This is a genomic window from Kumtagia sp., assembly GCF_059502445.1.
This window is the reverse complement of record NZ_JCACER010000076.1, coordinates 171,288-226,702: the sequence shown is the minus strand read 5'-3', so window position 1 is coordinate 226,702 and position 55,415 is coordinate 171,288. Positions and strand designations below refer to the sequence as shown.

55 protein-coding genes (2 of these 55 cut by a window edge) are annotated in these 55,415 nt (G+C 66.6%); 28 read left to right on the top strand and 27 right to left on the bottom strand.

Features of this window, described 5'->3' with window-relative positions:
• The 4 genes from AC5JDC_RS20885 to AC5JDC_RS20870 form a co-directional block, all read right to left on the bottom strand.
• Window positions 1–2,347, bottom strand: partial view of a sarcosine oxidase subunit alpha family protein gene (locus tag AC5JDC_RS20885; RefSeq protein ID WP_495844242.1) — the 5' portion only. The gene continues 644 nt to the left of window position 1, outside the view; only the first 2,347 of its 2,991 coding nucleotides appear in the window; the start codon lies at window positions 2,345–2,347; its stop codon lies off the left edge, out of view.
• Window positions 2,344–2,640 (bottom strand): sarcosine oxidase subunit delta family protein, encoded by a 297-nt coding sequence (locus AC5JDC_RS20880; protein ID WP_495844240.1) that lies wholly within the window; start codon window positions 2,638–2,640, stop codon window positions 2,344–2,346. Before AC5JDC_RS20880 ends, AC5JDC_RS20885 begins: the two co-directional genes overlap by 4 nt.
• Before the next feature lie 240 nt (window positions 2,641–2,880).
• Window positions 2,881–4,140, bottom strand: a complete 1,260-nt coding sequence (locus AC5JDC_RS20875; RefSeq protein WP_495844237.1) for a sarcosine oxidase subunit beta family protein — start codon at window positions 4,138–4,140, stop codon at window positions 2,881–2,883.
• A gap of 166 nt (window positions 4,141–4,306) precedes the next feature.
• Complete coding sequence (locus AC5JDC_RS20870; protein WP_495844236.1) at window positions 4,307–4,933, bottom strand: TetR/AcrR family transcriptional regulator; 627 nt, start codon at window positions 4,931–4,933, stop codon at window positions 4,307–4,309.
• A 103-nt stretch (window positions 4,934–5,036) separates the two neighbouring features.
• On the opposite strand from AC5JDC_RS20870, the gene AC5JDC_RS20865 reads away from it, so the two are divergent.
• The gene (locus AC5JDC_RS20865; protein ID WP_106771890.1) at window positions 5,037–5,777 is read left to right on the top strand and encodes a 3-oxoacyl-ACP reductase family protein; all 741 of its coding nucleotides are present in this window, start codon (window positions 5,037–5,039) and stop codon (window positions 5,775–5,777) included.
• Between the two features lie 63 nt (window positions 5,778–5,840).
• On the opposite strand, the gene AC5JDC_RS20860 is transcribed toward AC5JDC_RS20865, so the two are convergent.
• From AC5JDC_RS20860 to AC5JDC_RS20845, 4 genes are all read right to left on the bottom strand, one after another.
• Window positions 5,841–6,587, bottom strand: coding sequence for a copper homeostasis protein CutC (locus tag AC5JDC_RS20860; protein WP_495844233.1), 747 nt, complete (start codon window positions 6,585–6,587; stop codon window positions 5,841–5,843).
• A gap of 181 nt (window positions 6,588–6,768) precedes the next feature.
• Entirely contained in the window at window positions 6,769–7,833 is a 1,065-nt protein-coding gene (gene fba / locus AC5JDC_RS20855) for a class II fructose-bisphosphate aldolase (RefSeq protein ID WP_106771888.1), read from the bottom strand.
• Window positions 7,834–8,063: 230 nt separating this feature from the next.
• Window positions 8,064–9,311, bottom strand: a complete 1,248-nt coding sequence (locus tag AC5JDC_RS20850) for an alpha/beta fold hydrolase (protein WP_495844231.1) — start codon at window positions 9,309–9,311, stop codon at window positions 8,064–8,066.
• Window positions 9,312–9,446: 135 nt separating this feature from the next.
• A complete protein-coding gene (locus tag AC5JDC_RS20845; RefSeq protein WP_106771886.1) occupies window positions 9,447–10,004 on the bottom strand; it encodes a histidine phosphatase family protein in 558 nt (185 codons plus the stop codon).
• Between the two features lie 194 nt (window positions 10,005–10,198).
• On the opposite strand from AC5JDC_RS20845, the gene AC5JDC_RS20840 reads away from it, so the two are divergent.
• The 3 genes from AC5JDC_RS20840 (at window position 10,199) to AC5JDC_RS20830 (ending at window position 13,826) form a co-directional block, all read left to right on the top strand.
• Window positions 10,199–11,149 carry an AEC family transporter gene (locus AC5JDC_RS20840; protein ID WP_495844394.1) on the top strand — a complete coding sequence of 317 codons (951 nt, stop codon included), beginning with the start codon at window positions 10,199–10,201 and terminating at the stop codon, window positions 11,147–11,149.
• Between the two features lie 183 nt (window positions 11,150–11,332).
• On the top strand, window positions 11,333–12,790 hold the full coding sequence (locus tag AC5JDC_RS20835; protein WP_495844228.1) for an NAD-dependent succinate-semialdehyde dehydrogenase: 1,458 nt from the start codon (window positions 11,333–11,335) through the stop codon (window positions 12,788–12,790).
• A complete protein-coding gene (locus AC5JDC_RS20830; protein WP_495844226.1) occupies window positions 12,762–13,826 on the top strand; it encodes an aldose epimerase family protein in 1,065 nt (354 codons plus the stop codon). The genes AC5JDC_RS20835 and AC5JDC_RS20830 overlap by 29 nt, the downstream gene beginning before the upstream one ends.
• Here the strand turns inward: AC5JDC_RS20830 and AC5JDC_RS20825 are convergent.
• Together AC5JDC_RS20825 and AC5JDC_RS20820 are read right to left on the bottom strand one after the other, a co-directional pair.
• On the bottom strand, window positions 13,798–14,259 hold the full coding sequence (locus AC5JDC_RS20825; protein ID WP_495844224.1) for a hypothetical protein: 462 nt from the start codon (window positions 14,257–14,259) through the stop codon (window positions 13,798–13,800). The genes AC5JDC_RS20830 and AC5JDC_RS20825 overlap by 29 nt on opposite strands.
• Before the next feature lie 82 nt (window positions 14,260–14,341).
• Window positions 14,342–15,262, bottom strand: coding sequence for a sugar kinase (locus AC5JDC_RS20820; RefSeq protein ID WP_495844222.1), 921 nt, complete (start codon window positions 15,260–15,262; stop codon window positions 14,342–14,344).
• A gap of 67 nt (window positions 15,263–15,329) precedes the next feature.
• On the opposite strand from AC5JDC_RS20820, the gene AC5JDC_RS20815 reads away from it, so the two are divergent.
• From AC5JDC_RS20815 to AC5JDC_RS20800, 4 genes are all read left to right on the top strand, one after another.
• Window positions 15,330–15,833 carry a FixH family protein gene (locus AC5JDC_RS20815; RefSeq protein WP_495844220.1) on the top strand — a complete coding sequence of 168 codons (504 nt, stop codon included), beginning with the start codon at window positions 15,330–15,332 and terminating at the stop codon, window positions 15,831–15,833.
• Between the two features lie 7 nt (window positions 15,834–15,840).
• Window positions 15,841–17,052 carry a cytochrome-c peroxidase gene (locus AC5JDC_RS20810; protein ID WP_495844218.1) on the top strand — a complete coding sequence of 404 codons (1,212 nt, stop codon included), beginning with the start codon at window positions 15,841–15,843 and terminating at the stop codon, window positions 17,050–17,052.
• 122 nt (window positions 17,053–17,174) lie between these two features.
• Window positions 17,175–17,477, top strand: a complete 303-nt coding sequence (locus AC5JDC_RS20805; RefSeq protein ID WP_106771881.1) for a type II toxin-antitoxin system TacA family antitoxin — start codon at window positions 17,175–17,177, stop codon at window positions 17,475–17,477.
• 3 nt (window positions 17,478–17,480) lie between these two features.
• A complete protein-coding gene (locus tag AC5JDC_RS20800) occupies window positions 17,481–17,987 on the top strand; it encodes a GNAT family N-acetyltransferase (RefSeq protein WP_495844216.1) in 507 nt (168 codons plus the stop codon).
• 85 nt (window positions 17,988–18,072) lie between these two features.
• Here AC5JDC_RS20800 and AC5JDC_RS20795 read toward each other — a convergent pair whose 3' ends face one another.
• Entirely contained in the window at window positions 18,073–18,525 is a 453-nt protein-coding gene (locus AC5JDC_RS20795; RefSeq protein WP_106771879.1) for an Lrp/AsnC family transcriptional regulator, read from the bottom strand.
• 146 nt (window positions 18,526–18,671) lie between these two features.
• Between AC5JDC_RS20795 and putA the strand changes: the two genes are divergently transcribed.
• Both putA and AC5JDC_RS20785 read left to right on the top strand, forming a co-directional pair.
• Complete coding sequence (putA, locus tag AC5JDC_RS20790; RefSeq protein WP_495844213.1) at window positions 18,672–22,283, top strand: bifunctional proline dehydrogenase/L-glutamate gamma-semialdehyde dehydrogenase PutA; 3,612 nt, start codon at window positions 18,672–18,674, stop codon at window positions 22,281–22,283.
• 85 nt (window positions 22,284–22,368) lie between these two features.
• Window positions 22,369–22,596: a DUF433 domain-containing protein gene (locus AC5JDC_RS20785; protein ID WP_495844211.1), complete on the top strand. Its 228-nt coding sequence runs from the start codon at window positions 22,369–22,371 to the stop codon at window positions 22,594–22,596.
• A gap of 39 nt (window positions 22,597–22,635) precedes the next feature.
• On the opposite strand, the gene AC5JDC_RS20780 is transcribed toward AC5JDC_RS20785, so the two are convergent.
• From AC5JDC_RS20780 to AC5JDC_RS20765, 4 genes are all read right to left on the bottom strand, one after another.
• Window positions 22,636–23,004 (bottom strand): bleomycin resistance protein, encoded by a 369-nt coding sequence (locus tag AC5JDC_RS20780; protein WP_495844210.1) that lies wholly within the window; start codon window positions 23,002–23,004, stop codon window positions 22,636–22,638.
• Between the two features lie 2 nt (window positions 23,005–23,006).
• Window positions 23,007–23,321 (bottom strand): heme-degrading protein HmuQ, encoded by a 315-nt coding sequence (hmuQ, locus tag AC5JDC_RS20775; RefSeq protein ID WP_495844208.1) that lies wholly within the window; start codon window positions 23,319–23,321, stop codon window positions 23,007–23,009.
• 399 nt (window positions 23,322–23,720) lie between these two features.
• On the bottom strand, window positions 23,721–24,179 hold the full coding sequence (locus AC5JDC_RS20770) for a hypothetical protein (RefSeq protein ID WP_495844206.1): 459 nt from the start codon (window positions 24,177–24,179) through the stop codon (window positions 23,721–23,723).
• Between the two features lies 1 nt (window position 24,180).
• Window positions 24,181–26,412, bottom strand: a complete 2,232-nt coding sequence (locus tag AC5JDC_RS20765; RefSeq protein ID WP_495844204.1) for a TonB-dependent hemoglobin/transferrin/lactoferrin family receptor — start codon at window positions 26,410–26,412, stop codon at window positions 24,181–24,183.
• A 200-nt stretch (window positions 26,413–26,612) separates the two neighbouring features.
• Here AC5JDC_RS20765 and hemP point away from each other — a divergent pair, with 200 nt between their 5' ends.
• From hemP to AC5JDC_RS20740, 5 genes are read left to right on the top strand one after another with little or no spacing between them, the layout of a single operon-like run.
• Window positions 26,613–26,825 (top strand): hemin uptake protein HemP, encoded by a 213-nt coding sequence (gene hemP / locus AC5JDC_RS20760; protein ID WP_495844202.1) that lies wholly within the window; start codon window positions 26,613–26,615, stop codon window positions 26,823–26,825.
• A gap of 8 nt (window positions 26,826–26,833) precedes the next feature.
• Window positions 26,834–27,892 carry a hemin-degrading factor gene (locus AC5JDC_RS20755; RefSeq protein WP_495844200.1) on the top strand — a complete coding sequence of 353 codons (1,059 nt, stop codon included), beginning with the start codon at window positions 26,834–26,836 and terminating at the stop codon, window positions 27,890–27,892.
• A 10-nt stretch (window positions 27,893–27,902) separates the two neighbouring features.
• Window positions 27,903–28,808 (top strand): heme/hemin ABC transporter substrate-binding protein, encoded by a 906-nt coding sequence (locus tag AC5JDC_RS20750; protein ID WP_495844199.1) that lies wholly within the window; start codon window positions 27,903–27,905, stop codon window positions 28,806–28,808.
• Window positions 28,809–28,816: 8 nt separating this feature from the next.
• Window positions 28,817–29,920 carry a FecCD family ABC transporter permease gene (locus AC5JDC_RS20745; protein ID WP_106771870.1) on the top strand — a complete coding sequence of 368 codons (1,104 nt, stop codon included), beginning with the start codon at window positions 28,817–28,819 and terminating at the stop codon, window positions 29,918–29,920.
• A gap of 10 nt (window positions 29,921–29,930) precedes the next feature.
• The gene (locus tag AC5JDC_RS20740; protein ID WP_495844197.1) at window positions 29,931–30,728 is read left to right on the top strand and encodes a heme ABC transporter ATP-binding protein; all 798 of its coding nucleotides are present in this window, start codon (window positions 29,931–29,933) and stop codon (window positions 30,726–30,728) included.
• Window positions 30,729–30,846: 118 nt separating this feature from the next.
• Here the strand turns inward: AC5JDC_RS20740 and rirA are convergent, their stop codons facing one another.
• Complete coding sequence (rirA, locus tag AC5JDC_RS20735; protein ID WP_495844195.1) at window positions 30,847–31,311, bottom strand: iron-responsive transcriptional regulator RirA; 465 nt, start codon at window positions 31,309–31,311, stop codon at window positions 30,847–30,849.
• A gap of 207 nt (window positions 31,312–31,518) precedes the next feature.
• Here rirA and AC5JDC_RS20730 point away from each other — a divergent pair, with 207 nt between their 5' ends.
• From AC5JDC_RS20730 to AC5JDC_RS20720, 3 genes are all read left to right on the top strand, one after another.
• Complete coding sequence (locus AC5JDC_RS20730; protein ID WP_495844193.1) at window positions 31,519–32,106, top strand: GNAT family N-acetyltransferase; 588 nt, start codon at window positions 31,519–31,521, stop codon at window positions 32,104–32,106.
• A gap of 86 nt (window positions 32,107–32,192) precedes the next feature.
• Window positions 32,193–32,624 (top strand): phasin family protein, encoded by a 432-nt coding sequence (locus tag AC5JDC_RS20725; protein WP_495844191.1) that lies wholly within the window; start codon window positions 32,193–32,195, stop codon window positions 32,622–32,624.
• A gap of 110 nt (window positions 32,625–32,734) precedes the next feature.
• Complete coding sequence (locus tag AC5JDC_RS20720) at window positions 32,735–33,220, top strand: MaoC family dehydratase (RefSeq protein WP_106771866.1); 486 nt, start codon at window positions 32,735–32,737, stop codon at window positions 33,218–33,220.
• Between the two features lie 13 nt (window positions 33,221–33,233).
• Here the strand turns inward: AC5JDC_RS20720 and AC5JDC_RS20715 are convergent, their stop codons facing one another.
• Entirely contained in the window at window positions 33,234–33,914 is a 681-nt protein-coding gene (locus AC5JDC_RS20715; RefSeq protein ID WP_495844189.1) for a DNA alkylation repair protein, read from the bottom strand.
• A 203-nt stretch (window positions 33,915–34,117) separates the two neighbouring features.
• On the opposite strand from AC5JDC_RS20715, the gene AC5JDC_RS20710 reads away from it, so the two are divergent.
• Window positions 34,118–34,798, top strand: a complete 681-nt coding sequence (locus AC5JDC_RS20710) for a response regulator (protein WP_106771865.1) — start codon at window positions 34,118–34,120, stop codon at window positions 34,796–34,798.
• A 125-nt stretch (window positions 34,799–34,923) separates the two neighbouring features.
• Here the strand turns inward: AC5JDC_RS20710 and AC5JDC_RS20705 are convergent, their stop codons facing one another.
• Entirely contained in the window at window positions 34,924–36,261 is a 1,338-nt protein-coding gene (locus AC5JDC_RS20705; RefSeq protein ID WP_495844187.1) for an ATP-binding response regulator, read from the bottom strand.
• Between the two features lie 2 nt (window positions 36,262–36,263).
• On the bottom strand, window positions 36,264–37,418 hold the full coding sequence (locus AC5JDC_RS20700) for an FIST N-terminal domain-containing protein (protein ID WP_106771863.1): 1,155 nt from the start codon (window positions 37,416–37,418) through the stop codon (window positions 36,264–36,266).
• A 274-nt stretch (window positions 37,419–37,692) separates the two neighbouring features.
• Here AC5JDC_RS20700 and AC5JDC_RS20695 point away from each other — a divergent pair, with 274 nt between their 5' ends.
• The 4 genes from AC5JDC_RS20695 to AC5JDC_RS20680 all read left to right on the top strand — a co-directional run bounded on the left by AC5JDC_RS20695 (window position 37,693) and on the right by AC5JDC_RS20680 (window position 42,208).
• Complete coding sequence (locus tag AC5JDC_RS20695) at window positions 37,693–38,187, top strand: (2Fe-2S)-binding protein (RefSeq protein WP_106771862.1); 495 nt, start codon at window positions 37,693–37,695, stop codon at window positions 38,185–38,187.
• Between the two features lie 130 nt (window positions 38,188–38,317).
• The gene (locus tag AC5JDC_RS20690; RefSeq protein ID WP_495844185.1) at window positions 38,318–40,669 is read left to right on the top strand and encodes a xanthine dehydrogenase family protein molybdopterin-binding subunit; all 2,352 of its coding nucleotides are present in this window, start codon (window positions 38,318–38,320) and stop codon (window positions 40,667–40,669) included.
• Between the two features lie 123 nt (window positions 40,670–40,792).
• The gene (locus AC5JDC_RS20685; protein ID WP_495844183.1) at window positions 40,793–41,590 is read left to right on the top strand and encodes an FAD binding domain-containing protein; all 798 of its coding nucleotides are present in this window, start codon (window positions 40,793–40,795) and stop codon (window positions 41,588–41,590) included.
• A gap of 180 nt (window positions 41,591–41,770) precedes the next feature.
• Entirely contained in the window at window positions 41,771–42,208 is a 438-nt protein-coding gene (locus tag AC5JDC_RS20680; RefSeq protein ID WP_495844181.1) for a DUF1489 family protein, read from the top strand.
• A gap of 33 nt (window positions 42,209–42,241) precedes the next feature.
• On the opposite strand, the gene AC5JDC_RS20675 is transcribed toward AC5JDC_RS20680, so the two are convergent.
• Window positions 42,242–43,411, bottom strand: a complete 1,170-nt coding sequence (locus AC5JDC_RS20675) for a cystathionine gamma-synthase (protein WP_495844179.1) — start codon at window positions 43,409–43,411, stop codon at window positions 42,242–42,244.
• Complete coding sequence (locus tag AC5JDC_RS20670) at window positions 43,408–44,832, bottom strand: pyridoxal-phosphate dependent enzyme (RefSeq protein WP_495844177.1); 1,425 nt, start codon at window positions 44,830–44,832, stop codon at window positions 43,408–43,410. The genes AC5JDC_RS20675 and AC5JDC_RS20670 overlap by 4 nt, the downstream gene beginning before the upstream one ends.
• A 431-nt stretch (window positions 44,833–45,263) precedes the next feature.
• Between AC5JDC_RS20670 and AC5JDC_RS20665 the strand changes: the two genes are divergently transcribed.
• From AC5JDC_RS20665 to AC5JDC_RS20650, 4 genes are all read left to right on the top strand, one after another.
• Window positions 45,264–45,422, top strand: a complete 159-nt coding sequence (locus tag AC5JDC_RS20665) for a hypothetical protein (RefSeq protein WP_495844175.1) — start codon at window positions 45,264–45,266, stop codon at window positions 45,420–45,422.
• A gap of 104 nt (window positions 45,423–45,526) precedes the next feature.
• Window positions 45,527–45,856: a BRA0787 family protein gene (locus tag AC5JDC_RS20660; protein ID WP_495844173.1), complete on the top strand. Its 330-nt coding sequence runs from the start codon at window positions 45,527–45,529 to the stop codon at window positions 45,854–45,856.
• Window positions 45,857–45,969: 113 nt separating this feature from the next.
• Window positions 45,970–46,122, top strand: a complete 153-nt coding sequence (locus tag AC5JDC_RS20655; RefSeq protein ID WP_165816035.1) for a hypothetical protein — start codon at window positions 45,970–45,972, stop codon at window positions 46,120–46,122.
• Between the two features lie 103 nt (window positions 46,123–46,225).
• On the top strand, window positions 46,226–47,194 hold the full coding sequence (locus AC5JDC_RS20650; RefSeq protein WP_495844171.1) for an LLM class flavin-dependent oxidoreductase: 969 nt from the start codon (window positions 46,226–46,228) through the stop codon (window positions 47,192–47,194).
• 81 nt (window positions 47,195–47,275) lie between these two features.
• Here the strand turns inward: AC5JDC_RS20650 and AC5JDC_RS20645 are convergent, their stop codons facing one another.
• The 6 genes from AC5JDC_RS20645 to AC5JDC_RS20620 form a co-directional block, all read right to left on the bottom strand.
• Window positions 47,276–48,628 carry an FAD/NAD(P)-binding protein gene (locus AC5JDC_RS20645; RefSeq protein ID WP_495844169.1) on the bottom strand — a complete coding sequence of 451 codons (1,353 nt, stop codon included), beginning with the start codon at window positions 48,626–48,628 and terminating at the stop codon, window positions 47,276–47,278.
• A 244-nt stretch (window positions 48,629–48,872) separates the two neighbouring features.
• A complete protein-coding gene (locus AC5JDC_RS20640) occupies window positions 48,873–49,322 on the bottom strand; it encodes an RrF2 family transcriptional regulator (protein WP_495844167.1) in 450 nt (149 codons plus the stop codon).
• Window positions 49,323–49,607: 285 nt separating this feature from the next.
• A complete protein-coding gene (locus AC5JDC_RS20635; RefSeq protein ID WP_495844165.1) occupies window positions 49,608–50,627 on the bottom strand; it encodes a sulfate/molybdate ABC transporter ATP-binding protein in 1,020 nt (339 codons plus the stop codon).
• Window positions 50,624–51,508, bottom strand: coding sequence for a sulfate ABC transporter permease subunit CysW (gene cysW / locus AC5JDC_RS20630; protein ID WP_495844163.1), 885 nt, complete (start codon window positions 51,506–51,508; stop codon window positions 50,624–50,626). Before cysW ends, AC5JDC_RS20635 begins: the two co-directional genes overlap by 4 nt.
• 1 nt (window position 51,509) lies before the next feature.
• On the bottom strand, window positions 51,510–52,334 hold the full coding sequence (gene cysT, locus AC5JDC_RS20625; RefSeq protein WP_495844161.1) for a sulfate ABC transporter permease subunit CysT: 825 nt from the start codon (window positions 52,332–52,334) through the stop codon (window positions 51,510–51,512).
• 329 nt (window positions 52,335–52,663) lie between these two features.
• The gene (locus AC5JDC_RS20620; protein WP_495844159.1) at window positions 52,664–53,662 is read right to left on the bottom strand and encodes a sulfate ABC transporter substrate-binding protein; all 999 of its coding nucleotides are present in this window, start codon (window positions 53,660–53,662) and stop codon (window positions 52,664–52,666) included.
• 330 nt (window positions 53,663–53,992) lie between these two features.
• On the opposite strand from AC5JDC_RS20620, the gene tkt reads away from it, so the two are divergent.
• On the top strand, window positions 53,993–55,415 hold the 5' portion of the coding sequence (gene tkt, locus AC5JDC_RS20615) for a transketolase (RefSeq protein ID WP_495844157.1). 587 nt of this gene lie beyond the right edge of the window; the window shows 1,423 of its 2,010 coding nt (coding positions 1–1,423); its start codon is at window positions 53,993–53,995; the stop codon falls past the right edge of the window.

Here is a 55,415-nt window from a genome sequence, read left to right as displayed (position 1 = left end):
CCGCCGTGCCGGTGACGCAGGCGGCGAGAATTTCCCGCGCCTTCGGCCCGCCGATCGCAGCACCCGCCCACTGGTCGGTGACGGAAGTGACGTGCACCCTGAGGTCCGGCCACACCACGTCGAGGAAATACTCGAGATGCTGCATGACCTTGCCGGCATTGGCCGTGGTCGTGGTCATCAGGAAGTCGTGCTCGCCGAGCCGCCAGGTCGTGCCGTCGTCCATGACGAAACCGTCCTCGCGCAGCATCAGGCCGTAGCGCGCCTTGTTCACCGGCAGGGTGGAGAACATGTTGGTATAGACCCGGTCGAGGAATTCGGCCGCGTCCGGCCCCTGCACGGCGATCTTGCCGAGCGTCGACACGTCGACGATGCCGGCGGCCTCGCGCACGATGCGCGCCTCGCGCACATAGGCCTGATCGACGGTCTCGCCCGACAGGCCGTAGATCTGCGGACGCAGCCACAGGCCGGCGGCATAGAGCGTGGCGCCGTTGTCGGCATGCCAGTCGTGCATCGGCGTCAGCCGCTCCGGTTTGATGTCGCCGAAACGCTCGGCCGCCAGCGCGCCGATCGACACGGGCGCGAAGGGCGGGCGGAAGCGCGTCGTGCCGACCTCGGGGATCGGCTTGCCCAGCGTGTCGGCCATGATGGCGAGGCCGGGCACGTTTGAGGTCTTGCCCTGGTCGGTCGCCATGCCGAGCGTGGTGTAGCGCTTCAGGTGCTCGACCGAGACGAAACCCTCGCGATGCGCCAGACGGACGTCCTCGGCCGTCACGTCATGCTGGAAATCGACGAAGGCTTTTCCCTTCGCCGGAATCTCGAACACAGGTGCCGGCTCGGAAAAGGGAGCGGCATTGCCGACCTCCGGTGCTGCGATCGGGCGGCCCCTGCCATTGGCCGCGCTTAGGCCGGCGGAAATGCCTTCCGCCAACGCCTGCGCGGTGGAGAAACGGCCGTTGAAGGCGCCGGCGCCGAGCCAGGCCTGTGTCGGCTCAGGCGGCAGGAAGGCCTGCAGGCCTTCGTCCCAGCGCGGCGTGGTGCCGGCCTGGCTGGCGAGGTGGATGGCCGGCGACCAGCCGCCGGAGACGAGCAGGCAGTCGGCATCGAGATGGCGCGGCTCACCGGAGAGCTGCCGCGTGGCAACATCGAAGCGCTGCACCTTCACGCCGGAAAGCGCCTTGCCGCCCTCGGTGCCGACGACGGCATGGCCGGTGAGATGCTCGCAGCCCGCCGCGGCGGCGATGGCTTGTGCCTCGGCGGAGATTTCCGCGCGCATGTCGACGATGGCGGCGATCGTGCCGCCTGCCTCGCGCAGTGCGGCGGCTGCAGCATAGGCGCCGTCGTTGTTGACGAACAGAACGGCCTTGTCGCCGGCAACGATGCCGAATTCCCGCGCATAGCGCTCGGCGGCGGAGGCGAGCATCACGCCCGGGCGGTCGTTGCCGGGGAACACCAGCGGCCGCTCCAAGGCTCCCGTGGCGAGCACGACCTTTCTGGCGCGAATGGTCCAGTGGCGATGGCGCGGCTCGCCCTTGGCCGGTGCCGGCTTGTGGTCTGCGACGCGCTCCAGCGCCGCGATGGTGTTGTCGTCGTAGTAACCCCAAACGGTAGTGCGCGGCAGCAGCCGGACATTGTCGCGCCCGGCAAGGTCGCGGACGGCTTCAGCAGCCCATTCGGAAGCCGGCGTGCCGTCGATGGTCTCGGCCGACCAGTTGGCCGAGCCGCCGAGGCGCGGCTCGAACTCGGCCAGGATGACGCGCGCACCGCTGTCGGCCGCGGTGCTGGCGGCCATCAGCCCGGCCGGACCCGAGCCGACGACCAGCACGTCGCAGAAGGCGTTCATGCGCTCATAACGCGCCGTATCAGGTGCCAGCCCGGCGCGGCCGAGGCCGGCGGCGCGGCGGATGAAGCGCTCGCATATCATCCAGAAGCGCGTGCCCTTCAGCGGGCCGAGCACCGGGCCCATGAAGGTCTTGTAGTAGAAGCCGGCCGAGATCAGCGGACCGGCGAGCCCGTTGACGGCACCGACGTCGAAATCCAGTGAGGGAAAGCGGTTCTGGCTGACGGCGGTAAAGCCGTCGTGGATTTCGATGGTGGTGGCCGGGATGTTGGGCTCGCGCACCTCGCCGCGCAGCACCGTGACCAGCGCGTTTGGCTCCTCGACGCCGGCCGACAGGAGGCCGCGCGGGCGGTGGTACTTGAAGGAGCGGCCGAAAAGCGACACGCCGCCGGCGAGCAGCGCCGAGGCGAGCGTGTCGCCGGCATGTCCGGTCATCGGCCTGCCGTCGAAGGTGAAGCGGATCGTGCGGGCGCGGTCGATGCGCCCGCCATTGCCGCGGCGCGGGCTCATGGGCGAGGCCCCTGTCTGCGGGACGAGGCATGCGCGGTCGACGGCCGGGCGAAGACGACGTCGAGGATGCGGTGGGTGAGCGTGTTGCGGGTCACCTTGAGGTGCGAGCGGCAGCCGCCGGAGTGCTGCCAATACTCATGATGGTCGCCGGCCGGGTTGGTCCGGTCATAGACATAGGCGTTCCATGCCGCCTGGTCGGTCGAGGCGGGATCCGGACGCACGCGGTTGGCGTCGCCTTGGTAGGTGAACTCGGACACGTCGCGCGCGCCGCAATAGGGGCAGGGGATCAGCATGGTTCGAAATGCCCCAGATTTGATTGTGGGGTCGGCGCTCCTTCGCACCCCCCTCTGTCCTGCCGGACATCTCCCACACAAGGGCGGAGATTGGCCGGCCGCTTCCTTGGCGCCCATTCTGCAACGCTGGTGATTGGCGAAAACCGGCGTGACAGCCAATCTCCCCCCTTGTGGGGGAGATGTCCGGCAGGACAGAGGGGGGCAACGTGGAGTGCCGACATGGTTTCCATCAACACAGCTTCAATGCAGCCTTGGCGTCGCGCCCTGGCCCTTGTCGTCGATGACGAGGCCGCGGTGGAACCGGTCGAGGGTGAAGGGGGCGTTGAGCTCGTGCGGGGCGTTCTTGGCGATGGTCCAGGCGAAACACCAGCCGGAGATCGGCGTCGCCTTGAAGCCGCCATAGCACCAGCCGCAATTGAGATACATGCCGGGCAGCGGGCCGGTGGTGATGATCGGCGAGCCGTCCATCGACATGTCGCACACGCCGCCCCAGGAGCGCAGCACGCGCACCGGCGCCAGCGACGGGAACAGCGCCAGCATCTCGCTCATCACCTCCTCGACGATCGGCAGACCGCCGCGCTGGGCGTAGGAGTTGTAGCCGTCGAGGTCGCCGCCATAGACGAGCCCGCCCTTGTCGGACTGGCCCATGTAGAAATGGCCCATGCCGAAGGTGACCACGGTATCGAGGAAGGGTTTCAGCGATTCCGAGACGAAGGCCTGCAGCACGTGGCTCTCGATCGGCAGGCGCTCGATGCCGGCCATGCGGAGCACGTGGCCGGTGGAGCCGGCGACCGCCACCGCCACCTTCTTCGCCCTGATCTCGCCGCGCGTCGTGGCGACGCCGACCACGCGATCGCCTTCCCTGAGGAAGCCGGTGACCGCGCAGTTCTCAAGAATGTCGACGCCGCGGCGGTCGGCGCCGCGCGCATAGCCCCAGGCGACGGCGTCGTGGCGGGCGGTGCCGGCGCGCCGCTGCATCAGCCCGCCGACGATCGGGAAGCGGGCGGAGCGCGACATGTCGATGCCGGGCACGAGGCGGGCGATCTGCTCCGGCGTCATGAGCTCTGCGTCGGCATCGAGATGGCGCATGGCGTTGCCGCGGCGGGCATAATCGTCGAGCTGTGCCGGCGTGTGGGCCAGGTTGAGCACGCCGCGCTGCGAGAACATGACGTTGTAGTTGAGGTCGTGGGAAAGATTCTCCCACAGCTTCATCGACTGCTCGTAGAAGCGGATGTTTTCCGGCAGCAGGTAGTTGGAGCGCACGGCCGTGGTGTTGCGTCCGACATTGCCGGAGCCGAGATAGCCCTTCTCCAGCACGGCGACGTTGGTGATGCCGTGCTCCTTGGCGAGATAGTAGGCGGTCGACAGCCCGTGGCCGCCACCACCGATGACGATGACGTCATAGGACGGCTTCGGGTCCGGCTTGCGCCAGGCCGGCTTCCAGTGGCGGTTGCCCGAAAGCGCGTTCTTCAGGATCGAGAGAGCAGAATATTCCGCCATCGCAGGGCATCGTCCAGGTCAGGGAGTCGCGGCAGACTATAGGCGCAGCCGGTGCGCCAAGGCCAGTTTTACGCCACCGCTTTTCACAAGTCCGACTTGGCGGGAGGATATCGACAACCTGCCGACCTTCGACGGCGCGGGAAACGGGGGCTGGCGCGGGCGGAAGTCAGGCCGGCGACGCTTCCCGCGGTACGGCGGTCAGCCTGTCCCAGGCGGCCATCGCGCCTTCGGCGACGGCGAGCAGCGTCCCGACGGCGGCGCCATCGCGGGCCTGGATCGACATGCCCTGCTGGACGGTGGCGTAGAAGCTGGCGACCGCCTGGCAGTCGAGGCCGGCTGGCAGCTCGCCCTCGGCGATGCCGCGCTCCAGCCTTTCGCGCAATCCCGCGAGATTTCCGGCGCGATGCCGGCGCAGCACGGCGCAGGCTTCGGGGCTGGCGTCGCTGCCGTTGAGCGCGCCCAGCACGATCAGGCAGCCGGCCGGCTTGTCCGAGCGGGTGAAGGAATGGGCCGTCCGCCTCAGATAGGCCCCGAAGGCGGCGCGCGCGGTCGGCTCGGTCGTCAGCGCTTCCCATATCTCCGGGCCTTCGCTGCGCTCGTAGAGCTCCACCGCCTCGCTGAACAGCTCTTCCTTGGAGCCGAAGGCGGCATAGAGGCTGGGCGGATTGATGCCCATCGCAGCCGTTAGGTCCGCCAGCGACGTGCCGCCATAACCCTTTGCCCAGAACAGCTCCATCGCGCACCGCAGCGCTTCCTGACGATTGAACTGCCGTGGCCTGCCGCGTCCGGACATGCCTTCATCCTTTTTGTATCAGTCGATAAATAAACCGCTTGACGTGTCTAGGCAAGCGGCGCATGAAATATGTAGTAATCACTAAATTAAAAGGAGTCGAGACATGAGCAAGCTGGTTGGCAAGGTTGCGCTGGTCACGGGAGGAAGTCGCGGAATTGGTGCCGCGATCGCCGGACGCCTGGCCTTGGAAGGCGCCGATGTCGCCTTCACCTACGCCCGCTCGGGCGACAGGGCAGAAGCGATGGTCCGGGCGGTCGAAGAGCGGGGGCGCCGCGCCCTGGCGATTCATGCCGACAGCGCCGATCCCGGCGCGGTCGAAACCGCCGTCAGTCTGACCGTCGAGCGGCTCGGCAGGCTCGACGTCCTGGTCAACAACGCCGGCGTCTACGAGGTCGGGGCGATCGACCGGCTCACCCGGGAGGATTTCGAGAAGACCGTCGCCATCAATCTTCGCGCCCCCTTCCTGGCCTCCAGCGCGGCGGCGCGTCACATGGGCGATGGCGCCAGGATCATCTCGATCGGCAGCACCTTCGCCACGCGCGCGCCGGAAGAAGGACTCAGCCTCTATTCGCTAAGCAAGGCCGCCCTCATCGGAATGACCAAGGGCATGGCGCGCGACCTGGGCGCGCGGGGCATCACCGTCAATGTCGTCCACCCCGGCCCGACCGACACGGACATGAACCCGGCTTCAGGCCCGGGGGCGGCGGCGCAACTGCGATCGATCCCGCTCCGGCGCTTCAGCGATCCGGACGACGTCGCAGGACTCGTCGCCTGGCTGGCCGGGCCGGAAGGACGCAACGTCACCGGCGCCGAATTCACGATCGACGGCGGGGCGAACGTCTGAACGATGCGGTCGGCCGGCGTCGTGGCGCAACCTTGCAGCGGCTCCCGAAAAGGCCGGTGCGGGCTAGGCAGTCGACTGCGCGGCCGCGATCGTTGCCGCCACCGCTTCGGCATCCGTCACCGTGTTGCGGTACTCGCGGTCGAGGTCGGTTCCGCCCATGCCGACATTCGGATTGCGGTAGGCCATGCCGCTCGGCACGTCCTTCAGCGCGGCGAAATGCATCTCTTCGACGCCGGTGGCAGCCAGAACACCGGCGATGTTGCCGGCGTCGAGCCCGCCGCAGGCCATGACGATGATGCGGCCGCCCGCCTGTCTCACCAGGCGGGCGAGCAGGTCGGCACCCTCGACCGCCGTGTCGCGCTGGCCGCTGGTGAGCACGCGGCCGACGCCGCAGCGCACCAGCGCCTCCAGCGCTTCCGCCGGATCGCGCGTCATGTCGAAGGCGCGGTGGCAGGTGACGGCGAGCGGCCCGGCCGCCTCGGCCAGCGCCGCCATCCGCGGCTCGTCGATCGTGCCGTCGGCCCTCAGGCAGCCGACGACGACGCCGGCGACCCCGAAATCACGCAGCGCCGCCACGTCATCGAGCATCGAGCCGAACTCGCGCTCGCTGTAGAGGAAATCGCCGCCGCGCGGCCGCACGATCACATGGAACGGGATTTTGGCGACGGCGAGCGCCTGCCGTACGGTACCGATGCTCGGCGTTATGCCGCCCTCGATCAGCGCCGCGCACAGCTCGACGCGGTCGGCGCCGCCTTCCTGGGCGGCCACCAGCCCGTCAATGCCTTCGACGCAGACTTCGATGAGGGGCATTGGCGTCTCCGTTTCCTCCCCTTCGAGGGGAGGGTGGCGGCGAAGCCGCCAGGTGGGGTACGTGCAGCAGTGCTCGGCGCCTCGTCTTACGCCGTCAGAATGGGCGCGGGCGCACGGCCGCTTGTACCCCTTCTGGCCGCTTCGCGGCCATCTCCTCCCTCAAAGGGGAGAAAGCTCGCGCTCAGCCGAACTTCGGGTCGAGGCTGCCGTTCTTGTAGCGCTTGGCCATTTCGGAAACCGGCAGTGGCTTGATCTTGTCGGCGTGACCGGCGGTGCCGAACTCCTCGAAGCGCTGCTTGCACAGTTTTGTCATCGCCGCCATTGCAGGCTTCAGATATTTGCGCGGGTCGAACTCGCTCGGGTCCTCGGAGAGAATCTTGCGGATCTGGCCGGTCAGCGCCATGCGGTTGTCGGTGTCGATGTTGATCTTGCGCACGCCGTTCTTGATGCCGCGCTGGATCTCCTCCACCGGCACGCCCCAGGTCGGCTTCATCTTGCCGCCGTATTTGTTGATGATCTCCTGCAGGTCCTCCGGCACGGAGGAGGAGCCGTGCATGACCAGATGCGTGTTCGGCAGCTTGCGGTGGATCTCCTCGATGACGTGCATGGCGAGAACCTTGCCGTCCGGCTTGCGCGAGAACTTGTAGGCGCCGTGGCTGGTGCCCATGGCGATGGCCAGCGCGTCGACCCTGGTCTCGGCGACGAATTTCACCGCCTCGTCGGGATCGGTGAGCAGCTGGTCGTGGGACAGCTTGCCCTCGGCGCCGTGGCCGTCCTCCTTGTCGCCCATGCCGGTCTCCAGCGAGCCGAGCACGCCCAGTTCGCCCTCGACCGAGATGCCGCCGAGATGCGCCATGTCGGTGACCGTCTTGGTCACACCGACATTGTAGTCCCAGTCGCCGGGCGTCTTGCCGTCGGCCTTGAGCGAGCCGTCCATCATCACAGAGGTGAAGCCCGACTGGATCGCCGTCATGCATGTGCCGGGCTCGTTGCCGTGGTCGAGATGCACGCACACCGGGATCTGCGGATAGATCTCGGTGACGGCGTCCATCATGTGGCGCAACATGATGTCGTTGGCGTAGGCGCGGGCGCCGCGCGAGGCCTGCAGGATCACCGGAGCGTTGGCGGCGTCCGCCGCTTCCATGATCGCCAGCGCCTGCTCCATATTGTTGATGTTGAAGGCGGGGACGCCGTAGCCATGCTCGGCGGCGTGATCAAGCAACTGCCGAAGGGTGATGCGGGCCATGCAAACTGTCTCCTCACGATCTGCAAAAAATAATCTGGATGCCGACCGAATAGTGGAAAAACGACCGGGAAAACAGCGAATTTCCAACTTTTCGCGACATTTGCAGCGCCGATTCGGAGCGCAACGCGGCATCCGGGCGGCTCAATCGATTAAAAGGATACTGTTACCTGCCTAGCAAGCCGGAGGCCCGGGCAGGACCATCCCGGCGGCGGCATTTCGAGCCCCGCCGTTCAGGCTCCGTAGACCGCGCGCATCCGCACCGCTTCTTCCGAGATGTCGCCCGGCTGCGCGCCCTTCTGTACCCTGGCCTTGATCTTCTTGACATGCGCGGCATAGCCCTTGTTGGCGGGCTCGATCTTCGCCGCCTTCGCCGCGAAGGTCTGCGCCTTCGCATAGAGCCCGAACTGCATGTAGATCAGGCTGAGGTCGTAGCTGGGCTTGGCGAAGCGCGGGAACGCCTGCATTGACTTGCGGTGAATGGCGATCGCCTGATCGTAGTCGCCGAGCTTCTTGAAACAGGTCGCCAGGTTGAAGCGGTAGTTGGGCTGGTCGGGCAGGATCGCGTCGGCGAGCGCGAAGGCGCGCAGCGCCTCCGCATGGTCCCCTTCCTGCATGAGCGCCAATCCCAGCAGATAGTGGGCATGGTCCGACCACAGGTTCTGCTTGGTGACTTCCCGGCCGATGCGGATAGCGGCGTTCCATTCCTTCCGGTCGTGGGCGACATGCAGCGCATAGAAGTAGGTGGCAAAACCCTCGTGCCGCAGTGCGTTGCCGTCCTGTTGCAGCGGCGGCAGCGGTTCACCGGCGAGAAAGGCCTGCAGCAGCGGCACCAGAAGGCGTCTGCCATGCAGATAGGCCGGAATGTCATGGCCGACCCGGCGGAGGGTTCGTCCCTGAAAATTCGGCAGCGCCGTCGCCAGGCTCATGCAGTAGAGCTCGACGGGATCGCGCTCCCCCGCAATCACCGTGACCGGCTGTTCGGCGGCGCGGACGAAGCCGTGCAGGTTCTGGTGCCGGATGGAGGCATCCGGCGCCATCAGCCTTTCGCTGCGGCTTGCCGGCAGCTTCAGCGTGGTTTCCGGAGAAAAGGCGAGGACGCGCGCGCCGAGTTGCGTTCCGTAGAGGATGGCGCCGTGTGCGCCCATGCCTTGCCCGACGACCACGATTTCCTCGGCCCCAAGATAGCGGGCCCAGAGCGAAAGCGTATGCAGCGTTTGATCGACATCGTCGCCCAGGCCCGGGACGCCGCCCTGGTACCATTCGTTGCGGCCGCCATTGTTCAGGAATAGCCGGTTGGCGGGGAGTTCGTCCGCGGCGTCGACGAAATTGAAGGAACCCGGCTTGGCGCCGGAAGCGCTCATGAAGATCGCGAGCTGCTTCGAGCCCGCATGCGGGACGACCTTGAAGGCATCTCCCTCGAAGGCGGAGGGGGGCGCCACGATGGCGGTTTTCAGGGCCAGCTCCGATTGACGACTCACGCGGGCACCTCCTTCAGCAGAAAAAACGGGCCACTCCTACAGGACTTCGCCCCGGCTGCAAACCGCAAGGCGGCGAAAGAGCGATTTCCCCGCTGCGGTGGAGGTCGGCGCCGACGGTCGGAAAACAACCACTGGTCAGTTGAACACGATGCGGCCGAGCACATGCAGACGCTCGCCCTCCGGCCGCACGATCACCGCCTCGCCCTCGCGCGCCGAAACACCGGTCAACTCGCGGATGTTCTCGGCATGGGTGATCATGAGAAAATTGTCCGAGCCGGAGAAATTCGTGATCTCGGTCAGGATCGCCTTGATCTGCTCGGCCTTGACCGCTTCGTCGGCAGCGAGCGGGTCGAGGGCTTCGAAAGGCTCCGGATCTTCGCGGAAGGCGACACGCGCCGTCTCGAGGCAGCGGCAGTAGCGGCTGGACAGCATCCGCTCGACCGGCGCGGCGCGGGCGGCGAACAGGGCCCCGATCTTGCGCGCCTGCTGCTTGCCGCGTTCGGAAAGATTGCGCTGCGTGCTGCATTTCTCGATGTCGAAATTGGCCGGCTCCGCGGCTCCGCCGCTCACCATGGCGTTGCGCAGCAGAACGACATGGCCGCCGTCGCGCAGCAGCGCCCAGCCGGCTTCCGTCGCCGGCGCGGCGACTGCCGTGGCGATGAGCGCGATCAATGCGAAAACGAAACGAAGCATCCGGCCTCCCTGTGCGGTCGCCCGGATATAGGGATGGTATCGACGGCGAAAAGACAAGCCGGCGCACGGGGCGAAAGCTCAACAGAAGGTGTTCGACGATTGACAGGCCGGTATCAGGCGGGTCCAGGGGCGGCATGCGCGTGTGGACACGCTCGGACGTTGCGCCGCCTCCGGCGCTCGCCTATCACGCGCTGATGTCTCCGCTTCTCGAAACCGTGCTGTTCATCTTCGGGCTGGTGGCGCTCGGCTATATCGCCGGCGCCACCGGCTATCTGAAGGTGCAGACGGGCGAGGCGCTTTCCGAATTCGCCGTCGGCGTGGCGCTGCCGCTGCTTTTGTTCCGCACCATGATCGGGGCCGATTTCCACGGTTCCGCGCCGTGGGGCCTGTGGGGCGTATATTTTGCCGCCGTCGTCGTCGCCTGGACCGCCGGCCACCTCGTCACGACCCGCGTGTTCGGCCGCGATTCCAGGGCCGGTGTGGTCGGCGGCGTGTCGTCGGCTTTCTCCAACCTGGTGCTGCTCGGCATCCCCTTCATGCTCGGCGTGTTCGGACAGCGCGGTTTCGAGGAGCTGTCGCTGCTGATCTCGATCCACCTGCCGACCATGCTGATGGCCTCCATCATCCTGTTCGAGCTGTTCTCGCGGGACGGCGTCGAGCCGATGCACCCGCTGCGCATCGTCCGGGATTTCCTGCGCAAGGTTTTCACCAACCCGCTGATCGTCGGCATCGTCTGCGGCCTGGCGTGGCGGTTCACCGGCCTGGAGCTGCCGGCGCTCGCCATGCGCTTCGTCGATGCGCTGGCCGAGATCGCCGCGCCGCTGGCGCTGTTCGCCATGGGGCTCGGGCTGAAGCGCTTCGGGGTGTCGGGCAATGTGCGCCCGGCGCTGGCGCTGTCGGCGCTGAAACTCGGGCTGATGCCGGCGGCGGCGCTGGCGCTGGCCTGGCTGTTCGACCTGCCGCCGCTCACCGCGAAAGTGGCGGTCGCGGCAGCGGCGCTGCCGTCTGGAGTGAATTCCTATCTCATCGCCACCCAGTTCGGCACCGGCCAGGCGCTCGCCTCCAACCAGATGACGATCGCTACGGCGCTTGCGGCGGTCACCACCGCGCTGTGGCTGACGGCGGCGCAGGCGGTGTTCGGTTAGGCCAGGTCGGCTGAACTGGACCAATCGCGATCTGCGCCTGCGGCGATTGATCCGGGCGTTGCCGATAGGGTAAGACCAGTGCCGGAGCGGCCGCCGCTCGGCGCGGCCGCATGCGCCCGATCGCGGCGCCCTCATCACGTCACGCAAAGGGTCCCGCCCGGACGGGACCGCAGGGAGACCATCATGCTCCAGAAGACCAGCCATTTCATGCGCCAGGCCAACTTCATCGGCGGCGAGTGGGTGCAGGCCGATTCCGGCAAGACGGTCGACGTCACCAATCCGGCGACCGGCCTGGTCATCGGCACCGTGCCGAACTCCGGCAAGGCCGAGACGCGCCGCGCCATCGAGGCGGCCGAGGCCGCGTTCCTGTCGTGGAAGAAGACGAGCGTGCTGGAGCGCCACAAGCTGCTGCGCAAGCTGCACGACGCCATCATGGACAACCAGCAGCCGCTGGCCGAGCTGCTGACCATGGAGCAGGGCAAGTCGCTGACCGAGGCCAAGGGCGAGATCGCCATCTCGGCCGCCTATGTGCTGTGGTTCGCGGAAGAAGGCCGCCGCGCCTATGGCGACGTCGTGCCGTCGCCCTGGGGCGACCGGCGCATCCTCGTCACCAAGGAGCCGACCGGGGTGATCGCCGCGATCACGCCGTGGAACTTCCCGTCCTCGATGCTGTCGCGCAAGCTGGCCCCGGCGCTCGCCGCGGGCTGCACCACCGTCGTGAAGCCCGCCTCGCAGACGCCCTATTCGGGCCTTGCCTGGGGCGCGCTGTGCGAGGAGGCCGGTTTCCCGAAGGGCACCGTCAACATCGTCACCGGCTCGGCCAGCGAGATCGGCGACGAGATCTGTGCCAACCCGCTGGTCAAGAAGATCACCTTCACCGGCTCGACCGGCGTCGGCAAGATGCTGATGGCCAAGGCCGCCGCGACCGTGAAGAAGGTGTCGATGGAACTCGGCGGCAATGCGCCGTTCCTGGTGTTCGACGACGCCGACATCGACCGCGCCGTGGAAGGCGCGATGCTGGCGAAGTACCGCAATTCCGGCCAGACCTGCGTATGCACCAACCGCTTCTTCGTGCAGGCGGGCGTCTACGACGCGTTCGTCGAGAAGTTTTCCGAGGCGAGCCGCAAGCTCAAGGTCGGCGCCGGCCTCGAGGATGGCACCCAGCAGGGTCCGCTGATCGACGAGAAGGCGGTCGAGAAGGTCGAGGAATTCGTCGCCGACGCGAAGGCCAAGGGCGGCAAGGTGGTGACCGGCGGCAAGCGCCACGCGCTCGGAGGCTCCTTCTTCGAGCCGACCGTGATCTCCGAGGCTACCCCCGACATGATGTTCATGAAGGAGGAGATCTTCGGCCCGCTGGCGCCCGTCTTCCGCTTCGAGACCGAGGAGGAGGCGGTAAAGCTCGCCAACGACACCGAGTTCGGCCTCGCCTGCTACTTCTATACCGGCGATCTCGGTCGCGCCTTCCGGGTTATGGAAGGGCTGAAATACGGCATGGTCGGCGTCAATGAAGGCCTGATCACCACGGTCGAGGCGCCGTTCGGCGGCATGAAGGAGTCGGGCATCGGCCGCGAGGGCGGCCACCAGGGCATCGAGGACTATCTCGACACAAAATATGTCTGCATCGGCGGCCTCGGCCTCTGAGCCGGCGGCGCTGGAGATGGGGGCGGACACGATCTTCGGTCACGCGCCGGCCGGCGAGCCGGTCCGGCGCCTGACGATCTCGGCCGGCGGCCTCACGGCAAACATCCTGTCGTGGGGCGCCGTGATCCAGGATCTCAGGCTGGAGGGCCACGAGGCCCCGCTGACGCTCGGCTTCGAGCGCCTCGACGACTATCTCGAACATCCCAATTATTTCGGCGCGGTGGTGGGCCGCCACGCCAACCGCATCCGCGACGGCCGCTTCACCGTTGCCGGCGACGAATACCGCATCGAGCCGGAGCGTCCGCAAGCGCACGGCCTGCACGGCGGCTCGGGCGGCTACGGCCGCCGCAACTGGGCCGTGGCCGGTTTCGGCGCCGATTTCGTCAGTCTTTCGCTCACCGATCCGGACGGCATAATGGGCTTTCCCGGTTCCCTCGACGTGCAGTGCGTCTACAGGCTGCGGGAACCCGGCATTTTCTCCGTCGAGCTGACGGCCACCACCGACCAGCCGACGCTCTGCAACCTCGCCCAGCATGCCTATTTCAATCTCGACGACGGCGGCGCGACCGACACGCTGTCGCACGAGCTGACGATCGCGGCGGATGCCTACCTGCCGGTCGATGCGGAGCTGATCCCGACCGGCGAGGTGCTGCCGGTGGCGGGCACCGTGTATGATTTCCGCCGGCCGCGTAAGATCAGGCCCGCCGAGGTGGAAGCATCCGTCCGCTACGACAATAATTTTTGCCTGGCCGCCGCCCGCGGCGCCCTGCGGCGCGCGGCCTGGGCGCGCGCCGCCCGGTCGGGAGTCGAGATGGAGGTCTGGACCACCGAGCCGGGCATCCAGTTCTATGGCGGCCAATATGTCGGCAATCAGCCGGCCGGGCTTGGCGGGCGGGAGTACGGGCCGTTCTCCGGCTTCTGCCTGGAGGCGCAGACCTGGCCCGATTCGCCCAACCGGCCGTATTTCCCGCAGGCGCTGCTGCGGCCCGACGAAATCTACCGGCAGATCACGGAGTTCCGGTTCCGACGGGGGTGAGCGGGTTGGCGTCCTGCGACGGACGATACTGGCGCAACTCTGCTGGCCTTTTGGTGCGTTCTGCATCGGCTGGGCGGAAACGATAGGCGACGATTCCGTTCTCCTGCTCGATCCGATCGAGAAGGATGATCGAGCCTATAAGATGCGGCGACCTTGTATCGTCCCAGACGTAGGCTTGCTGGAAAGTGCCATTCAACTGCACGATGTACAGGTAACCGAAACCGGCGCCACTGGCTGCCTTTGGATTGCTCGGTCCGGCGCGAACCCCGACAATCTTGCCTATGACCGTCGTTGTGCTGACGATCGGGCTATCGTTCCTTGCTGTCCGAAATACCGGCGCGACATAGGCAGAGACGGCGCCGGCAACGATCAAAAGACCCAGCCCGTTCCAGCGGAACCAAGTCCATACCCACCAGAAGCTAAGCTTGCTCACCCAGCCCTATAGCGGTCGCTACCGACCTGCAGCCCCTGCAAAAGCGCCAGAATGAAATGCCGGCGACGATAATGTAGGAAGCTTATCGGTCGAATGCCATCTTCAACACGTCGACCGGCGCCAGCGCGCCGCGCACCTGGATGACGGCGGCGGCGACCCGGTGGGCGCGGACGGCGGCCTCGGCAGGCGTATCGCCGGCAAGCCGTGCGGCAAGGTAGGCGCCATTAAAACTGTCGCCGGCGCCGGTAGTGTCGACCGGCGTCGCGACATTGACGGCAGGCGAGCCTTGGCGGCCGCCATAATGGGCGATCAGCGCCGTCTCCTCGCCGTTCTTCACCACGATTTCGCCGACGCCGGACCGCTCGATACGCAGGGCGGTGTCCTCGGGCGTCTGGTCGCCGTAAAGCGCCTGCTCGTCGGGGAAGGTGGGCAAGGCGATGTCGACGGTCGCCAGCGCCTGGTCGATGGCGGCCCGCGCGGCCGCCGCGTCCGGCGACAGGCGGGGTCGGTAATTGGGGTCGAAGGCGATGTGGGTGCCATGCCGGCGCGCCTCCGCCACGGCCTCCAGCAGAACTGCGCGGTCTGAGGGCTCCAGGATTGCCAGGGTAATTCCGGAAAAATACACAAGCTCCCGGTTTTCCAGGCTTTTTGCCAATGTCGCCGGATCGCGCGCCAGCTGCCGGGCGGCGGCGTCGGCGCGCCAGTAGGTGAAGGAGCGCTCCGCCCCGGTGAGCGTGATGGCATAGAGGCCGGGCCGCGCGCCGGCGATCACCGGGCTTTCGGCGATGCCGATGCCGTTTTCCCGGAAGAAGGCGATTTGCCGCTCGGAGAAGGGATCGTCGCCGTAGGCCGAGACATAGTCGGCGTCGCGCTCGGTGCCGGCCAGCGCCCGCAGCGTCCACAAGGTGTTGAAGGTGTCGCCGGCATAGCCGAGCCGCCACGTCTCGCCGCTCTGGCCGGACAGTTCCAGCATGCATTCGCCGATCGTCGCGATGCCGCGCATGTTTGCCTCCTCCGGTCGTCGAGCTTGGCCGCCTTTTGCCATTGCCGCCAGCCGTTCACAAGCGGCGATGGGCGGCTTTCCGATCGTCGGTCGCGAGCGTAGATTGCCGCGATTGGTGGTGGAGAAGATGGTGCGCAGGCCGATTGCAAAAATCCTTGCCGTTCTCGGCTTCGTGGCCTTGGCGGCCGCGGCGATGGGCATCGTCTATCTCACGGCGCCGACCGCGGCGACGCCGGACCTGGCGCGCTCCAAGGCGACGGAAAAACGCCTGTTCGTCGCCACGATCGCGCCGGAAGGCGGCGAGCCGACGGTCGGCCCGCTGGCGAGTTGGACGCTGGAACTCAGATATCCCGATGGCCGTCCGGTTGAAAATGCCCGGGTCGCTGTCGATGGCGGCATGCCCGAACACGATCACGGCCTGCCGACCCGGCCGACCGTATCGGCAGGAGAAGGGGACGGCCGCTATCGGATCGATGGCCTAAAATTCTCCATGCCGGGCCGGTGGGTGCTGCGGTTCGACATCGCGGCCGACGACGGCACCGACCGGGTGACCTTCAACATCCTGCTTTAGGTGCGCCATGCGCCGGGCACTGGCATTGCTGTTCGCGGTCGGGTTCTCCGCCTTAGCGGCCGGCTGCGGCGATGGCTTTTCCGATGCCGAGAAGGCGGCGATCGCCTCGTTGTCGCTGTCGGCGCAAAAACCGCTGCCGCCCGATCCGACCAACCGCTTCGCCGACCAGGCGGCGCCCGCTGCCTTCGGCGCGACGCTGTTCTTCGAGCAGAGGCTGTCGCGCGACGGCAGCGTCGCCTGCTCGACCTGCCACATGATCGACCGGCAGTTCCAGGACGACCGGCCGTTCGGGATCGCCGTCGGCGAGACCAAGCGGGGCACCATGCCGCTCGCCGGGGTCGCCTACAGCCCGTGGTTCTTCTGGGACGGCCGCCGTGACAGCCTGTGGGCGCAGGCGCTGGTGCCGTTGGAGGATACGAACGAGCATGCCGGGACGCGCACCGCCTATGCGCATCTGATCGCGCGTGAATTCAAGGACCGCTACGAGCGCATTTTCGGACCGCTGCCGGACCTTGCCGATCTTCCTGCTTCGGCCGGGCCGTTCGGAACCGAGACCGAGCGCGCGGCCTGGGCCGCGGTGCCGGAAGCGAAGCGCGCCGGCATCGATACGATCTTCGCCAACATCGGCAAGGCGCTCGCCGCCTTCGAGCGCACCCTTGTCCATGAGCCGACACGCTTCGACCGATTCGCCGATGCACTGGCCGCAGGGCGGGAGCCGGAAGGGAATGCGGTATTCAGCGCCGAGGAGGTGCTCGGCCTGAAGCTCTTCATTGGCAAGGCGAACTGCTCGACCTGCCACAACGGCCCGCGCTTCACGGACGATTTTTTCCACAACACCGGCGTGCCGCCGGCTGTGGGCAAGCCGCCCGATCTCGGCCGTGAGACGGCGACAGCCGAAGTGCTGGCCGACCCGTTCAACTGTTTTGGCCGCTTCCGCGACGGGCCGGACAGCGCCTGCGGCGAGCTGCGCCACATGGTGCGCGACGGGCCGGAGCTCAGGCGCGCCTACAAGACGCCGTCGCTGCGCGGCGCGGCAGGGCGGGCGCCCTACATGCATGCAGGGCAGATCAAGACGCTTGAGGAGGTGGTGGACCACTATGCCCGCGCCCCGCAGCCGGCGGAAGGGCATTCGGAGGCAAAGCAGCTGCAATTGTCTGAGAGGGAAAGGGCGGCGCTGGTGGCGTTTTTGGGGACGCTGTCGCCAGGGGGTGCGGATTGAATGCAGCGCAAGGTGCTGCATTCAGGGTGGAGATAAAGGGGGACGACGAGGGCGGAAGGAACATTACGGGTTTCACTTGAAATGGCCGGTCATTGGCCGTACATTTTGGAGGAGAGCTGACGATGAAGAACATGGCCACCAAATCACCCCGGACCCGCGCTAAGGCAGAGCGGTTGGAGGCCCGTGTCACGGCCGAGCAGAAGGGTTTGATTGAACGGGCGGCCTCGCTGCAGGGGCGGACAGTGACCGACTTCGTCCTGGCGAGCGTTCAGGACGCAGCCCGCCGCGCAATCGAGGAGCATCGGCAACTGGAACTGTCGGTTCGCGACAGCGAGGCCTTCGTTGAAGCCATGTTGAACCCCGCTCCCGCGAATGACCGGCTGCGTGAGACGATGCGCCGCTACCGCGAAACAACCGGCGGGTAGGTAGTGAAGCTGACGGCTGGCCTCCGCGTCGAAGCTCTTGGCCCCCATCACGACCGCGGCGCGTTCACAAGTGGCGTCGAGCAGCTGGATCGATATTTTCGAACTCAGGCTGGGCAGGATGCCCGCAAGAACATGGCCGCGACTTTCGTGCTCATCCTGGATGATGGTTCGATCGGCGGCTACTACACTCTATCCTCGACCGCAATTGTGCTGAGCGAGCTTCCCGCACAGACGGTGAGTCGTTTGGCCCGCTATCCGCTCGTGCCTGCGACTCTGCTCGGCCGACTTGCCGTCGACCGGCATCAACAAGGCCGCGGCTTTGGCCGTTTCCTGCTCGCGGACGCATTGATGCGGATAGTCCGCAGCGAAATCGCCTCTTTTGCGGTCATAGTGGATGCCAAGAATGACGCGGCTCGATCGTTCTATGCGCGGGAAGGCTTCCTTCCGTTTCCTGATCGCCCACTGAAGTTGTTTCGACCGATTGCCGATATCCGCAAGGTGCTGGACTAAATCGGATCATATGTGACGGCGGCGGCGCCATTCGCGTCTCGAACCCATCTTCGTGGGCACGTCAGGTGCTTAGTGATCTGCCATCCTACCGGTCCTTCACCGTCTCCATCGCCACGAAGGTCGACGTCTGCGCGACATGCGGCAGCGCCGAGATGCGTTCGCCGAGCACGCGGCGGTAGGCGGCGATGTCGCGGGTGCGCACTTTCAAGAGGTAGTCAAAGCTCGCCGCCATCATGTGGCACTGTTCGATCTCGGGTACGGCCTGCACTGCGCGGTTGAACTCATTAAGCGCCAGCGAGCGCGTGTCCGACAGTTTTACCTGCACGAAGGCGACATGGCCTTCGCCCATGCGCTCGCGGTCGATGACGGCCATGTAGCCGCGGATGAAGCCGTCCTTCTCCAGCCGACGCACCCGCGCCTGCACCGGCGTCTTCGACAGGCCGACCTTGGCCGCCAGTTCGCTCGCCGACAGCCGACCTTCGCGCGAAAGCGCGGCAAGGATGTTGCGGTCGATGCGGTCCAGTTGGTCTTCTCGCATAGAGATTATGATCCGATTCGGTTCTTGATCAGCCATTCTATAGTTCGATCGGATTGCTGGCACCACAAGTTTGGTTCCCGCCGAAAAGCGGTGCATGATAATCGAGCGTCATCCTTTCCACTCCGCCCCGCGCCAACAGGATCGTCATGACCGCGCTCGACGTGCTCCGCAGCCATATCCGCGAAAACTACCTTCCCGACGAGGACGAGGCGCTGGCTCGGCTGGTGGAACTCGCCGGTCTGACGCCCGAGCAGCGCAAGGCGATTTCCACGCGCGCCGCCGAGTTGGTGTGCGCCGTGCGCGCCTCCTCCGATCCCCGGCTGATGGAGGTTTTTCTGTCGGCCTACGGTCTCTCCACCAAGGAGGGTGTGGCGCTGATGTGCCTGGCGGAGGCGCTGCTGCGGGTGCCCGACACGCAGACCATGGACGACCTCATCCAGGACAAGATCGCACCGCACGACTGGTCGGCGCATTCGGGGGAATCGAGCTCGATCTTCGTCAACGCCTCGACCTGGGCGCTGATGCTGACCGGCCGGGTGCTCGACGAAAGCGAGGACGACGGCATCGCCGGCACGCTGCGCTCGATGGTGCGCAGGCTGGGCGAGCCCGTCATCCGCCGTGCCGTGTCGGCCGCCATGCGCGAGATGGGCGAGCAGTTCGTGCTCGGCCGCACCATCGACGAAGCGGTGCGGCGCGGCGGCGGCATGATGGAGAAGGGTTATCTCTATTCCTACGACATGCTGGGCGAGGCCGCCCGTACGGAAGCCGACGCGCTGCGCTACCTGAAAGCCTATGCCGATGCGATCTCGTCGCTCAACAGCGGCACCAACGGACCGGAGATCCGCTATAATCCCGGCATCTCCGTTAAACTCTCGGCGATCCATCCACGCTACGAGCAGAGCCAGCGCGCGACCATGCTGCCGGTGATGAGCGGGCGGCTCCTGTCGCTGGCGCTCGCCGCCGCCCATGCGCGCATGGGCCTTAATATCGATGCCGAGGAGGCTGACCGGCTCGACCTGTCGCTCGACGTGATCGAGCGGGTGCTCGCCGATCCGCGCCTGGCGGAGTGGGACGGTTTTGGCGTCGTCGTGCAGGCCTACGGCCCGCGCGCGGCTTTCGTCATCGACTGGCTCTACGCGCTGGCCGGCCGGCTCGACCGCACCATCATGGTGCGGCTGGTCAAGGGCGCCTATTGGGACACCGAGATCAAGCGGGCGCAAGTGCTGGGGCTGTCCGGCTATCCCGTGTTCACGCGCAAGGTGAACACGGACGTGTCCTACATCGCCTGCGCCAAGAAGCTGCTGGGCATGACCGACCGCATCTATCCGCAATTCGCCACCCACAACGCCCACACGGTCGCTGCCATCCTGCGCATGGCCCCGGACCGCGAGAAATTCGAGTTCCAGCGGCTGCACGGCATGGGCGAGGCGCTGCACGAGACGGTGCGCAAGGCGGAAGGCACGCGCTGCCGCATCTATGCGCCGGTCGGCGCGCATTCCGACCTCTTAGCCTACCTAGTGCGCCGGCTGCTGGAGAATGGCGCCAATTCCTCCTTCGTCCACCAGGTGACGGACGAGGACGTGCCGCCGGAGGAGATCGCGCGCGATCCGTTCGCGGTGGTCGAAAGCCAAGGGCCGGCCGCCAATCCGGCGATCGCCAAACCCGCCGCGATCTTCGGAGTCGGACGGCGCAATTCGCGGGGTTTCGACATATCCGATCCGGACACGCTTGCTGATATCGAGGACGCCAGAAACGCCTTCGCCGGGGCCGAGCGCTGGTCGGCCGGGCCGGTGCCGCGCGCCGCCGGCTACGGCACCAAGCGGCCGGTGCTGAACCCGGCGAGGCCGGCCGAGATGGTCGGCACCGTCGTCGAGGCCGGCGCAAAACAGGTCGCGGCGGCGGTGCGCGCCGCCGGCGAGGCCCAGCCGACCTGGGCAAAACGTCCGGTTGCCGAGCGCGCCGGCATATTGCGCCGCGCCGCCGACCTCTACGAGGAAAACGCCGCCGAGTTCTTCGCGCTGTGCACGCGCGAGGCCGGAAAGACGCTGGCCGACGGCGTGGCCGAGCTGCGCGAGGCGGTCGACTTCCTGCGCTACTACGCCGGGGAGGCGGCGAAGGTCGAGCCCGGCACCGAGGCGAGGGGGGTGATCGCCTGCATCTCGCCCTGGAACTTTCCGCTGGCGATCTTTTCCGGCCAGATCGCCGCCGCGCTGGCGACCGGCAATGCGGTGATTGCAAAGCCGGCCGAGCAGACGCCGCTGATCGCGGCGCGGGCGGTCGAAATGCTGCACCGGGCGGGCGTGCCGGCCGACGTGCTGCATCTCCTGCCCGGCGACGGGCCGTCCGTCGGCGCGCCGCTGACGGCCGATCCGCGCATCGCCGGCGTCTGCTTCACCGGCTCCACCGAGGTGGCGAAGCTGATCGAGAAGCAGCTTGCAGAGACGGCGCCGCCCGACGCCATGCTGATCGCCGAGACCGGCGGCCTCAATGCGATGATCGTCGATTCCACCGCGCTGCCGGAGCAGGCGGTGCGCGACATCCTCGCCTCCGCCTTCCAGAGCGCGGGCCAGCGCTGCTCGGCTTTACGCATCCTCTACGTCCAGAAGGACGTCGAGAGGAAGGTATTGGAGATGCTGGAGGGCGCCTTGAAGGCGCTTAAAGTGGGCGATCCGTGGACGATCGCCACTGATGTCGGACCGGTGATCGATGTGGAGGCGCGCGATGCGATCCTCGCCTACTGCGCCGACATGGAACGGCAGGGCCGGCTGGTGGCAAAGCTCGATGCGCCCGCCGAGGGCCGTTTCGTCGCGCCGCACATCTTCCGCGTGTCGGGCATCGAGGAGATGCGCAAGGAGATTTTCGGGCCGGTGCTGCATGTCGCAAGCTTCGAGGCCGACGACATCGACGACGTGATCTCGTCGATCAACCGCAAGGGTTACGGCCTGACCTTCGGCCTGCACACCCGCATCGAGGCGCGCGTCCAGCACATCGTCGATGGCGTGCATGCCGGCAATATCTACGTCAACCGCAACCAGATCGGTGCCGTGGTCGGCTCGCAGCCTTTCGGCGGCGAGGGGCTTTCAGGTACAGGGCCGAAGGCCGGCGGGCCGCATTATCTCCGTCGTTTCCGCAAATCGGCGGGAGCAGGCACCGAACTCGGCGACGGCCGCAAGGTGACGGCGACCGAACTGGCCGACGCGCTCCCCGATCCGGCCGACTGGCCGATGCGTACCGACCGCGTCCCGGTCTTGCGCAAGCTGCTGCGCGGCAAGGGGGCGGAGGCGATTGCCGCGGCGGCCGCTACGGATTTCGGGCCGGTCGACCTGCCGGGACCGACAGGCGAGGCCAACACGCTGACGCTGCACCCACGCGGAAAAGTGCTCTGCCTCGGCCCGGATGGCGACACGCTGCTCGCCCAGGCGATCCAGGCGCTTGCCGCCGGCAACGCCGCGCTGGCCGTGGCGCCGGGGGCGCCAGCGGCGCTTCAGCCGTTGCTCGGAAAAGGCTTGCCGCTGGCGGCAATCGACGGGCGACCGGATCCCGTCGAAGCACGTTCGCTCGGTGTGGACGCAGTTGCGTTTTCAGGCATGCCGGAGGCGATGAGGGTCGTGCGTCGCGTGCTGGCCGACCATCCCGGTCCGATCGTGCCCTTGATCAGCGAAGTGCTGAACCCGGCCGCCTATGCGCATGAACGTTCGGTCTGCGTCGATACGACAGCGGCGGGCGGCAACGCCAGCCTGCTGGCCGGCGCGGGGTGAGGGCGCTTCAGATGTCGGCTCATCCGTGATATTCGACTGCGCGCGACCGAATATGCTCGAATTTCGGACCGAAGGGAGCATTTCCATGGAGCTGCTCGACTGGATTACGCAGGAGCCCGGGAAAATGGGTGGCCGCCCATGCATCCGTGGTATGCGGGTGACGGTCGGCATGGTCGTCGCGCAGATTGGCGCCGGGCACAGCGTCGAGGACGTCCTCGCCGATTTCCCCTATCTTGAACGGGAAGACGTCATGCAGGCGCTCCGTTATGCGGCTCGGCGCGCCGACGAGAGGGAAGTCGTGCTGGCGAACTAATTCGAGCGTCGAAGTCTCGCGGAATTTCCGCGCACGCGCTCAACCCTCCTCGGGAATGCAGCCGAATCGGAGCAGGTTGCCGTGCGGGTCGTGGATATAAAACTCCTTCATGTTCCACGGCCGCACGGTGAACGGCGTTAGTCCCGGGACAGCGCGCCCGGAGAACTCGGTGTGCAGCCGTGACATCTCGCCGCCGCGGATGTAGCACGACGAGACCTTTGGCAGGTCGCGGTCCGGCGTCCGCCAGAAATGGATCTCGATCTCGCCGCGGCGGACGATCAGATAGTCGTCCATGTCCGGCAAAACCGTCTTGAAACCGAGACGGTCGCGATAAAAGGTCCGGGTCTCCGAAATATCCGGCGAAGGCAAGATCGGGATCGAGCGCGCCGGATCGGAGACGGGCTGCATCGTCAGGCCCCCTCGACCACCGAAAAGCCCTCGAACTGCGGGTGGCCCAGATAGAGCGGCTTGTTGTCGCCGGCGTTGCGGTGGGCGGCGCGGAAGTTTTCCGACTTGGTCCAGGCGACGAAATCGTCCTGGCTCGCCCACACCGTGTGCGAGGCGAACAGCGTATAACCTTCCTCCTCGTTGACCGGGCCGCGCAGCAGGTGGAACTGCTTGAACCCCTGCATTTCTGAGAGCTTGGAATCGCGGCCCTTCCAGACGTTCTCGAAGGCTTCCTCGGAGCCTTTCTGCACCTTGAAGCGGTTCATGGCGATGAACATGGCATTTCCTTTCCGTGACTCCTCATCGGGCCGATTTCGAGCGGCCGTGTCTCCTGGCTTCCGCTGACCGCGGCGCAAAACGCACGACGCCCTCAGGCAACTGCGCGCCCGCACTCCGGTTCTGATGCGGCCCGGCCTGGATATGCGGGTCGGCGCGGTGAAGCGCAAGCTCCTTGATCGCCGGATCGGCCGCGGATTTCGAGCAGGTAGACAAGGTGCGGGTGCAGGCCGTCGCCGCGACCGGCGATCAGCTTGTGGAGGGGTAGAAGGTTCAAGATCGTTGCTCCTGCCGGGCCGCGCCGGGCTGAAAAGAGGGGAGGGCAGGCCGAAGCCGGCCCTCCGGGCAGGGTTGAGAGGCCGCGAGACGCGGAACCGCCGCACGGCCGGTTGAAGCGCGGCTCACAGGCCGAAGGCAATCTGCGATTTGCCGCTCGGCTGCAGCTGCCGCATGCAGGCGGCCGGGTCGACGCCGTCGCCTGCGCAGTCGACGGCGCGGTTGACCAGCACGCGGGTGATCTTGGCGCAGTCGAGCGGCAGGTCGAAGCGCGTCACCTTGGTCTTGCCGGACGGCAGGTCCTTGAAGTCGAGCACGGTCAGCGTGTCGACCACGCCGACATCGTTGAACAGCGCGATCTCGAAGGCGGCCTTGGACAGGTCGGCGCCGAGCCCGTTGGCGACGACGAAGGTCAGCCGGCAGCCTTTTTGCGACGGCTGCGCGGCATTGAGCTCGAGCGACAGGGTTTTGGCCGCGGCCTCCGCTGGCTTCGGCGCGGCCTCCTGGGCGTTGGCCGCGCCCGCCCCAGCAGCGAGCGCTACGGCCGGGAGAAGGCGCGCCAGGCGCAGATCGGGTTTTCGCAAGTCAGCCTCCAAAGCGCATGGTCGCCGCCAGCTTCAGCGACACGCCCGGCTCGTAAAGCGTGGCCGTGGTCGTGCCGTTGAGCGGGTTCACATATTTGACGTCGAAGATGTTGTCGGCGCGGAAGTCGAGCCGGAAGTCTTCGCTCGCCTGGTAGCTGGCGAAGGCGTTGACCAGCGTAAAGTCGTCGGCGACCGGGTTGCCCTTGGGTGCGGCGTTGTACTGCACCTCGCCGCCCACCGTCAGCTTGTCCTCGAGGAAGCGGAAGCCGAGCTGCGCCGTCACCTGCGACGACGGGATGGTGGCGAGATCCTCGCGCACGCCGGCATAGGAGACGGTGTGCCCGTCGATGATCGAGGCGCTCAAGCCGGCAAACCCCCAGCCGGCGTCGTAGACGGCCTCGAACTCGAAACCCTTGATCTTGGCGTTGGCGTAGTTCTGGTACTGGAAGCATGTCGGAACGTAGTAGCCACCCGGAACCCAGACCGGGGGAAGACCGGGAATGAACGGACAGCCCGGGTCACCCGCGTTAAGTTCCGTGCCTCCGATATAGTCGTCGATGTCATTGTTGAAGTAGGCCGCCTTGATGCGCAGGCTGTCGCCGGCCTGGATCACGCTGTCCTGCGCGTAGTTGATGCCGGCTTCCCAGGTCTTGCCGGTCTCCGGCTTCAGGTCCGGATTGGGCAGGAAGGGGAACACCACGCCGTTCGGATGAAGGCCGCTGATCAGCGTCTCGGAGAGCGACGGCGAGCGATAGCCCTCGGCATAGGTGCCGTAGATCTGCAGTCCCTCCAGGCCGATGTTCTGGAACGGCGAAACGCCGACGGTGATGCGCGGCGATAGCCGGTCGCCTGAGACTTCACCTTCGTCGCTGTCCAGCTTGTAGCTGTCGTAGCGGAGCCCGCCGATGACCTCCAGCCACTCCCAGGTGAACTTCTCCTGGATATAGGCGCCGGACACGCGCCGCTTGCCGGACGGGGTGTAGATGTCGCTGCCGCCCTCCGGGCTGGAGGTGACGACATCGTCGGTGACCCAGTCGCCGCCATAAGTCAGCTCGTGCGACACAGCGCCGGTGTCGAAGCGCGAGGTGTTCCAGACGTCGATGCTGTAGGTGTCGAGATCGTAGCCGGTTTTCGAGCCGGCCGGGACGACGATCGGCAGGCCAGTCACCGAGCTGTATCGTGTCACGTCGCGGTTGTAGGTCTGGTCGAGCGAGGCGATGTTGGCCGAGGCGTTGATGTGCAGGTCGAGCCAGCTCTTGTCGTCGTCGGTAATGTTGTAGCGGCCGGTGAAGGTGTTCTGGCGGGTGTCGACGTCGTAATTCTCGCCTCCCTCCGACCAGCCGTCGTTGGCGCCGACCCATCCAAGCTTCAACTCGCTGTTGTCGGTCGGCTTCAGCGTGCTCTTCAGCATGCCGCTCAGCACGTCGAAGCCGGTGCCGTCGACCGTGTCGCCGTCGCCGTCCTTGTAGTCGCCGAAGTCGCGCCAGACGATGTTGCCGAGGATGTCGGCCGAATCGCTGATGCGGTAGGCGGCGGTGCCGCTGGTGGTCCAGCCCTCACCGTTGCTGTCGAAGCGGCCGGTGGTCGAGGCGCCCCACGTCTCGCCGGGCCTCAGGAAGTCTTCCGCGTCCTTGGTTTCGTAGAAGACCACGCCGCCGATCGCGCCGGAGCCGTAGGTGTTGGAGACGGGACCGCGAATCACGTCCACCTGCTTGATCAGTTCGGGGTCGATGAAGAAGACCGACTGTGTGCCGTGGCCAGTGCGCTGAAAATTCTGGCGCGCGCCGTCGACGATGACGGCGACGCGGCCGAAATCCTGCAGGCCGCGGATATTGATGCTGGTCGCCGCGCGCTTGGCATCGGTCTGCGCCGTCACGCCGGGAACGCCGAACAGCGCGTCGCCCGGCGTCACCGCCATGCGGCGCTCGAGCTGCTCCTGGTCGACATGGCTCACCGAGCCGAGCGTATCGATCGCCGATTCGCCGGTGCGGCTGACCACCGTGATCTGGTCAAGCACGGTCGCGCCCTGGTCGCTGCGCTGCCCGGCTCCCTCCTGCGCCGCCTGCTCCGCCGGCTGCTGATCCGTCGCCGCCTGATCCTGCGCGAAGGCCGGCGCGCCGATCAGCGCCAGCGCGGCGACGCTCGCCAGCAGTGCGATTCTCCCTGAAAGCGCCGATCCGTCAGCCTTGCCCGACCTCGACCCCTTGGTCTCTTCAGACCGCCCGTGCCCCATGTCCCTGCTCCATGCCAATGGCAAATGCGGGCTGGCTCGTGGCTGGCTGGCATCATTTTGTTGTCCGATATAATCTTGACTCGAATTATCCGGTATTGCACTCCCTATAAAACCTGATATTTTAAGTCAAGATAACAGGGCGGGCCTTCGGGCTACCGGGCCGGGGCGGTACCGCGGCGAGACCGAGAGGGTCGATCGAGATGAACACGCACAATCCGAATGGTTTCTTCCATCGCGCGCGTCCTTATGCCGGGGAGACGCTGCATCGGCCCGAGTTCAAACGGCCCGCGGCGGTGCGCACGCTGACCAGCCAGTCGCTGTTCCAGGGCGAGCACGAGATCGGCATCGACCATGCCGGCTCGCTCTACCGGCTGAAGATCACCCGCCAGGGCAAGCTCATTCTCAACAAGTGATGCAGCCCGTGAGTGCAGAGCATGTGAAGCCCGCGCCGGAGCATATCCGGCGCGAGCGCGCCGACAATCCCAAGATGCGCGAGCGCGACCTCGCGGCGAAGCTCGGCATCTCCGAGGCGGAGCTGGTCGCCGCGTATTGCGGCGACAGCGCGCTGCGCATCGAGCCGCGCGTCAACGACCTGCTCGCCGGGCTGGAGGCCGTTGGCGAGGTGATGGCGCTGACCCGCAACGACAGCGCCGTGCATGAGAAGATCGGCGTCTACGACAAGGTGGTGACTGGCGAGCAGAGCGCCATGGTGCTCGGCGCCGACATCGATCTGCGCATTTTTCCGAAGGTCTGGGCCCATGGCTTCGCCGTGGAAAAGCGCGACGGCGACGACATCCGCCGCAGCCTGCAGTTCTTCGACGCGACCGGCGAAGCGGTGCACAAGGTGCATCTGCGGGCCGGCTCGAACCTCTATGCCTATCAGAAGCTGGTGGCCTCGCTCGAGGCGACCGACCAGTCGCCGGTTGTCGCGGTGCGGGCCGACCTGCGGACGGTCGAGACCGACGACGAATCGGTGTCGCCGGAGATGCTGCGCGAGCGCTGGAGCAAGCTCACCGACACCCACCAGTTCTTCGGCATGCTGCGCACGCTGAAGATCAGCCGGCGGCGCGCCATGCATCTGGCCGGGCCTGAGTTCGCATGGCCGCTCGATTTCGCGGCGGTATCGGACCTGATGAACGGGGCGGCCGAGAGCGGCCAGCCGATCATGTGCTTCGTCGGCAGCCGCGGCTGCATCCAGATCCATTCCGGGCCGATCCGCTCTGTCGCGCCGATGGGTCCATGGATCAACGTCTTCGACGAGACGTTCCACCTGCATCTGCGCGCCGACCACATTCACGAGACCTGGGCGGTGCGCAAGCCGACCAAGGACGGTCACGTGACCTCCGTTGAGGCCTATGACGCGGCCGGCCAGCTGGTGATACAGTTCTTCGGCAAGCGCCATGAGGGCGAAGGCGAGCGCGAGGACTGGCGGTCCCTCGCCGAGCGCCTGCCGCGCATTCCCTGCTCGACCGCCGCGTGAAAGTTCGGAAATGAAAATAGCTGGTTTCGGCGGTTCGTCGCTGCGCGCGGTTCTTGCAACCGCGCTTTTTCTGTTTTCGGCCGCCGGGCCGTCGCATGCCGTCGAAGGCGTCGAGGTCTTCCCGGACCCGTCGCGGATCGTTGCTGTCGGCGGCTCGATCACCGAAATCGTTTATGCGCTGGGCGAGGAAAAACTGCTCGTCGCCCGCGATTCGACCAGCGTCTATCCGCGCGAAGCCTTCAGCCTGCCGGATGTCGGCTACATGCGCGCGCTGTCGCCCGAAGGCGTGCTGTCGGTGAAGCCGACGGGCATCCTGGCACTCAAGGGCAGCGGCCCGCGGGAAGCCGTCGACGTGCTCAAGAAAACCAGCATCCCCTATATCGAGGTACCCGACGACTTCGAACATGAAGGCATCCTCGACAAGATCAGGATCGTCGGCAAGGCGATCGGCGCCGACGAGAAGGCGGAAAAACTCGCCGAAAAGGTCGATGCCGACATGAAGGCGGCAGAGGCGCTGACCGCCGGCATCGGCGAGCGCAAGCGGGTGCTGTTCGTGCTCGGCCTGCAGGACGGCAAGATCCTCGGCTCGGGCAGCGACACGGCTGCTGACGGCATCATCGAGCTTGCCGGCGGCGTCAACGCCATCCAGGGTTTCGCCGGCTACCGGCCGCTGGCCGACGAGGCGATCATCACCGCCAAGCCGGATCTCATCCTGATGATGGACCGCGGCGAGGGCGACCACGAGACCGTCGAGGCGCAGCTCCTGGCGCTGCCGGCCATCCTCTCGACGCCGGCCGGAGAGCAGAAGCGCCTGGTCCGCATGGGCGGCGCCTTCCTTCTCGGCTTCGGCCCCCGCACCGCCGATGCCGTTCGTGCCCTTGCCGGCGAGCTTTACGGCGACACGATCAAGCAGTAGGCCTGCCGATGTCCATTCAATCGGTGGTGGCGCCGGCAACGATGCATTCCGGACAGATCGCGGGCGACAGGTCGGGCCGGGCCAGGCTCGTCATCGGCGCCCTGTGCGTGGTGCTCGCGCTGACGGCTGCCTTCGGCGTCTCGTCCGGCGCCTCGGATGCATCCGCGTTCGCGGTGCTGAAGGGCTGGCTGCTGCCGGCCGGGGCAGGGGAGGCGGTGCTCTCCGAGCGCGACCGCATCATCATCTACGACATCCGCATGCCGCGTGTGGTCATGGGCATGCTGGTCGGCGCGGCGCTCGCCGTCTCCGGCGCTGTCATGCAGGGCCTGTTCCGCAATCCGCTCGCCGATCCGGCGATCGTCGGCGTCTCGGCCGGCGCCGGCCTTGGCGCCGTCTCGGTCATCGTGCTCGGCGGCACCCTGCTGGCGCCGCTCACCGCCGTCCTCGGCATCTATGCGCTGCCGCTCGCCGCCTTTGCCGGCGGGCTGGCGGTGACGCTCACCCTCTACCGCGTCGCCACCCGGCGCGGTCAGACCTCGATCGCCACCATGCTGCTTGCCGGCATCGCCATCGGCGCCATGGCGGTGGCACTGACCGGCCTGCTGATCTTCGTCGCCGACGACCGGCAGCTGCGCGACTTCACCTTCTGGTCGCTCGGCTCGCTGGCCGGCGCAACCTGGAGCAAGGTGTTTGCCGTCGGCCCGATCGTGGTCGCCGTGCTCGCGGTATCGCCATTCCTGGCGCGCGGACTGAACGCCATGGCGCTGGGCGAGGCGACCGCCGCGCATCTCGGCGTGCCGGTGCAGCGGCTGAAGCATGTGGCGATCCTGCTGGTCTCGGCCGGCACGGGCGCGGCGGTGGCCGTCAGCGGCGGCATCGCCTTCGTCGGCATCGTCGTGCCGCATCTGCTGAGATTGCTGATCGGCCCGGACAACCGCTACCTCTTGCCCTGCGCGGCCCTGCTCGGCGCCAGCCTGCTTTTGATCGCCGACGCCGTCAGCCGCACCATCGTAGCGCCGGCCGAACTGCCGATCGGCATCCTAACCGCCGCCGCCGGCGGCCCGTTCTTCCTGTGGATACTGCTGCGGCGGCGCGGCATCCTCGACCTGTAGGGTGCCGGCGATGATCGAAGCGAGCACTGTCGGCGTCTCGATCGGCGATCGACGGATTGTCGAGGACGTTGTGTTCACGGCCTCGGCGGGCGAGATCACGGCGATCGTCGGGCCGAACGGGTCGGGCAAGACGACCTTCTTGCGGGCGCTCACCGGCGACCTGCCTTATCGCGGCCGCATCACGCTCAACGGCCGCGAGGTCGCGGCGATGCGGCCGCCCGAGGCGGCCGGCATGCGTGCCGTGCTGCCGCAGGCGACGCAGCTTTCCTTTCCGTTCACGGTGCGCGAGGTGGTGAAGCTCGGGCTGATGGGCGGGCGCTCCGGCGCGCTCGCCGGCGAGGCGGAGCGGCTGCCGGAACGCGCCCTGGCGAAGGTCGATCTCGACGGTTTTGGCGGGCGCTTCTACCAGGAGCTTTCCGGCGGCGAGCAGCAGCGCGTCCAGCTGGCGCGCGTGCTCTGTCAGGTGTGGGCACCGGTGCTGGAAGGGCGGCCGCGTTATCTCTTCCTCGACGAGCCGGTATCCAGCCTCGACATCAAGCACCAGCTCGTCATCATGGACATTGCCCGCGATTATGCGCGCCGCGGCGGCGGCGTGGTGGCGATCCTGCACGACCTCAACCTGACGGCCATGTATGCCGACAGGGTCGCCGTCATGAACCATGGCCGCATCGCTGCCGCCGGCACGCCGCGCGACGTGCTTGAGGACAGGCTGATCGCAAAGGTGTTCGACTGCGAGCTCAAGGTGGGGGTGCTGCCGGCGGGCGGCGTGCCCTTCGTGCTGCCGCAGTCGGTGGCGGCGCGTCTGTAGACTAGGAAATGTCTCCCGAAAGCGGGTAGCGATTTCGGAAGAATATGCGCAACATCAAGGCCTTACAGCACGTTGCGTGAGTCCTTCCTCACGCGACGTGCTGTAAGCGGAATGCCTGTCAGGCCGCCGGCGCGCGCACGGAGGCGAGGGCCTCTATGCCGAGCAAGGTGCGGACGTCCTTGCGGGACGCCACCAGATCCTCGATCGTGTAGCGCTCCAGCACGGCGAAGAAGGCGTTGAGCGCCTCGCGCAGCGCCGCGTTCAGCGAGCAGCTGTCGACCAGGGGGCATTCGGCCGCGTCGTTCTCGAAACACTCCGCCATGGCGAAGCTCTCTTCGGTGACGCGCACGACGTCGAACAGGTTGATCTTGTCGGCCGGCCGGCCGAGGCGGACGCCACCGTTGCGGCCGCGTACGGTCTGCACGAGGCCGTTCTCGACCAGCGGCTGCAGAATCTTGAACAGGAACAGCTCGGATACCGAATACGCCTCGGCGATCTCGGGAATCCGGCTCAGCCGTCCGTCATTGGCCGCGCAATACATCAAAATGCGCATGGCGTAGTTGGTCTGTCGGGTCAGCCGCATGGTGGTTCCTCCGCGGGCAGAGTCTTTCGTAAGCCGGAATATGGACCATAGTTTGGAATAATTCCAGACAAGAGTATCCATTTCCTGAACTTTCCTGTCATGTTTTGCGAACATGTCGCAGGCAGGCGCCTTGCAATCGATGCTGCGGCGCACAATATCCGCGCGGGAGTCGTCAACTCACGGGGAGGAACCCATGAGGGCTACGACATGGCACCAGTCAGCGAGCGCCCGATTCCGGGCGTGATCCGGCAGCTTCGACCGTCCGACCTGCTGCGATTCCGCGATCATCTGCTGCGGCTCGATCCGTCGAGCCGGCACGACCGCTTCAACGGCGGCATCGGCGATGCTTTCGTCGCCGCCTATGCCGAGCGCAGTTTTGCGCGCGGAACGACGGTGATCGGCTATCTGGAAGGCGACGAAGTCCGCGGCGCCGCCGAGATCCACGAATGCGCCGGCCATGACGAGCCGACGGCCGAGATCGCCTTCAGCGTCGAGCCGCAACTGCAGGGCCGCGGCATCGGTGCGCTGCTGTTCGAACGGCTGCTGGCGCACGCCCGCGCCATGGGCTACCGGCATCTGCGGGTGACCACGCATCCGGGCAACGACCGGATGCGCCGGCTGGCGCGCAAGTTCCAGGCGCGGCTGAGTTTCCAGGCCGGCGAGGCGGTCGGCGTCATCGCGCTCGATCCGCTGCCGCCGGTCGCGGAGACGCGCGGCGAGCCGTGGTGGCCGCTGCGCATGCTCGGCTTCGGCCGTGGCGCACCGGTCGCTTCGACGCGTGCGATCGGCAGGTAGCGGCACTGCTGTTCGCGGCGACCGATCCTGTGATTTGACGCGCCGTGCCCGGCGCCTATCCTCCTTGTGCAAGCAAGGAGGAAGTCATGGTCAACAAACCCGACAGCGAATCCTTCCTGGACCTGTTCAACAGCTTCGGCCGCGACATGAAGGTGCCGAAGATGGACATCGAGGCGGTCCTCGAGCACCACCGCAAGAACCTGGAGGCGTTGCAGAAGTCGGCTTCGGCATCGGCCACGGGCGCTTCTACTATCATCGCCAGGCAGCGCGAGGCGCTGCACAGGCAGTTGGAGGAGATCGCCGACCTCGCCCGCAGCTACAACACCATGCCCGGTGCCGGCGAGGCCATGTCGAAGCATGCCGAGTTCGCCCGCCGCTCCTTCGAGGCCGCAGTGAGGAATGCCAGCGAGGTGGCGCAGATCGCGCAGAAATCGGGCGCCGAATCGCTGGAGATTTTGCGCGCCCGCATCCGCGATTCGATGGAGGAGATCCGCGAAGGCTACGACAGGCGCAAGTAGCGGCGCCGGCTGCCGTCGCTGGCAATCGCCCGGTGGCGCCGGCCTCCCGTCTTGCGCTTCCGGCACCGCCGGCTAAGTAGCTTCATATCGTATCGAGCAAGGGGGACGCGATGCCGCGGGAGGTAGCGCCGACATTCGACGAACTGCGCGGATTGATTGGGCAGGAACTCGCCGTGTCGGACTGGGTGACGGTCGACCAGGCGCGGATCGACCAGTTCGCCGAATGCACCGGCGACCGGCAGTGGATCCATGTCGATGTCGAGCTGGCGCGGCGCAGGAGCCCGCTGCGCACCACGATCGCCCATGGCTACCTGTCGCTTTCGCTGATCGGCTCCTTCATCCAGGAGATGCGCATCCTGCCGGAGAACACGCAGGGCGCCTTCAACTACGGCATCGACCACGTCCGCTTCACCGCACCGGTGCGCTCCGGCGCCCGCGTGCGGCTGCGCACGACGCTCCTGTCGATGGAAGATAGAGGTCCCGGCCAATATCTGATGAAGGCGTCCAACACGATGGAGATCGAAGGGGAGGACAGGCCGGCGCTGGTGGCCCACACGCTGGTGATGCTCTACGAGCGGCGCAGGCGCGGGGCATAGCCTCGCGCGGTGGTCATGCACCCGGCGCTTGCTCGCGCCGGCGAACCATCTCCGCGATCCAGGCCGGCGCGTAGGGTGGCGTGCAGCCGGGTGACGCGGGGTAGTCGATGTGCACGGCCAGCCGCTCGCCGATCGCGATCGCCCGCCTGCGAAATTCCGGATGATGGATGCCGATCTCCGCCAGGCAATGGTTCATCGTCCACTGCTTGCGGTCCGGAGCCTGCTTCAGCTCCCTCTCGATCTGGTCGAGCAATGCATCGAGGTCGAGACCGTCTGCGTTCTTGACGACCCGGTCCGTCGTCAGGCTCCAGCCGGCGCGGCCGACGAGATCGTCCTCGTCCTTCCAGACCGGGCGGAGCTCTTCTGCGTGGCGGCCCGGCTTCACCATGTTGACGATGAACCAGTCGAGGAGTTTTGGAGAGCGGATGTCACGGACCATCGCATCGAGCTCGGCCGCGGAAAACGACTTCGGCCTGCATATGAGCGTCGCGAGAAGGCGCGCTGCGGTGCCGCCCGTTGCCCAGAGCTGAAGCGCGAGCTCATGCTGCGTCTTCAGCCGCTTGGCGAGCGTGCGAAGGTGGGTGAGGTTCACGCCGTGATCGTCGCCGCGGCGTTCGTTGGCCTCGCGCATCTTCGGGTCTTCGAGCGTTGCGAGCTCGCGCAGGATTTCCTTGATCGGCATGCTCGTCGACATGGTGCCTCCTCCATCCGGCGCTCCTTCACCGGTGCTGTTCCAGGGTTCGCTCTCCGCCAGCCCATCATAGCGCATGACCGATCCACTTCCATGCTTGAAGTCGTGCCAGAACTTCTGACAGGGTGTGTCAGGCCGCCGGTGTCGGGAGCTGCCGGCCGAGGAGGAGGTCCGGTCCGCGAGGAGGGCCGGGAGGGAGTTGCGCCATGAGCCAGAGCAGCGAAGCGACGCGCTTCCTGATCATCGACGATCATCCGCTGTTCCGCGAGGCGCTGCACAGCGCCGTGCGCATGGCTTATCCCGACGTGGACACGGTGGAGGCCAAGTCGATCGCCGAGGCGCTGGACAAGCTGTCCGGTCCGTTGCCTTTCGACCTCGCGCTGCTCGATCTCAGCATGCCGGACGTGCATGGTTTCGAGGGACTGTTGCAGATGCGCACCCGCCACCCGCGCCTGCCGATCGTCGTGGTGTCGGCGCATGAGGAACCCAGGATCATCTCGGAGGCATTGTCCTACGGTGCGGCCGGCTTCATCCCGAAATCGGCGCGCAAGGACGATCTGGCGGCCGCCATCCGCTCGGTCATGGAAGGCGCCGTTTATGTCCCGGAGAACTACAGCGCTCGACAGGCCGAACCGGACACCGCCGACCGCGCCGACATGGTGCGCCGGCTGGCGACGCTGACCCCGCAGCAACTGCGCGTCCTGCAGATGCTGCGACAGGGGCTGCTCAACAAGCAGATCGCCTATGAGCTACAGGTCGGCGAGACTACGGTGAAGGCGCACGTCTCGGAGATCCTGCGCAAGCTCAACGTCTACAGCCGCACCCAGGCGGTGATCGAGGTGTCGAAGCTGGACAATGCGGATCTGTTTAGGGAGCAGGGATTCTGAGCGGACAGAAGAGAGCGAATAGCGAATAGGGAGTAGCGAATAGGGAGTACCCCGTATCTGCTTCTATTCGCTATTCGCTATTCGCTATTCGCTATTCGCTATTCGCTATTCGCTATTCGCTCATCTTAGGCCAGCAAATGCGCCAGCAGCGCCCTGAGCTCCGCCGGCTTGACGGGCTTGCGCATCAGTTCGATCGCCGCGGCGCGCGTTGTCTTTGCCAGCATGGGGGAGGGGTCGCCGGTTACGATGAGTGCTGGCACCGGACGGCCGAGATAGGCGCGCACGGCGGCGACGGTCTCGGTGCCGAGATCGCCATCCGCCAGATGCTGGTCGGCGATGATCACGTCCGGCAGCCAGTCGGTGTCGCCGAGCGCGCGGATCGCTTCACCCGAGGATGCGGCGGCCCGCACCGCGCATTGCCAATGCGCCAGCAGCGCGACCATCGCGGTGGAAACGGCGTCGTCGTCCTCGATCAGCAGCACCTTAGTGCCGAACAGGCCGTAGCCGCGCGGCCGCGCCGGCGAGGTGGCCGAGTGCAGGCCAAGACGCCGCGGCGAGACGGCCGGCACGTCGAGCCGGAAGACGGTGCCGCGTCCGACCACCGAGGAGACGGCGATGCGATGCCCGAGCGTGTCGGCCATGCGGCGCACGATCGACAGGCCGAGCCCGAGCCCGGCGCCGGCGGCGTCGCTTTCGACCGCGCCGGCGCCGCGGTGGAACTCCTCGAACACCGCCTCCTGCTGGTCTTCGGCGATGCCGCAGCCGGTGTCGACGACTTCGATGCGGATCGTCGCGCCGCGGCGGCGCGCCCCGACCAGCACGCCGCCTGAGCGCGTGTAGCGCATGGCGTTGGAGACGATGTTCTGCAGGATGCGCCTGAGCATGGTGCGGTCGGAGCGGACGACCGCATTGCCGGCGCGGAAGCGGAAGCTCAGCCCCTTCTGTTCGGCGAGCGGCTGAAAATCCGACTTGAGCGAGGCGAACAGCGGCTCCAGCGCGACCTCGGTGACGTCGGGCCGCACCACGCCAGCGTCCAGCCGCGAGATGTCGAGAAGTGTCTGCAGCAGATTGCCGATGGTGGCGAGCGAGCGCTCGACCTGACCGACCAGCCGGCGCCCTTCCTCGCTGGTCTGCACTTCGGCCAGCGCCGAGACGGAGAGATGCGCGGCGTTGAGCGGCTGCAGCACGTCGTGACTGGCGGCGGCGAGGAAGCGCGTCTTCGACAGGTTGGCCTGCTCGGCCGCCTCCTTGGCGGAATAGAGGTCGATGTTCGACTGCTCCAGCCGCCTGAGCGTCGAGCGCAGCTCCTCGGTGCGGCTGCGAATCCGGTTCTCCAGGTTGATCGCCGTCTGGAACAGCGTGAAGGCATTGCCCTGCTGGTCCATCGAGCGTTCGACGCGCGAGATCAGCGCGGCGTTGATCTTCCTCAGCCGCTCGACGTCGGTGATGTCGCGGACCGGCATCGTCACTCCGCCGCTTGCTGCCGGCCGAAGGCGATGCCGGTCAGCGTCTGGTTGAGATGCATGGTGCGGTACTGCTCGCCATAGGTACCGAAGCCGACGACGTTGTTGGTCCGGTAGAGGTCGGAGATGTCGCGCAGCACCTGGCGGTTGCGTGCGTCGAGCCGGCGCAGCACACAATCGAAGCCGAGTATCACGTCGATACCGCCGACCTTCTCGGCGACTTCCTGAAGGGCGGCGCGCGTCGATTCAACCATGCCGGTCGGCTGCGCGATCGACAGCACAACGCCGTCGTCGATGGCGCAGAAGAAGGACAGCGAGCCGTCGGGATTGAGCTTCTGGATGGAGCGGCAGTAGTACTCGCCGCCGACCCGCACCACCACCGGATGCGAGGCGAAGCTGAAGGGGGTGAGCGCGTCGGGCAGGATACCGACGGCCAGCGCGAACTCCTCCGCCGCCACAGCGGCGTTGAACTCGTGGACGATCCGGCGGTCGGGGTCGGAGGCGGTGACCACCAGCTTCTCGTCGGTTGGAACGAAGTTTTCGGTCTTGAACACCTGGAACGGCACGTCGGTCCGGACCAGGATCACCACCGCGCAATCCGTGTCGACGGCGCCGTCGCTCAGCAGCGTCGTCGTCTCGAAATGCAGGTCGTCGCCGGCCGATCCGCCGATCAGCGGGATGTCGTCGAGGCCCCAGTGGATCGCCGAGGTCACCGATTCCTCGGCGAAGGACAGCCCGTCGATCAGGCAGAGCGCGAAGGCGCCCGCCGAGGAGGAATCGCCGGCATGGGCGGCGAGCGTGCGCCTGAGCGTGCCGACGTCGGCGGCGATCCTGTCCATGCCGCAGCCCGACAGGTTGCGGATCATGGCGCTGACGATGGTGAAGCGGCGCGCCGGGAAGAGAATGGCCAGCATCTGCCCTTCCTCCAGCCCGAACGGCGTGATCTCGCCGGCGGTCGAGCAGCCGGCATGCCGCAGTCCCGGCGCGTGCCGGGCGATCGCCGCGGAAAGATCGCGAGCCGCGACGAGCTCCTGCGAGAAGAAGAACAGGGCGAAGCCGGCGTCGATCGCCGCGGCCTCCCGGGCCACGCTTGCCGCGAAGACATCGGCATCGCGCCGCTCGGTGCTGAGCACCGTCAGGCCGCAGCCATAGGTCATCTTCGATGTGACTGGCGCCAATTCCTCCGGCCTTCCGCCGCCGACCGCAACTGCCGTGCCCACGCACGATGACGTGATGCATTCTTGTCCGCGCGACGCTCTTTTGCAATGCTGGGCGGCGAAGCGGCTGGCCTTTAGTACAATATACGCTTTCGGGGGCCGGCTGCATTCTCGCCATATCGGCTGCCGGCTATGTGCCGGGGAGCCACCGCGATCGACGAACGGGGGTGCCCGGAGTGCCCTGAAAAAATACCTACCGAGGGAGGCAGGCAGAATGTCGGACGTTTCTCTAACCGTGAACGGGCGCCAGGTGAACGCAGCGGTCGAGGACCGCACGCTCCTGGTGCATTTTCTCCGCGAGCATCTCGGGCTCACCGGAACGCATGTGGGCTGCGACACCTCGCAATGCGGCGCCTGCGTCGTGCATGTCGACGGCAAGGCGGTGAAGTCCTGCACCATGCTCGCCGCCCAGGCCTCCGGCTCCACCGTGGTCACCATCGAAGGGCTCTCCGACGGTACCGGCCTGCACCCGGTGCAGGCCGCCTTCAAGGAGAATCACGGATTGCAGTGCGGCTTCTGCACGCCGGGCATGATCATGGCGGCGACCGACATGATCAACCGTCACCCGGAAGGCCTCGACGAGGCGACCGTGCGGGCCGAGCTGGAAGGCAATATCTGCCGCTGCACCGGCTACCACAACATCGTCAAGTCGATCCTGGCGGCCTCGCAGGCGATGGCCAAGGGCAAGGGCAGGGCGAAGGCGGCATAGGGAACAGAGCGAATAGGGAGTAGCGAATAGGGAATAGGGATTTTTCCTGTACCGCCCGCCTTTCTGCCATTTCACTACTCGCTATTCGCTATTCCCTATTCGCTTCTGAATTTCGGGAGGAAACCATCCAATGGGCATCGAGGGAATCGGCGCACGCGTTGCGCGCAAGGAGGACAGGCGCTTCATCACCGGCGCCGGCCGCTATGTCGACGACATGGTCGTGCCCGGCATGAAGCACGCGGCATTTGTGCGCAGCCCGCACGCCCATGCCGACATCAAGAAGATCGACGTGTCCAGGGCCAAGGCGATGCCGGGCGTCATCGGCGTGTTGACCGGCAAGGAGCTCAAGGCGGACGGCATCGGCAATTTGATCTGCGGCTGGATGATCCATTCCAAGGACGGCACGCCGATGAAGATGGGCGCATGGTCGCCGCTGGCAGTCGGCTCGGTGCGCTATGTCGGCGACGCGGTGGCGATCGTGGTGGCCGAGACCAAGGGCCAGGCGCGCGACGCGGCCGAGGCCGTCGATGTCACCTACAAGGAGAAAAAGGCGGTAACCGAGGCGGTCGACGCGCTGAAGAAGGGCGCGCCGCAGATCCACCCCGAGGCCGAGGGCAACCTGATCTTCGACTGGGAGATCGGCGATGCCAAGGCGGCGGACGCGGCCATCGCCTCGGCCGCGCATGTGACACGGGTGAAGATCCACAACAACCGGCTGGTGCCCAACGCCATGGAGCCGCGCGCAGCACTCGGCCACTATGACCGCGGCGAGGACCATTACACCTGCTGGACCACCTCGCAGAACCCGCATGTGGCGCGCCTCGTCATGAGCGCCTTCTACAATGTCGCGCCGGAGAACAAGCTGCGCGTCATCGCGCCGGACGTCGGCGGCGGCTTCGGCTCGAAGATCTACATCTATCCGGAAGAGATCGTCTGCCTGTGGGCGTCGAAGAAGACCGGCGTGCCGGTGAAATGGGTGGCCGACCGTACCGAGAGCTTTTTGACCGACGCGCATGGCCGCGACCATGTGTCGGAAGTCGAAATGGCTTTCGACAAGGATAACCGCATCACTGGGCTCAAGGTCGACACGATCGCCAATCTCGGCGCCTACATGTCGCTGTTCTCGTCCTGCGTGCCTACCTATCTCTACGCCACGCTGCTGTCGGGCCAGTACGACATCCCGGCCATCCATGCCAATGTGCGCACGGTCTACACTAACACCGCGCCGGTCGACGCCTATCGCGGGGCGGGGCGGCCGGAGGCGACCTATCTGCTGGAGCGCACCATGGAGATCGCGGCGCGCGAACTCGGCGTGTCGCCCGCCGAGCTGCGCCGCAAGAACTTCATAACCCAGTTCCCGCACCAGACGCCGGTGATCATGAACTACGACGCCGGCGACTATGCCGCCTCGCTGGACGCCGCGATGCAGGCGGCCGACTATGCCGGCTTCGAGAAGCGCCGGGCGGCGGCGAAGAAGCGCGGCAGGCTGCGCGGCATCGGCATGGCCAACTACATCGAGGCCTGCGGCATCGCCCCGTCGGCGGCGGTCGGTTCGCTGGGGGCTGGCGTCGGACTCTGGGAATCAGCGGAAGTGCGAGTCAACGCCGTTGGCACCATCGAGGTGCTGACCGGCTCGCACAGCCACGGCCAGGGCCATGAGACCACCTTCGCCCAGCTCGTTTCGGATCGCTTTGGCGTGCCGATCGACAGCGTCTCGATCGTGCACGGCGACACCGACAAGGTGCAGATGGGCATGGGCACCTACGGCTCGCGCTCCGGCGCGGTCGGCATGTCGGCGATCGTCAAGGCGCTCGACAAGGTCGAGGCCAAGGCCAAGAAGATCGCCGCGCATCTGATGGAGGCCGACGAGGGCGACATCGTCATCGAGAACGGCGCGCTCAAGGTCGCCGGCACCGACAAGACGGTGCCGTGGTTCCAGCTGGCGCTCGCCGCCTACACCGCCCACAATTTGCCGGCCGGCATGGAGCCGGGCCTGAAGGAGGGCGCCTTCTACGATCCGTCCAACTTCACCTTCCCGGCGGGCTGCTACATCTGCGAGGTCGAGATCGATCCCGAAACGGGCCGCACCGACATCGTCCAGTTCGTGGCGGCCGACGATTTCGGCAACATCATCAATCCGATGATCGTCGAAGGCCAGGTGCATGGCGGCATCGCCCAGGGCGTCGGCCAGGCGCTGCTGGAAGGCGCCTACTACGATGGCAGCGGGCAATTGCTGACGGCGAGCTACATGGACTACACCATGCCGCGCGCCGACGACCTGCCGTCCTTCAAGGTGTCGACCTCGAACACGCCGTGCCCGAGCAATCCGCTCGGCATCAAGGGCTGCGGCGAGGCCGGCGCCATCGGTTCGCCGCCGGCGGTCATCAACGCCATCACCGACGCGCTCGGCACCGAGAACCTGACCATGCCGGCGACGCCGCAGAAGGTGTGGGCGGCGGCACGCGCGGCGACGAGGCATTGAGAGAAGAAGCGAATAGCGAATAGGGAGTAGCGAATATTGAAAGAAGGCGCTGGCGTTATAGGATCAATTCCCTATTCGCTACTCCCTATTCCCTATTCGCTCTCTCCCGAAGGGAGAAACACGATGTATTCCGTCACCTACCACCGCGCCGCCTCGCTTTCCGACGCGGCCAAGCTCGCCAAGAAGGACGAGGCAAAGTTCCTGTCGGGCGGCATGACGCTCATCCCCGCCATGAAGACGCGGCTCGCCGCGCCACCCGACGTGATCGACCTGACGCACATCGCCGAGCTCAAGGGGATCACCGTGTCGGGCAAGAGCGTCACCATCGGCGCGGCGACGACCCATGCCGAGGTCGCCAACAATGCAAAACTCAAGGCAGCATGCCCGGCGATCTGCCACCTTGCATCGCATATCGGTGACCCGCATGTGCGCCATCGCGGCACCATCGGCGGCTCGATCGCCAACAACGATCCCGCCGCCGACTACCCGGCGGCGATGCTGGCGCTGAACGCCACCATCGTCACCACCAAGCGCGAACTCGCCGCCGACAAATTCTTCAAGGGCCTGTTCGAGACGGCACTGAAGGACGGCGAGATCGTCACGGCGGTCCGCTTCACGGTTCCGGCCAAGGCCGGCTACGCAAAATTCCCAAACCCTGCCTCGCGCTACGCCATGACCGGGGTGTTCGTCGCCAGCGGCAAGGAGGGCGTGCGTGCCGCCGTGACCGGGGCCGGCGACGACGGGGTGTTCCGCTCCAGGCCGATCGAGGCGGCGCTGGCCAAGAACTTCGAGGCTGCCGCGCTTGAAGGCGTGTCGGTGCCGAGCGACGGCCTGATGAGCGACCTGCACGCCTCGGCGGAGTACCGGGCCAATCTCGTCGTGGTCATGGCCAAGCGCGCGGTGATGACGGCGAACGGGTAGGAAAGCGCATCTCGCTGGCAGGCGCGGCCGGCTTAATCTCCTCTTCGCGGGGAGGGCAGGGATTGTGCCACCAGCGCCTCTGGTCTTGTATTCGTTTGCCTGCCTTTCGGGAGGCGACGAGCCTGTGGAGAACTATCGCGGCCGTTGACCCCGCCGGCGCGGACGCTAAACCTTCGATCCATGGCTCTCAACCTCATAAAGCTCTGCGTCGGCTGCGACAGCGTCGAGGACCTGGAGGAATGGATCGCCTTCCGGCTCGATGAAAGGCGCCGCGCCGGCGAGCCTGTGGAACAGTGGCACACGACCCGGATGGTGCCGAGCCGCACGGCGGAACTCGTCGACGGCGGCTCGCTCTACTGGGTGATCAAGGCGCAGGTGCAATGCCGCCAGCGCCTGCTCGACATCCGCCCGTTCGTGGATGCCGACGGCATCGGCCGTTGTCATCTAGTCCTCGATCCGAAGGTGGAGCGCACGCAATGGCAGCCGCGCCGCGCCTTCCAGGGCTGGCGCTACCTGAAGCAGGCGGACGCGCCGGCCGATCTCGGCAGGGGCGGGCCGGGCCTGATGGAGATGCCGCCGAAGCTGCGGCAGGAGCTGGCCGAGCTCGGGCTTCTCTAGCGCCACCGCGAACGCGACGAACGCTTCCGATCGTTACGCCTTCAGCGCCTGCTCCAGATCGGCGATAAGGTCGTCGCCGTCCTCGATGCCGGCCGACAGCCGCACCAGCGAATCGGAGATGCCGATGGCCGCGCGCTGCTCGGGCGGGATCGAGCCGTGCGTCATCAGGGCAGGGTGCTCGATCAGGCTTTCCACACCGCCGAGGCTTTCGGCCAGCGTGAACAGGTGCGTGTGCTCGAGGAAGCGCTTGGTGCCGGCGAGGTCGCGGTCGAGCTCGACCGAGATCATGCCGCCGAAGGCGTGCATCTGTCGCCTGGCGATTTCATGCTGCGGGTGGCTGGCGAGGCCGGGATAGAGGACGCGGCGCACGTCGCCGCGGCCTTCCAGCCAGAGCGCGATCTTTTCGCCGTTGGCGGAGTGCCGCTCCATGCGCAGCGCCAGCGTCTTGAGGCCGCGCAGTGCCAGAAAGCTGTCGAACGGCCCGGAAATGGCGCCGACCGCGTTCTGCAAAAATTTCAGCCGGTCGGCGAGGTCGCGGTTGTCACCCACCACCGCCACGCCGCCGACCATGTCCGAATGGCCGTTGAGGTATTTCGTCGTCGAATGCACGACGATGTCGATGCCGAGCTCCAGCGGCCGTTGCAGGTAGGGGCTGCAGAAGGTGTTGTCGGCGACTGACAGCAGCCCCTTGCGGCGGGCGAGCGCCGCCACGGCTTCGAGGTCGACGACCCTGAGCAGCGGGTTGGTCGGGGTCTCCACCCACAGCAGCTTCGTCTCCGGCCGGATCGCCGCCTCGACGGCGGCGAGGTCGGTGAAGTCGACGAAGCTGGTTTGCAATCCGGCCGAGCGCTTTCTCACCCGCTCCAACAGCCGGAAGGTGCCGCCATAGATGTCGTCGGTGGCGACGATGTGGGCGCCCGAATCGAACAGCTCCAGCACCGTGCCGATCGCCGCAAGGCCCGATGCGAAGGCGAAGGCGGCGGTGCCGCTTTCGAGATCGGCCACGGCGCGCTCGAAGGCGAAGCGTGTCGGGTTCTGGCTGCGGGCGTATTCGAAACCCTTGTGCACGCCCGGGCTCTGCTGGCCGTAGGTGGAGGTGGCGTAGATCGGCACCATCACCGCGCCGGTGGTCGGATCGTGGCTCTGGCCGCCATGGATGGTGCGGGTCGAGAAGGCCAGCCGGTTCCTGCGCTCAAGGGTCATCGATTGCGCCTCAGATGGTTGATGAGATCGACCCGCGTGATGAGGCCGAAGAATTCGTCGCCGTCGAAGACGATCGCCACCTCGTTGCGCTCGAATACCGGCAGCAGCGCGTCGAGCGTCTGGCTTGCCTGCAGCGTGTGCAGGTCGGCGGTCATCGCCGAACTGACGGGCGCGCTGAAGCGGTCCCAGCGGCCTTCGTAGGGGCCTTCCAGCACGGCAAGAATGTCGCTCTCGTCGACGATGCCGACCAGCCTTCCGTCGTCGAGCACCGGCAGCTGCGAGACGTCGCCGCGGCGCATACGGCCATAGGCGGTGAGCAGCGTGTCCTGCGGCCCGACGAAGACTGTACCGCCCTCGCGATGCGAGCGGGCGACGATGTCGCGCAGGTCGCCATGCTGCTCGCGCTCCGCAAGGCCCTGTTCGGCCAGCCAGAAATCGTCGAACACCTTCGACAGATATTTGTTGCCGCTGTCGCACACGAAGGTGACGACGCGCTTCGGCGCGGTCTGCTCGCGGCAGTAGCGCAGGGCGGCGGCGAGCAGCGTGCCGGACGAGGAGCCGGCGAGGATGCCCTCCCTGGACAAGAGGTCGCGCACCGCCAGCATGCTGTGCTTGTCGGTGATCGAATAGGCCTTCTTGACGAGGGAAAGGTCGCAGTTGGGCGGAATGAAGTCCTCGCCGATGCCTTCCACCGTCCAGCTACCGGCTTGGCCGAGCTCGCCGGTCTTGACGTAGGGCGCGAGCACCGATCCCACGGGGTCGGCCAGCACCATCTCCGTCTTGGGCGAGACCTTCGCGAAGAAGCGTCCGAGCCCCGTCAGCGTGCCGCCGGAGCCGACGCCGACCACCACGGCATCGACCTTCTCGCCGAGCTGGCTCCAGATCTCAGGCCCGGTGGTCGTCTCATGCGCCAGCGGATTGGCCGGATTGGCGAACTGGTTGACGTAGAAGGCGCCGCGCGTGTCGGCGGCGATCTTTTCCGCCATGTCCTGGTAATATTCGGGATGGCCCTTGCCGACGTCGGAGCGGGTCAGCCGCACTTCGGCGCCGAGCGCCCTAAGATGCTGGATCTTCTCGCGCGACATCTTGTCGGGAACGACCAGCACGATGCGATAACCCTTGGGGATGCCGACCTGGGCGAGACCGAGCCCGGTGTTGCCGGCGGTGGCCTCGACGATGGTGCCGCCCGGCGCCAGCCTTCCATAGCGCTCGGCGTCGGCGATCATCGATAGCGCGATGCGGTCCTTGATCGAGCCGCCGGGGTTCTGGCTCTCCAGCTTGACGAACAACCGGCACTTGCCGGTATCGAAACGTGTGAGTTCGACGACGGGCGTCTCGCCGATCAGGTCGAGGACGGAGCTGTAAGGTGGCCTGAGCCGCCCCTTGTTACCGTCTGATGCCGATACCGCATGGACGCTCATTCCTGCCTCCCTGTTGCCGGCCGAACGCCCGGCACTGCGCCGGGAGCGATTCACCGTGTTGGAGCTTATCAGCAAACGCGCATGACCGGCATCGCGTTGCCGGCCGCCCTCATCTCACAAGCGGCTTGTTCCGAAGAAGGCAGCATTCACTATTATTCGACCGAATTCGGGATTTATGTTTCAATGCCGTGAGAAAACCACCCATTTTCAGGAAGATTCTACCGGCTTCCAATGGATTTTCGAGGCGAGCAGCAAGCCCGCCGCGGCTCGGGCGATGCCATCCACAGCGGCATCAGACGTTAAGTCATTGCTTCGATTCATTAATCTATAATTCTAGTAGACATTGTTGACATCCTGAAATCAGGAGTCATAATCCGTGACAGACGTGCCGTTCTGCCAACCGTCCGCAATCGCATGGGGAGGAGTTGACGATGACACAGAAAGTCCGGTCGCTGATCGACCGCCTGCGGGCCTTTCTTTCGCCGGCCCGCCAGACCCAAGCAGACAGCCGCACCGCGCCTGACGACAAGGATCGTCTGACGCGTGATGAGTCGTTCTATTGGGGCTGGTGCATGAACGGCCATTGGTGAGCCGCTCAAAAGCCCCACCCGCAACCCTTTCGACAGTCGAGCCTTGAGCGGCCTGTTCGGCCGCGATTGCGCCAGAAAGCGAAATCGGCCAGAGGAGCCATGCCATGACCCGAGTTCTTCCCCCGCTGTACGAAGGCCATGCGCCGATCTTTCTTCACCTCGCCTTCCAGGAGGCTCTGGATGCCTATGAGGACTGGAATTTCGATGTCGGCGAGCCGGCCGTCGATCTCGACGGCAAGGCGGTGCCGATCAGCTCCGTCTTCGGCCGCATGCGCACCTGTACCGATATCCTGCCGGTCAGCACACTGGATTCGGTCAAGATCGTTCTCGGCGAGCGCGCAGCCGAGCTTGACGACGACGCGGCCACCTATGCGCAGGCCGCCTTCCTGATGCGGGCTGTTTGCGTGGAACGGCTGCGCGGAGACGGAAATTGAAATGCGGTTCCAATTTCTTCGGCTGAAGAGGGATGATGTTCCTCTTTCTCTGCAAAATTCGGAATCGACCAAATCTACTTATTTTATAGACTAAAGGGAAAGAGGAGGTTGCCGTGGCTCACACTCAAAACCTGTCCGAAACCCGCTCCGCGTCGCGCTCCCAGAATGCCTCGGCCGGCTCCTCGTTGGCTTCGGTAGCGGCGCACGCCGTGTTCCTCGCAGCGGTGGCCTTCGCCGCGGCCCTGGTGCTCGGCTTCGTTGCCTGAAGCGGCCGTCCGGCCGCTTCCAACCGGATACCCGGAACAATCCGCTCGCGTTTCTGACTGACCGTTCGCGCCGGCTGGCGCGCGGAAGGCGAAGGAGTGTCCCATGCAACTCGCATTTTCCCATGTCGCCGGTCCGTCTCGCGCCGTCAGCGGAGGTGTCGTGACGTCCTTCTTCTTCGATGCCCACGACGCCGAGCAGCGGATCGCCGCGATCGAGCGTGCCGGATTCTCGCGGCTGGTCGTCGACGACGCCGGCGGGCTGCTGACCAACATGGACATCGCCGCCGAAGCGGTCCGGGCCTCCGGCGGGATCGACATCGCCCTGACACACTGGGCCGGCGATATAGAGCCGGCCGTTGCGGCGCGCCAGCTGGCGGCGTTGGATGCCATCAGCGGCGGCAGGCTGGCGCTGCGGATGACGGCTGGTGGGGATATCGATGCCGCCACGCATGTCGAGGCACTGGCCCGGACGGATGAATATCTGGTGCTGCTGAAACGCCTGTGGTCGAACGCCTCGCCCTTCGATCACGAGGGGCCGGCCTACAGCCTGCGTGCCGGTTTCGTGCCGCGCAAGGGGCCGCGCGGCGCCGACATACCGGTGCGCATGAACGGCCTGTCGGGCACCGCCTTCCGCGTCGCCGGTCGCCATGCCGACGTCTTCGAGCTGCCCTACGGGGCGCCCGATCAGCTCCGGCATGTGATCGGACGCGTGCTGGCCGCCGCGGCCGAGCGGGGGCGGGCGGGCAAGGTCGGCTTCGCCCTGCCGCTCAGCCTGCGGCATTGGCAGCACGGCGGGACAGCCGACGATGCAATGGACGCCGCCATCCGGGCCGGCTCGCCCGAGCGGCTTGCGCAAGCGCTTCTGCCTTACGCATCGCTCGGCGTCTCGGAGCTGATGATCCATGATCTGAACACGGTGGAGACGATCGCCGCCTTCGGCGACCGGATCGCGCCCGCCATCAGGGATGCCGCCGAGCGGCGGCTTTCGCCCGAGGTGGCATGGCCAGGCCGTCCCTTCCGCCCCGTCCTGTCGGCCGGGCTGTCGGCGCCGGACCTGTTGCGGCATCACTGAACGGATACGCTTCACCGATGGAGAGCCGGCGCCAGACGCCGGCCCTTGTCGTAACGCGGCGATCGGCGTCGTCTGCCGCCGTCAGGTCCCGGCGTGCCCGAGCAATGTCCTCGCAAGCCCGGCGCATTGCGTGCGGATGTCAGGGATCGCCTCGATCTCGAAGAAGGTACCGCGGGTCAGCGGGCCAACGGCGAACAGCTTGTCCGACGCCGAGCCGTTGTCGGCGATGACGGCGCAGCCATCGGTCACGTCGAGGCCGAGTTTTAGCGCGTCGGGGCGTGCCAGGCCGCGGTCGATCAGCGCACGCACCACCGCGATCGAGCCGGCGGACAGATCCTTGACGATCCCGGTGCAGTCGTAGACGCGGTCGGCTTCGATGGTCTCGGGCGCCCGCGAATGGCGATGCTGCAGCGCCACCGCGATACGGCCATCGTGTTTCGTCATGCTCTCGACGCGCGCCGCCACGAGGCGGATGCGTCCGCTCCTCACCGCCGCGTCGATGCGCATATGGATTGCCGGCGCCATGCGGTGGCGATGGATGTCCCACCAGGCCTTCGTGTGCTCGAGGAAGCGGCGCTTCGCCGAAGCCGGCCAGCTCTGCCAGACGCTCTGGTTGAACGGGCGCAGGCCGTCGAGAACGTCGCGCCAGTCGCCGCCGGCCCTTTGGGTCGCGCGGATGAGGTCGCGCAGCCAGCCGACGAAATAGGACAGCTCGGTGCCGAGAGGCACGTCGGCGATGTCGAGGCGGATCGGCTTGCCCTTGCGGTGCGGCGAGGGCAGCAGCCCGCGGCGCGAGACCGCGACGACCTCACCGCGATGGCCGCGATGCTGCAGCGTCAGCCATGCGTCGACCATGCTGAGACCGGTGCCGAGGATGAGCACACGCGCCTGGCTGTCGAGCGGCGTGTCGGCGGGCGAATCGACGCGAACGGAGAGCGGATGCTCGGGAGACGGCTCCTCGTCGTGGCCGACGGCCAGCACCGCGGCGTGGCAGGCGATGCTGGTGCCGTTCGCCAGCTGCACGTCGACGCCGGAGGCTGTCGGCATGAGCCCTGCGCAGGTTTCCCGCACCACCCGCAGCCGGTCGCCCTCGCGTTGGACAATGTCGGCCAGCAGTTCCTCCAGATACCGCCCATAGATGGCGCGCGGCAGGTAGACGGCGGGATTGCCGTCGGTGACGATGCCGTTTTCGCGCACCCAGCGCCAAAAATGCTCGGGGTCGTCGGCATAGGCGCTCATGCCGAGGGCGCTGACGTTGAGGACATGGTCGGGTAACGTGGTCGAATAGGCCCGCCCGCGTCCGAAGGTCGGCGCCTTCTCGATCAGGGTGACGCGCAGGTCGGGCTGCGGCGACCTGAGCAGATGCGCGGTGAGCAGCACGCCGCTGGCTCCGCCGCCGACGATGGCGATCGAGGAGCGCTGCCGACCGCTCACGCGCGCGCCCCGTAAGGGGGAGGGCAGTCGCGTGTCGCAAGCGGCGAGGAGTTCGGGGGCCTCGCACCCCCACCCCTAACCCCTCCCCACAAGGGGGAGGGGAACTTTGCGGCCGCTATACCGGGCGAAATCGCCGCCGATTGGCGTCTGGCAGAGGCGCGGCACGATTCCCCTCCCCCTTGCGGGGAGGGATTAGGGGTGGGGGTGGACTGAAGTGCGATCGCCCGGCCGGCGAGCGGCGGCCTCAGGCCTGATACTTCAGCAGCGCCGCGACGTCGTCGTTGGCAGCGTCGCGCATCTGCTCGAGGCTGCGGTTGTCCAGCACCGAGGCAATGGCGTGGCGCACCTCCAGCATCATGTGCCGGACCTGGCAGGTCGCCTCGTCGCAATCCTCGCAGCGCTGGTACTGCGTGTGACTGGCGCAGGGGATGGGCGCCAGCGGACCGTCGAGCACGCGGATGACGTGGCCAATCCGGATCTCGGCGGCCGGCCGGGACAGCCGGTAGCCGCCGTCCTTGCCCTTGCGGCTCTGCACGAAGCCGGCGTTGCGCAGCTCGCCGAGGATGGCGTCGAGGAACTTCTTCGGGATGTTGTTCGTCTTGGCGATGTCGTTGACGAATGCCAGCCGGCCCTCGGGTATCTGCGACAGGTGGATGAGAGCCTTCAGCCCGTACTTGCCTTTCTTGGTGAGCATTTTTCTGCGGTTTCTTTGTGTTGCCTGAGAAAGCCCGATGCGTATGCGGGAAGGGCTCGCATCCGCCCCGAGTAATTTTGAGTGAGTCTATAAACAAGTGCAAATGCGTTGATTTTTCGTCATTTCTACGACGAATCCGGAAATATCCATGTCGACTCTCGACGTTTTCGAGCAAAAACGGCTTCATTGGCGGCGTTCGGCCTCGTGGCGGGACGGTCCAAGGGTGCAGGCAAAGTCTATAGAAAAAATAGGATTAGGGAAGCACGCCAGCAGGCTCCTTCGCCTTCAAGCCGCGAAAACCCGCATGCGCACCACCCGCAGAACGCCGCGGTCGCCCGCCGCGACGACGGTTTCCGGCGGCACGTCGAGCTCAGCCGTTTCACCACTTCCGGTACGGACAGACAGGCGGCGGCCGTCCGGCCTGTCGATGACGCGCGAAACCGTGGCTGCGACGCCGTCGCCCTCGCTGGTCCATTCGAGGTCGCCGGGACGCAGATAGATGTCGGCCGGGCCGTCGGGACAGCCGGCGGCGTCGAGCGTCAGGCCGTCGAGCGAGGCGATGCCATCCTTGACGGTGGCGCGCAGGCGGTTGGTGTCGCCGAGGAACTTCATCACGAAGGCGGTGGCCGGCGCGCGGCAGACTTCTTCGGGCGTGCCCTGCTGGACGATCCTGCCCTCGTTGAGGATGACGACTCGGTCGGCGAGGTCGAGCGCTTCCTCCTGGTCATGGGTGACGAACAGCGTGGTGATGCCGAGCTCGTCATGGATCTCGCGCAGCCAGCGGCGGAGGTCCCGGCGCACATTGGCGTCGAGCGCGCCGAACGGCTCGTCCAGCAGCAGCACTTTCGGGTCGACAGCCAATGCTCTTGCGAGCGCCACGCGCTGGCGCTGGCCACCGGAGATCTGGGTGGGGAAACGGTCGCCGAGACCTTCCAGCTTCACCAGCCTGAGCAAATCGGCGACGCGCCCGGCGACCTCGGCCTTCGTGCGCCGCACCTTCGAGACCTTCATGCCGAAGCCGATGTTTTCGGCCACCGTCATATGCGGAAACAGCGCGTAGTGCTGGAAGACGAAGCCGACGCCGCGGTCGCGCACCGGAATGTCGGTGGCGTCGTGCTCGCCGAACAGGATGCGGCCGCCGTCGGCATATTCGAGCCCGGCGACCATGCGCAGGATCGTGGTCTTGCCCGAACCGGACGGCCCAAGCAGCGCCACCAGCTCGCCGCTCTCGATGTCGAGCGACACGCCATGGACGGCGCGGAAGGTGTCGAAGGTCTTCACGACCTCGTCGAGGCGGATATTCATTTCGCATTCCCCGGAGCGGCGTTCGGCGCGGCGAGCGCCGGGCGGCTGGCGCGGCCGGCGCCCTGGCGCTCCAGCAGCACTTTGGCGGCTATGGTGACGATGGCGAGCACGGTCAGGATGGCGGCGGCGGCGAAGGCGCCGGCCGTCTGGTAGTCGTGGTAGAGCAGCTCGACATGCAGGGGCAGCGTATTGGTCTGGCCGCGGATGTTGCCGGACACGACCGAGACCGCGCCGAACTCGCCCATGACGCGGGCGTTGCACAGCACCACGCCGTAGAGCAGCGCCCAGCGGATGTTGGGCAGCGTGACCGAGAAGAAGGTGCGCCAGCCCGACGCGCCGAGCGAGGTGGCGGCCTCCTCCAGGTCGCGCCCCTGCGCCTGCATCAGCGGCACCAGCTCGCGCACCACGAAGGGCGCGGTGACGAACATGGAAGCGAGCACGATGCCGGGCAGCGCGAACAGGATCTTGATGCCGGCGGCGTCCAGCATCGGGCCGAATACGCCCTGCAGGCCGTAGACGAACAGATAGGCGACACCGGCAACGATGGGCGAGACCGAGAACGGGATCTCGATCACCACCAGCAGGAAGCGGCGGCCCCAGAAGTCGAATTTGGTGATCGCCCAAGCGGCGGCGATGCCGAAGACGGTGTTGACCGGCACGGCTATCAGCGCCGTCACGACGGTCAGCATGATGGCGTGGCGGGTGTCGGGATGGCCGATCGTGCGGGCGAAGCCGGCGAGGCCGAGCGAAAAGGCCTGGGTGAAGATGACGACGAGCGGCGCCAGGACGAGCAGGGCGCCGAGGACGAGCACGAAGGCGATGAGCGTGCGCCGGATCGCCGGGTTGTCGCCGACGCGGGGAGGGCGCTTTCCTCGCTGCATGTCAGCTCCTCGCCGTGTAGCGCAGGGCGCGCGCCTGCAGGAGGTTGGTGAAGGCCAGCATGACGAAGGCGGTGATCAGGAGCACCGAGGCGATCGCCGCCGCCGCCTGGTAGTCGTATTCCTCCAGCCGGATGAAGGTGAGCAGCGCGGTGATCTCCGTCGACATCGGCTGGTTGCCGGCGATGAAGATGACGGCGCCGAATTCGCCGAGGCTGCGGGCGAAGGAGAGCGACAGGCCGGCGAGCAAAGCGGGCATCAGCAGCGGCAGGATCACGCGCAGGAAGATCGAGCGGTCGGAGCCGCCGAGCGTCTGCCCGGCCTCCTCCAGCGTCGGGTCGAGGTCTTCGAGCACCGGCTGCACCGTGCGCACGATGAAGGGCAGGCTGGTGAAGGACATGGCGATCATGATGCCGAGCGGCGTGTAGGCGACCTTGACGCCGGTCTCGGCCAGCACCGAGCCGAACCAGCCGTTCGGGGCGAACAGCGCGGTCAACGCGATGCCGGCAACGGCGGTCGGCAGCGCGAAGGGCAGGTCGACGATGGCATCGACCAGCCGCTTGCCCGGAAACTGGTAGCGCACGAGCACCCAGGCCAGCGCCAGGCCGAAGACGAGGTTGAAGGCGGTGGCGGCGAGCGCCGACAGCACAGTGACGCGATAGCTGGCGACCGCGCGGGCCGACGACACGACCCGCCAGTAGTCCTCCGGGCCAAGGCTGGCGGCGTGAAATACCAGAGCGCCAAGCGGCAGCACCACGATCAGGCAGACATAAAACAGCGTGACGCCGAGCGACAGGCGCAGGCCGGGGAGGACGCGGCGGCGGGTCAATTCGTGACTCCGCTTGTTGAGCAGGCACTAGTGGCAGCTGCTGAAGCGTCGGCTTCCTTCGCACCCCCCTCTGTCCTGCCGGACATCTCCCCCGCAAGGGGGGAGATTGGACGACCGCCTTGGTTTCGCCAGTCACCAACCTTAGGGATCAGGCGAGCAGAGCGAAGCTGCCAGTCTCCCCGCCTGCGGGGGAGATGTCCGGACCATTCGACAAGCTCAGGACAAAGGGGGGGGCGAAGGGGCACGTGCTTCAATTCTGATCTTTGGAAAGCAAAAAACCGGCGGGCCCAGGAGGCCCGCCGGCCATCAAGCCGAAACGACGCGTCAGGTCAACGCTCGCCGTAGATCTGGTCGAGCAGGCCGCCGGAAGCGAAATGCTCCTCCTGGACCTTCGGCCAGCCGCCGAACACGTCCTCGACGGTCACCAGACGGACTTCCGGGAAGGTCGCCTTGAACTCCGCCGCCACCGTCTCGTCGCGCACGCGGTTGCCGTTCTCGGCGGCGATCTTCTGGCCCTCGGGCGTATAAAGGAAGTCGAGATAGCCCTTCGCCAGGTCGCGTGAGCCGCGCTTGTCGACCACCTTGTCGACGATGGCGACCGGGAACTCGGCGAGCAGGCTGACCGAGGGCGTGACCGTCTCGAACTTGTCCTCGCCGAACTCCTTGCGGATGCCGGTGGTCTCGGATTCGAAGGTGATCAGCACGTCGCCGATCTCGCGCTCGACGAAGGTGGTGGTGGCGGCGCGGCCGCCGGTGTCGAACACCGGCACGTTGTCGAAGAGTTTCGTGACAAATTCCTTCACCTTGGCCTCGTCGCCGTTGAAGGCCTCGCGGGCGTAGGCGGTGGCGGCGAGATAGGTGTAGCGGGCGTTGCCGGAGGTCTTCGGGTTGGGGAAGATCACCTGCACGTCGTCGCGCACGAGGTCGCTCCAGTCCTTGACGTTCTTCGGGTTGCCGGCGCGCACCAGGAAGGACGGCAGCGAATAGAAGGGCGAGGCGTTGCTGGCGAAATCGGCCTGCCAATCGTCGGAGACAAAACCGTTCTTGACCAGGAAGTCGATGTCGGTGACCTGGTTGAAGGTGACGACGTCGGCCTCCAGACCCTCGACGATGGCCCGGGCCTGTTTCGATGTGCCGGCATGCGACTGGTCGACGGTGACGTCCTTGCCGGTGTCGGCCTTGTATTTCGGCACGAAGGCGGCATTGACGTCCTCGAACAGCTCGCGTGCCACGTCGTAGGAGGCGTTGAGGATCTTGTCCGCCGATTGCGCGCTGGCCGGGCCGGCGAGCAAGGCTAGGGCGGCGCCGAGGAGCAATAGGCGTTTCATGGATGTCTCCGGAAGAGGGTGTTGCCTGAGGATGCCAAAAATAATGCCCATCGCGCGCTTGGCAGAGAGACGGACCTGCAGTTTGTAGGTAGTCTTTAGAAAATTGTTCCTGAAATTGTTCGAAATGGGGTCGGGAATTGCGACCGTATCCGCGGCGGAAGCTGCACGCTCGCGGTCGGCCAAGTCTGCCAGTGGTGACGACTGATGGCTTGGGAGGCGGGCCTCCGGTATTCCACGAAATGAATGAGAAAGAAATTTCTTTTTAGCAAGGAATTGCTACAAAGGTGCCATTGCTCTATCGACGGAATGGTCGGAGCAGGAGCGCATAGAGTGAGCGACACGCATATTCCTCTGAACGAAATCGCACCGCTGGCGACGGCACTGCGCTTCCTGGCCGCCGACGCGGTCGAGCGGGCCGGCACCGGCCATCCCGGCATGCCGCTCGGCATGGCCGATCTGGCGACGGTGCTGTTCACCCGGCACCTCAAATTCGACGCGTCAGAGCCGAAATGGCCGGACCGCGACCGCTTCGTGCTGTCGAACGGCCATGGTTCGATGCTGCTCTACGGGCTGCTGCATCTCACCGGCTATGCCGACGTGCCGCTGGAGGAGCTGCGCAATTTCCGCAAGGCTGGCGCGCTCGCCGCCGGCCATCCCGAATACGGCCATTTTGCCGGGATCGAGACGACCACCGGGCCGCTGGGGCAGGGCGTGGCGACCGCGGTCGGCATGGCGCTGGCCGAGCGCATGCTGGCGGCGGAGTTTTGCGCGGACCTCGTCGACCACCGCACCTGGGTGTTCTGCGGCGACGGCTGCCTGATGGAGGGCGTCAGCCAGGAGGCGATCTCGCTCGCCGGTCATCTCGGCCTGTCGAAACTGACGCTGGTTTTCGACGACAACAGCACGACGATCGACGGGCCGACCTCGGTCAGCACGTCCGACGACCAGCGCAAACGTTTCGAGGCGTCGGGCTGGGCGACGATCGGCGTCGACGGTCACGATGCCGAGGCCATCGACCGCGCGTTCACCTATGCCAGGGCGTCGGACAGGCCGACGCTGATCGCGGCGCGCACCAGGATCGGTTTCGGCGCGCCGACCAAGCAGGGGCTTTCCGCCGCGCACGGCTCGCCACTCGGCGCCGGCGAGGTCGAGGCGATGCGCAAGGCGCTGAACTGGCACCATTCGCCGTTCGAGATTCCCGAGGCCATCGCGGTCGCCTGGAAGGCAGCCGGGCGGCGCGGCGGGGTCGAGCGCGCCGCATGGCAGCGACGGCTCGAAGCGACGGAGCCGGCGCGCCGCGCCGCCTTCTCGCGGCGGATCGAGGGCAGGCTGGATGCCGCGGCGGAGCCGGCCGTGCAGGCGGCGATCGCCGCGCAGGTGGCGAAGCCGGCCGCCGTGCCGGTGCGCCAGGGCAGCCAGCTTGCCACCGGCGTGCTCGCTTCCGTCATGCCGGAACTCGTCGGCGGCTCCGCCGACCTCACCTCCAGCGTGCTGTCGCGGCCGGACGGCATGCCGCCGCTGACGCCGGGCGACCTCGCCGGCCGGCATATCAGCTTCGGCGTGCGCGAGCACGGCATGGCGGCGGCGCTGAACGGCATCGCCCTGCATGGCGGCTTCGTGCCCTACGCCGGTACCTATCTCACCTTCAGCGACTATGCCCGCCCGGCGATCCGGCTGGCGGCGCTGATGGGCATCCGCACCATCTTCCTGATGAGCCACGATTCGATCGGAGTGGGCGAGGACGGCCCGACCC

Coding starts and splice junctions, on each gene's coding strand:
- AC5JDC_RS20780 (WP_495844210.1), bottom strand. CDS start 23,004: ATGCAGCCCGTCTCCGATCCGGCGCGCTCGATCCCGATCTTGCCTTCG.
- AC5JDC_RS20690 (WP_495844185.1), top strand. CDS start 38,318: ATGGGCATCGAGGGAATCGGCGCACGCGTTGCGCGCAAGGAGGACAGG.
- putA (WP_495844213.1), top strand. CDS start 18,672: ATGACCGCGCTCGACGTGCTCCGCAGCCATATCCGCGAAAACTACCTT.
- AC5JDC_RS20640 (WP_495844167.1), bottom strand. CDS start 49,322: ATGCTCACCAAGAAAGGCAAGTACGGGCTGAAGGCTCTCATCCACCTG.
- AC5JDC_RS20820 (WP_495844222.1), bottom strand. CDS start 15,262: ATGCGCGGCATCGCGACGATCGGCGAATGCATGCTGGAACTGTCCGGC.
- AC5JDC_RS20700 (WP_106771863.1), bottom strand. CDS start 37,418: ATGACCTATGGCTGCGGCCTGACGGTGCTCAGCACCGAGCGGCGCGAT.
- AC5JDC_RS20750 (WP_495844199.1), top strand. CDS start 27,903: ATGAAAATAGCTGGTTTCGGCGGTTCGTCGCTGCGCGCGGTTCTTGCA.
- AC5JDC_RS20810 (WP_495844218.1), top strand. CDS start 15,841: ATGCGCCGGGCACTGGCATTGCTGTTCGCGGTCGGGTTCTCCGCCTTA.
- AC5JDC_RS20715 (WP_495844189.1), bottom strand. CDS start 33,914: ATGTCGACGAGCATGCCGATCAAGGAAATCCTGCGCGAGCTCGCAACG.
- AC5JDC_RS20635 (WP_495844165.1), bottom strand. CDS start 50,627: ATGAATATCCGCCTCGACGAGGTCGTGAAGACCTTCGACACCTTCCGC.
- AC5JDC_RS20880 (WP_495844240.1), bottom strand. CDS start 2,640: ATGCTGATCCCCTGCCCCTATTGCGGCGCGCGCGACGTGTCCGAGTTC.
- fba (WP_106771888.1), bottom strand. CDS start 7,833: ATGGCCCGCATCACCCTTCGGCAGTTGCTTGATCACGCCGCCGAGCAT.
- AC5JDC_RS20660 (WP_495844173.1), top strand. CDS start 45,527: ATGACCCGAGTTCTTCCCCCGCTGTACGAAGGCCATGCGCCGATCTTT.
- AC5JDC_RS20670 (WP_495844177.1), bottom strand. CDS start 44,832: ATGAGCGTCCATGCGGTATCGGCATCAGACGGTAACAAGGGGCGGCTC.
- AC5JDC_RS20785 (WP_495844211.1), top strand. CDS start 22,369: ATGGAGCTGCTCGACTGGATTACGCAGGAGCCCGGGAAAATGGGTGGC.
- cysW (WP_495844163.1), bottom strand. CDS start 51,508: ATGCAGCGAGGAAAGCGCCCTCCCCGCGTCGGCGACAACCCGGCGATC.
- hmuQ (WP_495844208.1), bottom strand. CDS start 23,321: ATGTTCATCGCCATGAACCGCTTCAAGGTGCAGAAAGGCTCCGAGGAA.
- AC5JDC_RS20860 (WP_495844233.1), bottom strand. CDS start 6,587: ATGCCCCTCATCGAAGTCTGCGTCGAAGGCATTGACGGGCTGGTGGCC.
- AC5JDC_RS20680 (WP_495844181.1), top strand. CDS start 41,771: ATGGCTCTCAACCTCATAAAGCTCTGCGTCGGCTGCGACAGCGTCGAG.
- AC5JDC_RS20745 (WP_106771870.1), top strand. CDS start 28,817: ATGTCCATTCAATCGGTGGTGGCGCCGGCAACGATGCATTCCGGACAG.
- hemP (WP_495844202.1), top strand. CDS start 26,613: ATGAACACGCACAATCCGAATGGTTTCTTCCATCGCGCGCGTCCTTAT.
- AC5JDC_RS20710 (WP_106771865.1), top strand. CDS start 34,118: ATGAGCCAGAGCAGCGAAGCGACGCGCTTCCTGATCATCGACGATCAT.
- AC5JDC_RS20675 (WP_495844179.1), bottom strand. CDS start 43,411: ATGACCCTTGAGCGCAGGAACCGGCTGGCCTTCTCGACCCGCACCATC.
- AC5JDC_RS20815 (WP_495844220.1), top strand. CDS start 15,330: ATGGGCGGCTTTCCGATCGTCGGTCGCGAGCGTAGATTGCCGCGATTG.
- AC5JDC_RS20835 (WP_495844228.1), top strand. CDS start 11,333: ATGCTCCAGAAGACCAGCCATTTCATGCGCCAGGCCAACTTCATCGGC.
- AC5JDC_RS20875 (WP_495844237.1), bottom strand. CDS start 4,140: ATGGCGGAATATTCTGCTCTCTCGATCCTGAAGAACGCGCTTTCGGGC.
- AC5JDC_RS20620 (WP_495844159.1), bottom strand. CDS start 53,662: ATGAAACGCCTATTGCTCCTCGGCGCCGCCCTAGCCTTGCTCGCCGGC.
- AC5JDC_RS20725 (WP_495844191.1), top strand. CDS start 32,193: ATGGTCAACAAACCCGACAGCGAATCCTTCCTGGACCTGTTCAACAGC.
- AC5JDC_RS20685 (WP_495844183.1), top strand. CDS start 40,793: ATGTATTCCGTCACCTACCACCGCGCCGCCTCGCTTTCCGACGCGGCC.
- AC5JDC_RS20730 (WP_495844193.1), top strand. CDS start 31,519: ATGGCACCAGTCAGCGAGCGCCCGATTCCGGGCGTGATCCGGCAGCTT.
- rirA (WP_495844195.1), bottom strand. CDS start 31,311: ATGCGGCTGACCCGACAGACCAACTACGCCATGCGCATTTTGATGTAT.
- AC5JDC_RS20720 (WP_106771866.1), top strand. CDS start 32,735: ATGCCGCGGGAGGTAGCGCCGACATTCGACGAACTGCGCGGATTGATT.
- AC5JDC_RS20845 (WP_106771886.1), bottom strand. CDS start 10,004: ATGCTTCGTTTCGTTTTCGCATTGATCGCGCTCATCGCCACGGCAGTC.
- AC5JDC_RS20650 (WP_495844171.1), top strand. CDS start 46,226: ATGCAACTCGCATTTTCCCATGTCGCCGGTCCGTCTCGCGCCGTCAGC.
- AC5JDC_RS20830 (WP_495844226.1), top strand. CDS start 12,762: ATGTCTGCATCGGCGGCCTCGGCCTCTGAGCCGGCGGCGCTGGAGATG.
- AC5JDC_RS20740 (WP_495844197.1), top strand. CDS start 29,931: ATGATCGAAGCGAGCACTGTCGGCGTCTCGATCGGCGATCGACGGATT.
- AC5JDC_RS20865 (WP_106771890.1), top strand. CDS start 5,037: ATGAGCAAGCTGGTTGGCAAGGTTGCGCTGGTCACGGGAGGAAGTCGC.
- AC5JDC_RS20665 (WP_495844175.1), top strand. CDS start 45,264: ATGACACAGAAAGTCCGGTCGCTGATCGACCGCCTGCGGGCCTTTCTT.
- AC5JDC_RS20705 (WP_495844187.1), bottom strand. CDS start 36,261: ATGCCGGTCCGCGACATCACCGACGTCGAGCGGCTGAGGAAGATCAAC.
- AC5JDC_RS20805 (WP_106771881.1), top strand. CDS start 17,175: ATGAAGAACATGGCCACCAAATCACCCCGGACCCGCGCTAAGGCAGAG.
- AC5JDC_RS20840 (WP_495844394.1), top strand. CDS start 10,199: ATGTCTCCGCTTCTCGAAACCGTGCTGTTCATCTTCGGGCTGGTGGCG.
- AC5JDC_RS20695 (WP_106771862.1), top strand. CDS start 37,693: ATGTCGGACGTTTCTCTAACCGTGAACGGGCGCCAGGTGAACGCAGCG.
- AC5JDC_RS20765 (WP_495844204.1), bottom strand. CDS start 26,412: ATGGGGCACGGGCGGTCTGAAGAGACCAAGGGGTCGAGGTCGGGCAAG.
- AC5JDC_RS20795 (WP_106771879.1), bottom strand. CDS start 18,525: ATGCGAGAAGACCAACTGGACCGCATCGACCGCAACATCCTTGCCGCG.
- AC5JDC_RS20870 (WP_495844236.1), bottom strand. CDS start 4,933: ATGTCCGGACGCGGCAGGCCACGGCAGTTCAATCGTCAGGAAGCGCTG.